Genomic DNA, 57,203 nt, shown 5'->3' with positions numbered 1-57,203 from the left:
TGCATGGCAACGTCACCCATTTCGTGGCCCTGGCCTGAACCACGCCGTCTTTGCCGCGACCACGAAGGCGGGCGCTTTGGCTTCGTGAATCCATTTAGTAGGTATAATTACTTGCTTTTCAAAAGGATCTGGGATTACCTGCCCCGATACCGATGCCACGGGGAGGGCGCAGTGCCATGACCAAGATGACCTACCGCGTTTATGTGAAGACGTCCGATGATTCCAAGGCCGGAACCAACGAGGACGTCTGGTGCCAGCTGATCGGCACCCAGGGTGAAACCGCCGTCTGCCACTTCGACATCGGGGGTTACAACGATTTCGAAAAGGGCGACTCGCAGGGCTATGTCATCATGGACGATGACATTGGTGAACTGACCCATATCCAGTTCGCGCTGACCGCAGAGGGCAGCTATGCCGGAGAAGTCTCGCTGACCGTGGCCGGTGATTTCAAGGGCGCTTCGGCCGGGGTCGAATTTGGCAATGTCGAACGCTGGAAATCACAGCACCACAGCCCGATGTGGAAATTGGATCACGCCCGGGTCCACGCCTACCTGCTGGCCGACCTTGTCGAAGTACAGCGCGCAGTCTTTACCGCAGACCGATGGGTCGCCCCCGGCAACGTGATCAGAATCAGCAAGGACTGATACCGGCGGCTAGCCGCGGGCAAGCCGCGCCAAGGCCTCGTCCAGCGCCTGAAGAAAGCGCGATCGGTCAGTCTTGGCGAAAGGGGCCGGACCGCCGATCGCCTCTCCCCCGGCGCGCAGGTCGGCCATGATGGCCCGCGTCGCGATGGCGCTGCCGATTGAGGCGTGGGTAAAGGGCTTGCCCGTGCCGGAAATCACCGTGGCACCCGCCTTCAGGCAGCGATCGGCCAGCAGGATATCGCCGGTGATCACCACGGCGCGGGAATCGGCAGCTTCGGCGATCCAGTCATCCGCCGCATCGAAGGCGTCCGATACGGTGACGCGGGCGATCAGCGGGTGTTCGGGCACCCGCAGCCGCATGTTGCTGACCACATGGACCGGCACCTGGCGGCGGAAGGCGACCTTGTAGATCTCTTCCTTTACCGGGCAGGCATCGGCATCAACCAGGATGCGGATCGGCTGGGTCGTCATCGGCGGGCGGCGTTCAACGTTTCATGTGCTCCAACCCGGCGAGTACGCCCGGCTTGAGGCTGGGTTTGGAAGCGTTCGGCTTGGGCGGCTTTTCCGCCTTGGGCTTGCGCACTTCGCGGTTCGATTTTTTCTGGCCCTTGGCCATGGCAGGTTCCTTTGCGAGGCAGATTGCCCCGGCAGCGATCCTAGGCCTGTTCTGCCGGAACCCGGCATCAAATCGGACTAGCGCTTGCGAACGAATTCCGCGCGCAGGACCAGGCCCTTGATCCCGGGATACTTGCAGTCAATTTCCTGCGCATCGCCGGTCAGCCGGATCGAGGGGATGACGGTGCCCTGCTTGAGCGTCTGACCCGCGCCCTTGACCGTCAGATCCTTGATCAGCGTGACCGAGTCCCCGTCGGCCAGCAGGTTGCCAACCGCATCGCGCACTTCAACCGCGGATTCGGCCGCACGCTTGGCCGCAAGCTCCGAAGCGGGCAGCCATTCGCCGCTCTCCTCGTCATAGACATAGTCTTCGTCTTCACCGGCCATCTGTATGTTCCCCTTCGCCTGCCGCCCATGACAGGCTGCAGCCCGCAGCGCAACGGGCGTTGACAGCGGGCCGATCTGACCCGCAGTTTGCGCGAAACCGGGGAGACGCGACGATGGACGCAAAACTGCCAAGCGGCTGGAGCTGGATGCTGTGGGCCGCCGCTGCGTACAACTGGCTGGTCAGCCTGCCGGTGCTACTCAACACCAACCTTGGCACGAACGACAAGATCAGCGCCGTGCTGGTTGCTGCCTTCGGGGTGCTTTACGGCCTTGTCGCCAGCAACCCGGCCCGCCTTGCCCCGGCGTTATGGGCCGGGGTCGTCGGCAAGCTTGGGCTGGTCGTCCTGCTCGCCCCGTCCCTTGCCGCGGGCACTGCAGCACCGGGCACAGCCCCGGTGCTGGCGGGTGACCTGCTATTCACCCTGGGCTTCCTGGCCCTGCTGCTGGGCCCGGCGCGGGATGCAAAATGATGGATCGCACAGTCATCCGCCTTGGGCCGCAACACCGCTCCGCGGCCGTGGCGACACTCGCTGCGGCGTTCCAGGATGATCCGGCGGTCAGCTGGATCATTCCGGATGCGGCTGAGCGCACTCGCCGCCTGCCACGGATGTTCAGCTGGCTGTGGGATGATCACCAGCGCCACGGCATCGCGCTGGGCACACCGGGCTGCGAGGCAGTCACGCTGTGGCGCCTTCCCGGCAAGGTTCATCACCACGATCCGCTCTGGCCGCCCGAATTGCTGCGATTGCTGGGCATATTCGGCAGGCGAATCCTGCGGGCCAGCACGGTTGGCGGTGCAATCGGGGTACACCTGCCACCGGGCGAAGATTGGTACTACTTGCGTTATGCCGGAGTGCGGCCTGATTGTCAGGGCCAGGGGTTGGGCGGCCTGACCATCCGCGCCGGGATCGCCGAAGCGGCAACGGCCGGCAAGCCAGCCCTGCTGGAAACCGCGACCAGGACCAATGTCGGCATCTACCTGCGGCTAGGCTTTGCCGTGCATGAGGAGTGGGACGTACCGGCTCGGGGCGGCCCGCACTTCTGGTCGATGTCACGGGTTCTCTAGAAGCCGGTCGCCAGGAACCCTTCGGCCAATCCTGCCAGCAAAGCCGTGCCACGCGGCAGGACCGCTTCGTCCACCATCATCCGGGTGGAATGGATGCCGCAGCACGCGCTCCAGTCCGCGCCGTCCTCAGCCACACCAAGGAAGAACATCGCGCCAGGGACCTTCTCCAGCACATAGGAGAAATCCTCTGCCCCCATTATGGGCGCGTCTAGCGTCTGCCAGGCCCCTTCGCCAAACAGGCTGCCGGTCACCCGTTCACCAAAGGCGACAGCGCTGGCATCGCAAATCGTAACCGGGAAGCCCTCGGTAATGGTAACGTCTGCCACGAGCCCATGGGCAGCGGCAATGCCGCTGGAAAGCTGGCGCAGCGCTGCATGGAGTTGGGTGCGATGCCGGCGCGAAAGAGTTCGCATCGTGCCCCTGAGGCTGGCAAAGTCAGCGATCACGTTGTGCGCGGTCCCGCCCTCGATCCGCGCGACCGTGACCACGACCGGATCATGGGCATTGAACTGACGCGTAACCAGAGTCTGGATCGCTAGCACGATCTGACAGGCAACCGGGACCGGGTCCTGCGTCTGGTGTGGCATCGAGGCATGCCCTCCGGCACCTTTGACCACGATCTCAAACTGATCAGCCGCCGCCATCAACGGGCCGGCCCGGCCAGCAACCAGGCCGTGCTTGGCATTGGGCATGACGTGCAGCGCGAACGCGGCATCGGGCAAGGGATCGATCAGTCCGTCTTCCAGCATGAAGCGGGCACCATGATGCCCCTCTTCCCCCGGCTGGAACATGAAGGAGACCGTGCCCTTCAGTTCAGCCTGCCGCGCCGCCAGCACCCGCGCCGCGCCGGCCAGCATCGCCGTATGGGCATCGTGGCCGCAGGCATGCATCGCCCCCTCGACCTGCGATGCGAATGGCAGGCCGGTCTCTTCCGGCATCGGCAGGGCATCCATATCGCCGCGCAGCAAGACATGGCGCCCCGGCCCCGCCCCCCCAGCAAGTGTGGCGACAAGGCCGGTGGTTGACGGCCCCTCGCGCCAGGTCAGTGGTAGGTCGGCCAGCGCAGCGCGCACCTTGTCTCGGGTACGCGGGGTGTGGAGGCCAAGCTCGGGCTCGGCATGGATCGCGCGGCGCAGCGCGACAACCTCATCCGAGATCGCGCGGGCGGCTTCGAGCAGGTTAGTGTGCAGCATGACCCGATGATAGCCGCCCGGTGGTGCGCGTCTAGGCCCCGATCTTCGCGGCGATGCGCCGAGCTGCGGCATTGTGCATCAGCACCGAAACCACCAGCAGCACATTCAGCACCACGGCCTGGTAGAGCAGGTAATAGAGCGGCGAACCTGCGAACATCGACAGGCCCAGCACAATCGCGCGCGGATTGGGGCCAAGCACCTTGCACACGAACAGCAACGGCGGTGCCTCCGCGCGGACAGCGGCGGCGATCTCTGCAAGGCGGACGGGGTCACCCTTGGCTTTGTCGACCGCGGCATCGATCCCCAGCGCATGCGGGGTCATCCCGCTGGCAGCGTTAAGGTAGGCCGATACCAGCACGCCGAACAGGCTCTTGCTGGTGGCTGAATCCGACTTTCCGTGGCTGTGGCGCAGCCAAGGCGTGCCATAGACCCACCACTGGTACTGGCGGCGCTGGACTTCCACGTGGTTGGACTGAATCGCATGGCTGATTCCGGCGACCAGCATCAAGGCCCAGCCCGCACCGCCAGCGAAGGATCCGGCCTGGTGAGACAGCAGCCAGCCGAGGATCAGATAGAGCACGATGTGGCTGAGATAATCGCACAGGCCGTCAACCATCTCGCCAATCGGGCTGGAACGCCCGGTCATTCGGGCAAGGTCACCATCGGCACCATCGACCACGTGCCAGCCCATGTGCAGCGCCATGCCCAGGGCTGCGCCGACGGGCCAGGCAAGGTTTGCATAGACGATGCCTGCGGCGACGACCATCAAGCCACCAAAGACCGAAACCATGTTGGGGGTCAGCGGGGTAAGCGCCAGTCCGCGTGCCAGCTGCCAGGCCAACGGGTGGTAAAGGTAATGGTTGAGCGGATCCTGCAGCTCCCGCGGGCGTTGCGGCCTGGCCGGCTTGCCCTGCTTTACGACCGCCACGGCTTGTTCCACTGCCAACCTCGCCTTGTTTTGCATATCTTTGACCCAGCCCCCCTTAGCGGTGGAGGCACCTTTCTAACAAGGGCCCGACAGCGGATTTGCCACGCGCAGGAATGGTGCTATGCTAGTAAGCCTGCATTGCGCAGGTGCACATTTCGAATTTGGCGAATTTCCAAGCGGAAGTCGCCGAATTCGGGCCGGAAAACGGATCATCACGCCAGCCACAGCAGGGTGTTTGATCCAGCTATTCGGCTTGACCTGCGCCAAACTTCTTGCTTTTGGCGCGCGATTTCACAATGGCGCGGCCTTGTTTGAGGCCGCGCTGCGCCGTTCGAGAAGGATTAAAACCTAATGAAGCCGATCAAGGTCGCCATTATCGGTGTTGGCAACTGCGCCAGCTCGCTGGTCCAGGGGGTTACCTACTATCGCCAGAACAACTCCTCGCAGGGCCTGATCCACGACAAGATTGGTGGTTATGGCGCGGGTGATGTTGATTTCGTGCTGGGTGTCGACGTCGACGCCCGCAAGGTTGGCAAGGACATCGCCGAAGCGATCTTCGCCAAGCCGAACAACACCGCCGTGTTCCAGGCTGAAGTGCCGGCAACCGGCGCAAAGGTCATCATGGGCAAGGTCTCGGATGGCGTTGCACCACACATGACCACTGTCGGTGAAAAGGGCTTCATCGTCGCCAACGAAGCAGAAGCCGATCAGGCCCGCATCGTTCAGGCGATCAAGGATTCGGGCGCCGAAGTCCTGATCAACTTCCTCCCCGTGGGTTCGCAGGCTGCTACCGAGTTCTACATGAACTGCGCGCTGGAAGCCGGCGTGGCCGTCGTGAACTGCATGCCGGTGTTCATCGCCAGCAACCCGGAATGGGAAGCCAAGTTCCGCGCCAAGAACATCCCGATCGTGGGTGACGACATCAAGGCCCAGGTTGGCGCCACCATCGTCCACCGCGTGCTGTCGAGCCTGTTCGCCGCCCGCGGCGTAACGGTTGAGCGCACCTATCAGCTCAACACCGGCGGCAACACCGACTTCATGAACATGCTGGACCGTCAGCGCCTGGGTTCGAAGAAGGAATCGAAGACCGAAGCCGTCCAGGCCATGCTGGCTCAGCGCCTGGAAGACGAGAACATCCACGTCGGCCCGTCGGACTATGTTCCGTGGCAGAAGGACAACAAGCTGTGCTTCCTGCGCCTGGAAGGCCTGCAGTGGGGCAACGTGCCGATGGAACTGGAACTCCGCCTTTCGGTGGAAGACAGCCCGAACTCGGCCGCTTGCGTCATGGACGCGATCCGCTGCGCCAAGCTGGCGCTGGACCGCGGCGAAGGCGGTGCCGTGCTTGGCGCCTCGGCCTACTTCTGCAAGCACCCGCCGCAGCAGTTCAACGATGACCTCGCCGCCCAGATGGTTGAGGAATACATCGCTGACGCGGCTATCGCGGCAGAATAAGTCGAACCAACTGGTTCAAGGAGCGGCGCCGGTTAACCCCGGCGCCGTTTCTGTTTGAGGATACCACAATGGATGCCCTGATCATTGCCGCCGGCTTCGGCAGCCGACTGCGCGACGTTTCCGATTCCAAGCCGCTGACCCCGATCGCCGGCATTCCGCTGCTTGAGTTGGGCGCACGCCAGGCGAAGGCGGCCGGCGTCAAGCGCGTTGTCGTGGTCACCGGGCATGAAGCAGACCGGATCGAAAGCGCCTTGCCGGCCCTGGCCGACCGGGTGGGCATTCCGGTCGTGGCACAGCGCGTAGATGATTGGTCGAAGCCCAATGGCTGGTCCGTAATGGCCGGGTCAGACGTAATTGACGGCAATTACCTGCTGATGATGTCTGACCACATCTTCTCCGCCCCGATCCTGACCGAGCTGGCCAAGCAGCACGCGGCAGACCGCGGCGTGACCCTTGCTGTGGACTATGCTTGCGACAATCCGCTGGTCGATCCTGACGATGCCACTTGGGTCAAACTAGACGAACGCGGCTTCATACGTGCGATCGGCAAGACCATCCTGGACTATGACGCGGTCGATTGCGGGGCCTTTCTTGCCACGCCCGAATTGGCTGCCGCAATCCGGGCGGCGATTGCCGAAGGGAAGGCTGGCAGCCTGTCCGAAGGGATGCAGCGACTTGCCGATGCCGGTCGCGCCGCGACCATGGATATCGGCGCCGCCTGGTGGCTCGATGTCGACGATCCGCGCGCCTACGCCCTCGCAGAGGCTCAGGCCCCGCGAGAGCTTAGCGAAATCTACGGCCTGGCTTAGGGATACTTCATCTGGATCCGGCTGGTCAGGCCGGACTTCGGCACACTCAGGCGAACCGAGCGGAACTGCGGCAGGCCCGCCAGCGTCGCCGGGTTATTTGAGAAGCCAAAGCCTTCCGCCGGCAAGCCGAGGCCCGTACGGCCAAACCGGCCGTCGCCATTCTCGTCATGATAGAGTGCAACGGCATAAACGCCCGGCTTGGGCACAAAGATGCACCCGCGGGTCGTGCCGGCATTTGCATCGACCCGACCAACATAAAGCGAGCCGTGCTTGACCAGAAATTTTGACGGATTGTCAGCATAGAGCGTGATAGCCACAACGCCGTTGCCGCTTTTTACGCCGTCGGCAACGATATTGAGCCATGTTCCGCTGGCCGGACCAGTGCAACCTGCGGGTGGCGCACCCGGGGCGCTTGCCGCAATCGGTGCAGAACCAGTGGCTGTCGCGGCCAGAGCAGCAATTGCAAGGGCCGCGGCGCGGATACGTCGAGGCTGGATCATTGCTTCGTCATCCTGTCTGTAGGAGTATCGGCACGACCAAACGTCACCAGCAATGGTGCATTGTCAGCCATGTGATTGCCCCCAATTATGATTCGTCCGCTGAATAGCCGGTGAATTGGGCAATAATTGGGTCAGCACCTCGCGTTCGTCAACTACGTGCCCGGCATCAAGGTGGGTGATCGGATCCGCCCCGCCCAGTATCGCACCGTGCTGTGCCGCAGTTACACAGACAAAATGCGAACCAACTGCGCTGCCATCCCCGTCTCTGCATCCGCTTCCGGTCAATCACCGTAACCATTGCACGCTACGCCAGATACCGTGTGGAAAACGGCATCGGTCCGGTTGTCGCTACCAGATGTGGTGGGTAAGCGCCGGGAAAGGGAGGCCCCCGCCATCGCCATGCCCCAACCACTGATTTCACCGTCGATCCTCTCAGCCGATTTCGCCAGATTGGGTGAGGAAGTGCGCGCTGTCGATGCGGCAGGTGCGGACTGGATTCACGTCGACGTGATGGACGGCCATTTCGTCCCCAACATCACCATCGGGCCAATGGTGGTGAAGGCGTTGCGCCCACACACCGCCAAGCCGCTCGATGTGCACCTGATGATCAGTCCGGTGGACAGCTACCTTGCCGCCTTTGCCGAGGCCGGGGCCGATATCATCACCGTCCACCCCGAGGCAGGCCCACACATCCACCGCACGGTCCAGGCGATCAAGGGCCTGGGCAAGCTGGCCGGCGTCTCGCTTAATCCCGGCACCCCGGCCAAGATGCTCGATTACCTGATCGACGATATCGATCTGGTCCTGGTGATGAGCGTCAACCCCGGCTTTGGCGGGCAGAGCTTCATCACCAGCCAGCTTCGCAAGATCGAAGCGGTGCGCAAGGCAATCGACAAGAGCGGGCGCGATATCCGTTTGGAGGTTGATGGCGGGGTTGATGTGGAAACGGCCAGGCTCTGCATAAACGCCGGAGCGGATGTGCTGGTGGCCGGAACGGCAACCTTCCGGGGCGGACCCGAGCGCTATGCCGCCAATATCGCCGCACTCAAGGGTGCGGGCGGAGCATGAACGAAGCAATGGGTCAAAGCCGAGATCATGCTACGCTAGACGGCGCGACCATGCCGACCGAGACGGCCTTGGATTCAAGCTATGAGGGCCAACTCGGCGATTACAGCGCGGAATCGAAATCAGACGAGGTGGTGGAGCCGAGCCGTGCCCTGGCGCTGACCAATTTCACACCGCCCAGCCTGGGGGCGGGAGAGCGGTTCCTGCGGCTCGCTTATCGCCTGGGCGTCCCGGCGTCGACCCTAGCCGCGCCATTCCGCAAGCCCGCCAAGACCAGGCTGCTTGCCACCGTACTCAACCCGCTTCCTGGCCAGAAGATGGCAGGTACTGCGATCCGTGCAGGCCACTTCCTCGTCCATGGCGTCAAGGCCCCAATCGCGCAGATCGACTTTGCCGGCGCTGCGCGGATGGCCCCTCCGCTGGAGCGAGTGGTCCACTCTTTCTCTTGGCTTGCCGATCTTGAAGCCTCTGCCCCGCGCGAGCAGGTCGCGCCAGTGGCTGACCGCGTCTTGGCATCGTGGCTGTCTGCCAACCCCTCGCCTCCGTCGCGCGCCGGTAAGGGTCCCGCCTGGACTGTTGGCAATGCTGGAACGCGCGAACTCAATTGGCTGGTTCATGCTCCGCTGATCCTTTCAGGCAACGACAAGGCGCAGCGCGCGCGCGTTTTGGCGGCAATGAATGACACGGCCCGGTGGCTGGACAAGAATGTAGGCCGCGCTGAAGACCTGCTGGCCGAAGTTGCCGGGTGGTGTGGGATCGTAGCTGCCGGGCTGCTGCTGCCCGATGGCAAGCCCCGGCGGCTGTTTGGCGAGGCGGGGCTAATCAAGGCGCTTGGCGAACTGGTTGGCGATGATGGCGGGATCCTCTCGCGTTCACCGCTTGGCCAGGTTGAGGCCATCACCCTGCTGGTGCGATTACGCGCCTGTTATAATGCAGTCCGCCGCGATCCGCCCGCTGCAGTTGAGGCGATCCTTGCCCTGCTTGTTCCGCCTTTGCTGGCATTGACCCATGGCGATGGTTCGCTGGGGTCCTGGCAAGGCGGCTGGGCGATCGATGCCGCGGATATTTCGACATTGGTTGCGGCTTCAGGCGTGCGGACCCGCCCACTTCGCGATGTACGCCAATGGGGCTACCAACGGGTCGTCGCGCAAAAGTCGATCCTGCAATTTGATGCCGCACCGCCGCCACTAGCCAAGCACGCGCGGTCGGGTTGCGCCTCCACCCTAGCTTTTGAGTTATCGCATCAGGGTCAGCGCATCGTCGTCAATTGCGGCGGTGCAGCCTGTGCTGGAGGGATCATCCCCGTGCGGCTGGAACAGGGTCTGCGCGCCACCGCGGCTCATTCCACACTCGCCCTGGATGATGCCAATTCAACCGCCGTGCTGATCAATGGCAAAATCGGCAATGGCGTTTCCGAGGTTGAGGTTGATCGCAGGACCATTGCTGGCGAGAAACTCTCGGGCGCGACACGGTTGGAGGCCAGCCATAACGGCTATGTTGCCCGTTATGGCCTGACCCATCGCCGTATCCTGATCATGCGCGATGATGGAACCGAACTGCGCGGTGAGGACCTGCTGGTCCCAGCTGGCAGCAAGGCCAAAAGCGGCAAGGTAGCCTTTGCAATCCGCTTCCACCTCGGCCCAGGGGTTGAGGTGCGGTCCAGCGAAGACGGTCAAGGGGCTGGATTGGCCCTGCCCGACGGGTCTTACTGGCAGTTTCGTGCCGGTAGCCAAGTGACCGTCGAGGAAAGCATCTGGGCTGACGGCCAAGGTCGGCCGCAGCTGATCCAGCAACTGGTCCTGCAGGGCCTGGTTTCACGCGGCGGCGGCAACTTTGCCTGGCTGCTGAAAAAGATGGGATAGTATTGGAAATGAATGAGGTGACGATCCGCCGGGCGCTGCTTTCGGTGTCGGACAAGACCGGGCTGGTCGAACTGGGCCATGTGCTTTCACGCCGCGGGGTCGAACTTGTCTCGACTGGCGGTACCGCCAAGGCGCTGCGCGATGCAGGCCTGAATGTGAAGGACATCTCCGAACTGACCGGCTTTCCCGAGATGATGGATGGCCGGGTCAAGACCCTGCACCCCAAGGTCCACGGCGGGCTGCTGGCCGTGCGCGACAACCCCGAACACGCCAAGGCCATGGCCGATCATGCAATCGGCGCGATCGACCTGGTCGTGGTCAACCTCTATCCATTCGAGGCAACCGTCGCAAAGGGAGCGGAGCGCGACGAGATCATTGAGAACATCGACATCGGCGGCCCCAGCATGGTCCGTTCGGCAGCCAAGAACCACGCCTTTGTGACAATTGTTACCGACCCGGCCGACTATGCCGGCCTGTTGACTGAGCTGGAAGAAAACAACGGCGCAACCTCCTATGATTTCCGTCGTCTGATGGCCGCGCGCGCTTATGCCGCAACGGCCGCCTATGACAGCATGATCAGCCAATGGTTCGCCTTTGCCGATCAGCAGCAGCTGTTCCCCGAAACGCTGGCCGTGATCGGAAGCCGCGCCGAGGAACTGCGCTATGGTGAGAATCCGCATCAGCGCGCCGCGCTCTATGTGCCGCGTGGCCCGCATGGCCATGGCATTGCTCAGGCTCGACAGGTTCAGGGCAAGGAACTGTCCTACAACAATTACAACGATGCGGACGCCGCGCTCGAATTGGCCGCAGAGTTCCGCGGGCAGGACCCGGCCGTAGTCATAGTCAAGCATGCCAACCCCTGCGGCGTTGCCCAGGGTTCGAGCCTGCTCGAAGCCTGGACCGGCGCGCTGCAGTGCGATGACGTATCGGCGTTTGGCGGGATCGTTGCCGTCAACGCCCCGCTCGATGGGCCAACTGCCGAGGCGATCTGCCAGATCTTCACCGAAGTCGTGGTTGCCCCCGATGCGGACGAGGCGGCGATCGCGGCATTTGCGAAAAAGAAGAACCTGCGCCTGCTGCTGACGGGTGACCTTCCTGATCCGCGTCGCGGCGGACTGATGGTCAAGCCGATCACCGGCGGGCTCCTGGTCCAGACCCGCGACAACGGCGCCATCGGGCGCAGCGATCTGCAGGTCGTGACCAAGCGCGCACCGACCGAACAGGAACTGAAGGACTGCCTCTTCGCCTGGACCGTGGCCCGCCACGTCAAGTCGAACGCCATCGTCTATGCCAAGGATGGCATCACCGCCGGGATCGGCGCGGGCCAGATGAACCGGCGCGATTCCTCGCGCATTGCCGCGATGAAGGCGGCCGAAGCGGCAGAGAAGTTCGGCTGGGGGCATAGCCGCGCGGTTGGCAGTGCGGTTGCTTCTGACGCCTTCTTCCCCTTTGCTGACGGCCTTCTGGCTGCGGCCGAGGCTGGCGCAACGGCCGTGATCCAGCCGGGCGGCTCGATTCGCGACGAGGAAGTCATCGCCGCCGCCGACGCAGCCGGTCTGGCGATGGTTTTCACCGGGATGCGCCACTTCCGCCACTGAGCCAAACGGCTCACCGCAAGTCATTTTCGCTTCACCGCGCAGCTACGCGGTGAAGCGCAGTGTTCACTTGGAAAAAAGGGAAAACTCGGCAGGGAAGCTGTCGTTGACCGCTTTCGCATCCGGATAAAACCCAATGGGCCTTTTCAAGTCCGACATCTTCCGCTCTTTCGGCCTTGGCTTTGCGCTGGGTGCCGTTCTGCTGGTTGGCACGGTCTGGGCTCAGAGCGAAGACGGCATCAGTGGCAAGGTCATCCCCAAGGCAGAAGCCGCTGCGCCCATGCCAGACCGCACGCGTTGAGGCACAGGCCCCTCTTCCTATCGATCCTGCTGCTGTCCGTGGCATGTCTGCAGGTCCCTGCCTTTGCAGGCGAGGTCAACGTCCTCGCCCCAGCCGCCACCCATCAGGCAAAAGAAGCGCCGGGACTTAAGACTGCAGTCTTTGCTGGTGGCTGCTTCTGGGGGGTCGAGGCCGTATTCAGCCACGTGCTTGGCGTCAAAAGCGTGCTCACCGGGTATCATGGCGGCGCTGCCGCCACCGCAACCTACGAACGGGTCGGCGAAGGCGACACTGGTCATGCCGAGGCCGTTCAGGTCACCTATGACCCCGCCGTGGTTCGCTATGACCAACTGGTGCGAATCTTTTTTTCGGTAGTCGCCGATCCGACCCTGAAGAACCGCCAGGGACCAGATGAAGGGCCGCAGTATCGTGCTGCCCTGATACCAACCAATGACGAGCAGCGCCGCGTTGCAGGTGCCTATCTCGCCCAGATGAAAGTCTCTGGCGTCTGGCGCCGCCCAATCATCACCGGCATTGAGGGCTATCGCAAGTTCTATCCCGCGGAGGCCTATCACCAGGACTTCATGGCCAGGAATCCGCGCCACCCCTATATCCTGGCCTGGGACGTGGCCAAGGTCGAGGCGCTCAAGAAGCGCTTTCCGGGCTTTTACAAGCCGGACTTCACCCGGGGCTGAACCGCGCCTATATTGGCGCCATGGCAGGACATCACCACCACGACGAACATTCGGGCCCGGGCCTGGTCGAAGCTGCGCGGCTGGCGCTGGTCGACGCCGGCGAGCAGTGGACCGATATGCGGGCCGAGGTGTTTCACGCCCTTGCCGCCCAGGATCGCCCGGCCTCGGCTTATGACATTGCCGAAAATGTCTCGAAGGAACGCGGCAAGCGGGTGGCGGCGAATTCGGTCTATCGGATCCTAGACCTGTTCGTGAAAACCAATCTCGCCCGCCGGGTCGAAAGCGCCAATGCCTATATCGCCAACAGCCACCCCGGTTGCCGGCACGATTGCATCTTCCTGATCTGCGACGTTTGCGGTCGGGCCGTGCATATTGATGATGACAAACTGACTGGGTCGCTGGTCGAGGCCGCGCGCAACGCCGGCTTTGCCGATATTCGTCCGGTCGTGGAGCTGCGCGGCGTTTGTGAGCGTTGCAACTGAGCGGTCTGCACCGGTACTGCACCGATCCTGTCCGATAGTCTCAATCGACACCAACAATTCATGCGTGTAAGGCCCGATAAATGAGTCAGCCCCCCGCCACGCCCTTGCTGGATACCGTTGATGTCCCGGCAGATCTGCGCAAGCTTGCGCCCGAGCAACTGCGCCAGCTGGCCGATGAACTGCGGACCGAGATGATCAGCGCAGTAGGATCGACGGGTGGTCATCTGGGTTCGGGTCTTGGCGTGGTCGAGCTGACCGTGGCGATCCACTATGTCTTCAACACGCCCGACGACAAACTGATCTGGGACGTGGGCCACCAGGCCTACCCGCACAAGATCCTGACCGGACGCCGGGACCGCATCCGCACCCTGCGCCAGGGCGGCGGCCTGTCCGGCTTCACCAAGCGCAGCGAGAGCGAATACGATCCGTTCGGGGCGGCGCACAGCTCCACCTCGATCTCCGCCGCCCTGGGCTTTGCCATTGCCAACAAGCTGCAGGGGCAGCCCGGTAAAGGCATCGCTGTGATTGGTGACGGCGCGATGAGCGCCGGCATGGCCTATGAGGCAATGAACAACGCTACCGATGCCGGCAACCGGCTGGTGGTGATCCTCAACGATAACGACATGTCGATCGCACCGCCGGTTGGCGGGCTTTCGGCCTATCTTGCCAAGATTGTTTCCTCGCGCCCGTTCCTCGAGCTGCGCGAGGTAGCCCGCAAACTGTCACGCAAGCTGCCCGAACCGCTCCACCGCGCCGCGAAGAAGACCGACGAGTTTGCCCGCGGCATGGCCATGGGCGGCACCCTGTTCGAGGAACTGGGCTTCTACTATGTGGGCCCGGTTGACGGGCACAATCTTGATCACCTGATTCCGGTGCTCGAGAATGTCCGCGATGCCGCCGAAGGGCCGTGCCTGATCCATGTCGTGACGCAAAAGGGCAAGGGTTATGCCCCCGCCGAGGCCAGCGCCGACAAATATCACGGCGTCCAGAAGTTCGACGTGATCACCGGCGAGCAGGTGAAGGCAGTGGCCAAGGCCCCGGCCTACCAGAACGTGTTCGGTGAAACCCTGGCCAAGCTGGCGGAGAGCGATCCAAAGATCTGCGCAATCACCGCCGCCATGCCGAGCGGTACCGGCGTCGACAAATTCGCCAAGGCTCACCCGGAGCGCAGCTTCGATGTTGGCATTGCCGAACAGCACGCGGTAACCTTTGCCGCAGGGCTTGCCGCGCAAGGAATGCGACCCTTCGCCGCAATTTATTCCACCTTCTTGCAGCGCGCCTTTGACCAGGTGGTCCATGACGTCGCAATCCAGAACCTGCCGGTCCGCTTCGCGATCGACCGCGCCGGGTTGGTCGGCGCAGACGGCGCAACCCATGCCGGCAGCTTCGACATCACCTATCTTGCCACCCTGCCCAACGTGGTAGTGATGGCCGCGGCGGATGAGGCCGAGCTGGTCCACATGACCTATACCGCCGCCCTCCACGACAGCGGTCCGATCGCCTTCCGCTATCCGCGCGGCAACGGCGTTGGGGTCCCCCTGCCGGAGGTTCCGCAGCAGCTGGAAATCGGCAAGGGCCGGGTGGTGCGCGAAGGCACCAAGGTTGCCCTGCTTTCATTGGGCACGCGCCTTGCCGAAGCACTCAAGGCGGCCGATGCGCTGGAGGCCAAAGGCCTGTCGACCACGGTCGCAGACTTGCGTTTTGCCAAGCCGCTCGACGAAGAGTTGATCCGCCGCCTGATGGCCAGCCACGAAGTGATCGTGACGGTTGAAGAAGGCGCGATCGGTGGGCTCGGTGCCCATGTCCTGACCATGGCAAGCGACGAGGGCCTGACCGACGCAGGCCTCAAGATCCGCACCCTGCGCTTGCCGGACCTGTTCCAGGACCATGACAGCCCTGACAAGCAATACGACGATGCCGGACTCAATGCGCCGCACATCGTGGAAACGGTACTGAAGGCACTGCGCCATAACAGCGCCGGCGTGGAGGAAGCGCGAGCCTAGATAGCCCTGTGCAGGTCTAGATAAGCCAGCGCCAGATCCCGGCGACCATCCCGTTGCCAGGAATGTGCGCCCAAGTCGCCGCCAGCCACAGCACCAGCCCGCCAAACCACGGCACCAGTCCCGCTTTCGCCAGTCCGCCCAGCTTGGGCCAATAGCTCGTCTTCGCTTCCCACCCGGACCAGGCCTTGCCCATCAGCGTCTGCTTCTTGCGATCCTGCAGGTGTGAACCAACCAGAGCGAGGAAGCCTACGGCGGCGGTGACGACAAAACTGCGCGGGGTCGGGCTGACCATGGCATGGCTAACCGCCCACAGCGCGAAGCCCCACATCATCGGGTGACGGGTGACATGGAACACGCCGTGGACCGGCTTGTCCGCCAGCGCTGCCGCGCGCGGATCGGGCAAGGCCGGATTGCCGAGCAAGCTGCCTGTAAACAACACCGCCGCGATCAAGGTCAACAGGCTGGCAAGCGCCCAGGGCAAGCCTTGCGAACCATCCCATAGCCCTGCGCCGGGGCCAACGGCGCGGAAGGCCATGACCATCCAGCCCAGCGTTGCAAAGGCAACCAGCGAATAGACAATCTGGAAGCCGATCGGCCCGATCGCTTTGACCACCGGCGCCCGCAACGGGTGGGAGAGTGCGAAGTGCGTTCCGACAAAGGCCACTGCCGCGGCGACCAGATTGGCAAATCCTTGCTCCATCACTCTCCCCCTCGTTTAGTCAGTGTGGCAGATGCTCCCTACCACTCATAGGCCTTGGGCAGCGCGCCTTCGGTTGGCACCTTGTAGCGATCACGCAGCTTGGTCAGGTGATTGACCAGCGACTGCTCAACCCCGTCGATCATGACCCGGACCACGCCCGAGGTGTTTTCCAGCGGATCGCCGTCCCAGATCACCACGTCACCGGCGAGGCCGGGCCTCAGGCTGCCGAACTTATCGCCCATGCCGAGGATCGAGGCAGGTACCGAGCTGATGGCCGCGAAAGCGCGGCCCCAGGCCAACCCGCTGGCACCGGGCACCTTGGTCAACGAAACAAGATTACCGGCATATTGCGGGGCATAGCGCGGCTGATCGCCGAAGGCGCCCAGGCCAACCTTGACGCCCGCGGCAGCCATGCGACCCACGTTCGACTGGGTTGCCCCGAGCTGCTCAAAGTTTGCCGGCAGGTCGTTGAGCGGGGTCGCCAGCACCGGCACACCCGATGCGGCCAACTCCTTGGCCACCATCCAGCCTTCGGTCGCACCAACGATCACCAGCTTGAGCGCCGGGAAATCACTTTTCAGCGCCAGCGCCATGCGGATGTCGGCTGCGCGCTCGGCACGGACGTAGAGCGGCTGGCGGCCCATGACTACGGGCACCAGCGCCGCAGCATCAAACCGGGTCAGCAGCGCATCGCCCGGCCGTTCGGGCGCAGCGTCCTGCAGGCGCGGATCGGAACCCTGCCCGCCGCCGCGACGCGCCAGTTCGCGCGCTTCGGTGAAGGCATTGCGCAACACCGCATGGACTGCGGCGCGGCTCCCACCGGCTGCACGGGCTCCGTCTTCGCCCAGCTGGACGATCTGGAACGCGCGCGCCTGGGTGATCGGCTGGCCATCGCTGGCCAGGTCAATGATCGCGCCCTGACCGCCAAAGATCGAACCGGTGCGCAGCGGAGCCACCGCGGCGCGGGTCACCCCGCCGGCACGGCTGACAGCAATATGCTGGGCCAGCGGATTGATTGCGGGCGACAGGTCAAGTGCCGCGCTGAACGGCCCCTTGTCGGCGCGTTCATCGTTCGACTCTTCGACGCCTTCGACATCAAACAGGCCAATATCGGTGACTGCGACGACCAGTCCCGGCGTGACCCATTTGCCCGAAGCATCAATGGTGCGCGCGCCAGCGGGGACGGCAACGCCGGCTCCGGCGGCAAACACCTTGCCCGCGCGCAGCACGACCGTGCCGTTCGGGATCGGGGCAGAGCCATCGCCGATCACAACCGTGGCATTGGTGATTGCCACGTCCTCAGCCACCGCCGGGGCGGAGAGGGGGAGCAGCGCGACGGCGCTCAGCAGCAGCTTGCGCAGGCTCATTTCACGTCTCCTTCACCGACCTGGCCCAGTTCGAAATCACTAACCGGGCGGCGCTTGGGGTCGGCCGCATCAAACAGCAGCGCGCCATCGATCCAGACCTTGTCGGGGCGCGAATAGACCGAGAGCGGATTGCCGTTCCACAGCACCACGTCCGCCATCTTGCCCGGCTCAAGGCTCCCGGTCTGCTGACCGATGCCCATCGCCGTCGCGGGGTTAAGCGTAAGCCAGCGGATCACTTCGGCATCGGAGATGTCGATCCCGGCGCGGCGGGCATCGCCCTGCGCCTTGGCGGCTTCCTGGTTGAGGCGCTGGATGCCATTCTCGTCATCCGAGTGGATCACCACGCAGGCCCCGGCCTTTTGCAGGATCCCGGCGTTTTCCGGGATCGCATCGTAGCTTTCCATCTTGAAGCCCCACCAATCGGCCCAGATCGCCGAACAGGTGCCGGCGGCCTTGAGCAGATCGCCGATCTTGTAAGCCTCGGTCGCGTGGTGGAAGGCGCTGACCTTGTAGCCAAATTCCTTCGCCATATCGAGCACGAGCGCCATTTCATCAGCGCGGTAGCAGTGGTTCTGGATCAGGATCTCACCATCCAGCACGCCGGCGAGCGTTTCCATCGCCAGGTCGCGGGTTTCCAGCTTTCCGGCAGCGCGCTTTGCCCGGTACTCGGTAGCCTTCATCCAGGTCATGCGGTTGACCGCGATGTTGCCCATCCGGGTTGAGGGCATCCGGCCCTTAGAGCCATAGACCCGCTTCGGATTCTCGCCGCAGGCCATCTTCAAGCCATAGGGTGCGCCGGGAAACTTCATGCCCTGGATCGTGCGCGAATAGACGTTCTTGAGCACGACCGAGCGGCCGCCCATCAGGTTGGCCGAACCGGGCAGGATCTGCAGGCTGGTGATCCCGCCATTGGCCAGCGCGCGGCTGAAACCCGGATCCTGCGGCCAGACCGAGTGCTCGGCCCAGACCTCGGGTGTGGTCGGCGCGGTCGCCTCGTTGCCATCGGAATGGGCCTGGACACCCGGGCTGGGGTAGTCACCCAGGTGCGAGTGTATATCGATTATCCCCGGCGTCACGAACTTGCCCGCGGCATCAACCCTGCGGAAGTTCGCCGGGATCGCCAGATCGGCGCCGCCCACGGCGACGACCTTGCCGCCAGCCAGCAACACGGTACCGTTTTCGATCCGCCCACCAGCACCATCGAACACCGTCGCGCCGATCAGCGCGGTCGGTTCACCAGGGTAGGCGCGATAGGTCGAAGGGAAGGGGTTCTTGTTGAACTCTCGCGCGGCCTTGGCCGCGGGCGAGAGGCTGTCTTCCTTCTTCTTCTTTTCGGCCAGACCCGGGCTGGCCACCAGGGCCAGCGCGGCCATCCCCGCCAGCAGCTTGTGTACGCGCATCACTTGCGGTCCTCCAGGGTATCAAGGTGCATCCAGCCCTTCACGATCCGTGCCAGCAGCAGGACGACAACCGCCGCGCCGATCGAGATCCAGCCGAACATCTGGTAGATTTCGAGCAGCTTTTCCTTGCTCATTTCGCCGCCATGGCCGCCGGTGGCTTCACCGATCTTGCCGGCAACGAAGTTGCCGACCGCGGTCATGTAGAACCATGCGCCCATGATCAGTGAGGCGAGGTAGCTGGGCGCCAGGCGGTTCATCGCCGAAAGCCCGACCGGCGAGAGGCAAAGCTCACCCGTGGTGGCCAGCAGGTAATAGAGGAAGACGAACAGCACCGGGGTCATCGCCGCGATCCCATAGGCCTCCGCACCCCAGACCAGCACCAGGTTGGCCAGGCCCATCTGTGCCAGCGCCAGGCCAAACTTGGCCGGCGCCGAGGGCTCTTTGCCGCGCTTGCCCAGCCATTGCCAAAGCCCCGCGAACAGCGGTGCCAAGATAATAATGTAGATCGGGTTGATCGACTGGAACAGCGAAGCCGGGGTGGCGCCGCGATCGACATAGCGGTCGGTGAACAGGCTCATCGAGCCGCCGGCCTGTTCGAACAGACCCCAGAACAGCGGGTTGAGGCTGATCAGGAACAGGATCGCGAACATGCGCTCGCGCGGTTCCTTGTCGAGCTTGAAAGTCTGAAACAGCACATAGGCAAGCAACGCAACGCCCGAGATAACCAGCAATGTCTGGATCACCGACTGATACTGGACCAGCGCCCAGCACACTGCGACTGCACCGAGGCCGATGCCATAGAGCGTCCATTCCCGCGACTTAGCAAGCGGGGCAGGAGCTTCGCCAGCCCCGTTGAGCACGCCCTTGCCCAGGACGAAGACGACCAGGCCCAGCAGCATGCCGATGCCCGCCAGGCCAAAGCCATAGCCCCAACCAATCGTCTCACCGAGATAGCCGACCAGGATCGTGCCGAGCGCAGCGCCGACGTTGATGCCCATGTAGAATACGGTGTAGGCGCCGTCGCGGCGCACGTCAGTCAACTTGTAAAGCTGGCCGACCATCACAGAGATATTGGCCTTGAGAAAGCCCGAGCCGACAATGATGAAGGCCAGCGCCGCCCAGAACACATTGATCGCCGGATCGGTCTGCCCGCCATTGCCTTCGACCGCCATCAGACTGTGGCCAATCGCCAGCAGCAGCCCGCCAAACAGCACGGCCTTGCGCTGACCCAGATACCGGTCAGCCAGGTAGCCGCCCAGCACCGGGGTGATGTAGACCAGGCTGGTATAGGCACCATAGATCAGGTTGGCATTGCCATCGCTGAACAGCCAGTGCTTGGTCAGATAGAAGATCAGCAGTGCGCGCATGCCGTAGTAGGAGAAACGCTCCCACATTTCGGCGAAGAACAACATGTAAAGGCCCTTGGGGTGCCCCGCGAATTCAGGCTCTTTCTGGACCGCGATCTTGCCGCCGATCGCCAGGAAAATGCCGAGGACGACGACCGCGATCATCGCGATCCAGTCACCCTCGTTCCACAAGGACATGTCTTTCATCAATTGCTCCCCAATATCAGGCAGGCCCACGCCGAAGCGAGGCTGTTATGGCGGCGGAGACTAGCCACCTTTGCGCGCCTGTGAAGCAAAATTCGTCTCGCCTTTCGGTTTATTGCAAGCAAGAGCCATGCTCCAATTCCCCTTGCCCGCCGCGCTGTATTATGGCACTGAGACAGCATGGCTGGGCACACGCAACCCGTATACCTCAAGCTGCGCGACCTTATTGCGGCAGCGATCATCGATGGGACCTATCCGGAGGGCGCCATGCTTCCATCGGTTCGCGCCCTGGCGGCAGAGCAAGGCGCCAATCCGCTGACTGTGGCGAAGGCCTATCAGCAGTTCCAGCTAGATGGTCTGGTCGAGGTCCAGCGCGGGGTCGGCATGTTTGTCGCCCGCGGCGCGGCCGAGCGGCTGCGCCGCGCTGAGCGCAACCTTTTTCTGTCCCGTGATTGGCCGGAAATCCGCGCCAGGATGGATCGATTGGGAATTGCAGCGGCGGATTTGCTCGCAATTTGAATCATATCGGCTCGAATCCACGATTGCGTGCAGAGCCCTACTCTGCCATTTAGTCATGCAGCAGCGAGATCCGCTTCGGGTCGAGGGTCGCGCCGCGCCAAAAAGATTGAACAAATCAAAAAATCACGGGGTTATGCCAAACCCCTAGGAAGGCGTGAAATGATCAGATCCGAACTGCTGCAGGCCCTCGCTCGCGACAATCCCGGCCTCCGCGCCGACGAGGTCGAGAAGGTCGTCGACACCTTCTTCGATGAAATCGAACAACGCCTGGCCCAAGGTGGCAGGGTCGAGCTTCGCGGTTTTGGCGCCTTTTCGACCCGTCAGCGGGACCCGCGCCAGGGCCGCAACCCCCGCACCGGTGCCAGCGTTGCCGTGCCGGGCAAGAAGGTTCCTTATTTCAAGCCCGGCAAGGAAATGCGCGCTCGGCTTAACGCTGACTGACGCCAGACCAGTCCGGCAAGCCTGAACTGACCTGCATGCGGCCCGTCGCTCGAATGAGCGGGGGGCCGCATGGCGTTACAGGGATGGATATCCCTGCAATATCTCCGTAAAGGCCATACCGACGCGGACGTGGCGGAATGGTAGACGCCGGGGACTTAAAATCCCCTGAGCCTTGCTCGTGTGGGTTCGAGTCCCACCGTCCGCACCAGATGGCAACCGACAACGCCCAAACCTGCAGCACCTTCCGCCTTTGATATAGGTATTAACTACTGGTTAGGCATTTTCCTTCATCGCTGGGTCACACCAGAATGAAGGGGTCATAGATGCCGGTCCAAAATATCCCGGGCAGCCATCATCTGCGCCAAACAACTGTGGATGTTGCCATTATTGGTGCCGGGCCAGCCGGCCTGACCGCCGGCTACCTGCTGACAAAGCAAGGCCTTAGCGTGGCGATTATCGAAAGGGACCGGACCAATGTCGGCGGCATCAGCCGCACCGTTGAACACGAAGGCTACCGCTTCGACATTGGTGGGCATCGCTTCTTCTCGAAGAGCCAGCAGGTGGTCGATCTGTGGAACGAGATCCTGCCCAACGATTTCATCCAACGCCCCCGGATGAGCCGCATCTATTACGAGGGTAAGTTCTATTCATACCCGCTACGCGCCTTTGAGGCGCTTTGGAATCTGGGCCTGATCCGCTCGACCCTGTGCATGATCAGCTTCGCCAAGGCCAAGGCCTTCCCGAACAAGCAGGTGAAGTCGTTCGAGGACTGGACGGTCAACCAGTTCGGCCACAAGCTCTATTCGATCTTCTTCAAGACTTACACCGAGAAGGTCTGGGGCATGCCCTGCGGCGAAATGAGCGCCGACTGGGCCGCCCAGCGGATCAAGGGTCTTTCGCTCTGGGGGGCGGTGGTCGATGGACTGAAGCGAAGCCTTGGCCTCAACAAGGCGCCCAATGACGGGATGCAGACCAAGACCCTGCTCGAAACCTTCCGCTATCCACGCCTTGGACCGGGCATGATGTGGGATGCCGCACGCGACAAGATCCTTGCCACCGGCAAGGGAGAGATCCTGATGGGCCACAGCCTGAAACAGCTTGCCAGCGACAACGCAGGCGGCTGGCGGATGACTGCTACCGGCGCAGCCGGCGATCTCGTAATCCGCGCCCGTCATGCGATCAGTTCCGCGCCAATGCGGGAACTGGCCGCCCGCCTGCATCCGCTGCCGGCCTCCAGCTTCAACGGCAAGCAGCTCAAATACCGTGACTTCCTGACCGTCGCGCTCAAGATCCGCGCTGACGAGGACATGTTCCCCGACAACTGGATCTACATCCATGACAGCAAGGTGAAGGTTGGCCGCATCCAGAACTTTCGTTCTTGGTCGCCTGAAATGGTGCCCGAGGCCGGCGTTGCCTGCGTTGGCCTGGAATACTTCTGTTTCGAAGGCGATGGTCTGTGGTCAATGGCTGACAACGAGCTGGTGTCTCTTGCCACCCGCGAGATGGCGCAGCTTGGCCTGGTTTCGGCCGAGCAGGTGATCGGCGGGGTCGTGGTGCGCCAGGAAAAGGCTTATCCGGTCTATGACGAAGATTACGCCGCCCATGTCGACACCATCCGCCGCGAGCTTGAGGCAGCCTGGCCGACGCTCCACCTGGTCGGTCGCAATGGCATGCACCGCTATAACAACCAGGACCACGCGATGATGACCGCGATGCTGACGGTTGAGAACATCGTAGCTGGTGAACGGATCTACGACACCTGGTGCGTCAATGAAGATGCCGAATACCATGAGGCCGGTGACGAGGGCGCCGAAAAGGCCATTGCTTCGGCCCGGACCAAACTGTCCGAAGACCAGGCTGCGGCACTGGATTCGGTACGCGAAGCCCCGCGCAAGGTTGCCTAACCGATGAATACCTTGATCGCTGCTGTGCAATCCAGACTGGGAACCATCAAGGTGGCGCCTGCCCGGGCGACCGCCCCAAGCGCCAAGTTTCCTAGTCCGCCGATCCCACGTCACGAATGGCGAAATCTTGCCAACTGGCTGTTGGCATGGGTGATGCTGGCCAACCTTGGCTACATGCTGATGTGGATCATCGGCGCGCCGCCGCGCCACAGCGAGATTTTGGCGATCGGGGTCGTCGGTCTGATTGTTCGCACCCAGGTGCCGTGGGTTCAGTACCTCGCCTTCATCGGCGTTTCGCTTTACGGTTTGCTGAGCTTTGTCGCCGCGCTGTTCAACCTGGCGATCGGATCGTTGCTGTCTGGCTTCAGCTTCTTCCTGGAGCTCGATCCCAGCCAATCGATCGAATATGTCGTCGCCGGTTCGGCAGTGCTCCTGCTGTGCGGGACCGCGTGGAAAGCGCTCCACCGCCCAACTTGCTTTACCGACATTCGCCTCGTGATGATTGCAGGGTCGATCATCATTTCGCTTTCGCTGTTCGATAAGTGGATGAGCTTTGGCATGCGCGGCCATTACAAACGGATCGCGGCGGCAAATGCTCCATTTGAATCTGCCCGCAGCAAGTCAGGTCTGCTTGGCGCGGCCCATGTTAATGGCCGCAACGTAATGGTGATCGTGGTGGAATCGCTGGGCTTGCCCAACGGCAACCCCGAACTGGACCGGCTGCTGTTTGCCCGCTTCAAGAGCCCTGAGGTCAAGGCCAAGTTTGACCTGAGCTTTGGCAGCACGACCTATTACACCTCGACAACCGCAGCAGAAATCCGCGAACTGTGTGGCCGCTGGGGCGACTACCAAGACTTGGTCGAGACCAAGGACAGCACCTGCCTACCCGCAGAAATGGTGCGCAGGGGCTATGAGACCCGCGCCTATCACAGCTTCACAGGCGATTTCTTCGACCGCCAGTACTGGTATCCCAACATCGGCTTCCAGTACCGCACCTTCGGCCCCGAGCTCATAGCTAAAGGCGCTGACGAATGCGGCGGCGTGTTCCCCGGCGCCTGCGACCGCGACGTACCGCGCCAGCTGGCGGCCCAGCTGAAGGCCGCCACTAAACCGCAGTTCGTCTACTGGCTGACGGTCAACTCGCACCTGCCGGTGCCAACCGGCAGCAATCTCAATGTCGATCGCTGCGGCCAGACCTCACCCGCACTGTCGGAAAAGTTCCCGATGGTCTGCCGCCAGGTCGGCCTTTGGTCGCAACTAGACGCAGCGATCGTCAAGGAGATCGCCGCACCCGATTTCCCGGCAACCGACATCCTGATCGTGGGCGATCACATGCCACCCTACTTCGATCGCAACACCCGTTCGCAGTTTGCGCCGGACCGGGTGCCTTTTATCATGCTGCGCTGGAAGGGCGATACCAAGCCGGTCAGGGCTGCCGCGCCGCAGCTGGCCGTCGCCACCAAGCCAAGGTAATCGTATGGTTTACCGCACCATACGACCACTCTTGAGAGCCCAGTGGCTCGCTTATCTGCTGGTCAGCACAGTGGCACTGGCCAGCGACACAGCCGCCTTCCTCGCGCTGCTGAGTGCAGGGTTAGCCCCGGCCCAGGCCGGGGCAGCGGGTTACAGCTTTGGCATCGTGGCGCACTGGATCCTGTCCAGCCGTTTGGTTTTTGCCCCGCGCGCGGCGCCTGGCGGCACGGCGCGAATGCGGCAGAAAACTGAATTCATCGGTTCCGCGTTGATCGGTCTGGTACTGACCACCCTCATCGTCGGATTGGGCGATCAAGCTTCGACCGACCCGCGCCTAGCCAAAAGCGCAGCAATAGCAGTGAGCTTTACCGCGACCTGGCTGCTGCGCAGCCGGGTCGTTTTTCGGTAGCCTGAAGGTCATGCTGCGCGCGTTGCCTTTTAAAGAGTGCCCACCCACCCTGGTCCTGCTGATCTGGGCGCTGTGGGCTGTGTTCCAGCTTGCACTGCTGCCACTGATCGGCACAAAGCTGGCTGATCCTGACGATTACATGCGGCTGTTGCAGGTCCGCGACCTATTGGCTGGTCAGAGCTGGTTTGACGTGACCCAGCATCGCATGGGCCTGCCCGATGGCGCCAGCATGCATTGGTCGCGCCTGGTCGACCTGCCGCTGGCCGGGCTGATCCTGCTGTTCGATACGGTGCTGCCAGGTAACCTCGCCGAGCTGTGGGCCATGGCGCTGATCCCGTTGCTGTGGCTGCTGCTGGCACTGCTGGCGCTGCGCGACATAGCAAAAAGTCTTGAGCTCCCCCCGCTTGCAACACTGCTTATGCTCCTGCTCTTCCCGATGTTCCCACTTTTGCCGGGCAACTTCGCGCCATTGCGGATCGATCATCACACGGCTCAGTCCGTTGCGGCGGTGGTGTGCGGCGCACTGTTGTTGCACACCGGATCGCGACGGGCTGCTATCGCTTGTGGTCTCGCCGGAGCCCTTTGGACTGTAGTTTCGATCGAAGCGCTGCCCATGCTGGTGACCTTGACCGGGCTTTATGGTCTGGGTTGGGCGCTCAATGGCGATCGCTCGCTAAGCCGCTACCTTGTATCGCTGACCGGCGGATCGGCAATGCTGTCGCTCGCAACGCGCCCGCTGTCAGATCTCACCGGACCCCATTGCGATGTGTTACGCCCAGGCCATATCGCCGCCTTTGCCGTGGCCACGCTTGTTGCCCTGTGGTTGCAATTCATCCCTGAGCGGACGAGCAAGAGCGGACGGTTGACGGCACTTGGTCTCTTGCCGGTGGCGGTCATACCGGTGGCCTTTGCGTCACTTGGATCTTGCGCGACCAATCCACTTGGCCAGCTTGACCCTCTTCTCCAAACCTGGTGGCATGCTGGTGTTCTCGAAGGCTTACCCGTCTGGCACCAGCCGCCATCCATGGCGTTGGTCCTGGCCTGGACCATCGCAATCATTGCTGCAGGCTGGCGATTGGGTCACCAACAGCAAAGGCAGTCAGAGCGCTGGAACCTGCTTGCGGGCTTGGCACTGGTTTGCGGAATCTATTCGCTGCTCATCGCGCGCGAAGGGCTGGCAGCACAACTGCTCGCCATTCCCTTTGCTGCCTTGCTGCTGGCGCACTGGTTGCCACTTGCCCGCGCCATTCCGAGAGCCGCGCCCAGAATTGTCGCGACCGCGGCGGTGATCGTGCTTTGCACGCCAACGTTTGGCAGCGCCTTGGTCAAGCCATTCGACCAGGCGATCAGCGGCTCTGCGACCATCGCCTCTGACAGTATTCCCTTTTCTTGCGACTATTCGGCACTTAATCGCCTGCCCCCCAGCCACATCTTCACACCGTTGGATCGAGGGCCAGAAATCCTTGCACTCACTGATCATACGGTCGTCGCCGGGCCCTATCATCGCAATCAGGCCCGGATGGTCGATGTGATTACCGCCTTCACTGGCAGGCCTGCCGAAGCAGAGTCGATCGTTCGCCGCAATGGTGCCAGCTTTGTAGTGGCATGCCTTGGCTCTACTGAGATTTTGGCTTATCGCGAGGCTCGCGCCGACAATCTGGCGAATTTGCTGAGCACCAATCATCCCCCAGACTGGTTACTACCGGTGCCCGAATTCAATGCTGGGCCGCTTCGCGCATACCGCGTTCGCTAGGTCGGGCGGAACAGCAGCGCGTCACCGTTCATGCAATAACGTTTGCCAGTGGGCTTGGGGCCATCATTGAATACATGGCCGAGGTGTCCTCCGCACTTGGCGCAGTGCACTTCAGTGCGGGGATAGCCGGTTTCGAAATCGATCGAGGTGCCGATTGCACCGGGCAGTACATCCCAGAAGCTGGGCCAGCCGGTCTTGCTGTCGTACTTGGTCGTGCTGGAATAGAGCACATTGCCATCGGCCGCACAGACGAACACGCCTTTGCGCTTTTCATGCAGCAGCGGCGAAGTACCGGGATATTCGGTGCCCTTCTGGCGCAAGATATAATACTGCTTGGCTGAAAGGCGCTTTTTCCATTCTGCATCGCTGAACCGGACCGGATAGGTTTTGGCTTCAGCGTTAGAGCAAGCGACAATTGTGCTGGCTGCGGCACCTGCCGCCAGCCAGCCAAGGAACTGTCGCCGCGGCTGCATCATCAGAACTTGCTCAGCGTGACGCCAAGCTTACGGAAACCGTGGACGAAGTTGGCGCGAACGCGCTCAACCTTGCCGGTAACATTCACGCGCATGCGCCGCTCGTGCATTTCTTCCAGCAGGATCTTGAGCTGCAGCTCCGCCAGTCGCGCACCAACGCAGCGGTGGATGCCATAGCCGAACGACAGGTGGCGGCGGGCATTTTCGCGCGTAATATTCAGCTTGTCCGGATCCTCGAACACCGTCTCGTCACGGTTGGCCGAGATGTACCAGAGGATCAGCTTATCACCCTTCTTGATCTGGTGGCCGAACAGGTCGGCATCGTCAGTTGCGGTGCGGCGCATATGTGCCAGCGGCGTGACATAGCGGATGCATTCCTGCACGGCGTTCGGGATCACCGATGGATCGCTTTCAAAAATCGCGCGCTGATCCGGGAACTGATCCAGTCCATGAACGATGCCCGACATGGTGTTGCGAGTGGTATCATTGCCGCCAACAATCAGCAGAACCAGATTGCCCATGAACTCTTGCGGGCTCATATGGTTCATCGCGTCCGAATTGATCATCATCGAGATCAGGTCGCGGCTCGGCGGGGCGCCGGTCCGCTCCATCCACAGACGGCCGAAGTACTGGGCCATTTCCTGAAGGATTGCGAAGCGGGTGTCGTTCAACTCGCGCGCCAGACCCAATTCGACGTCACCAGCCCAATCCGACCAGAAGGTCAGCAGGCGGCGGTCTTCCCACGGGAAACCGAACAGGATCGCCAGCATCCCGGTGGTAAGCTCGATCGAGACCTTGTCGACCCAATCAAACTCCTCACCCCACGGCAGGCTGTCGAGCACTGCGGCGGTACGCATCCGCACTTCGGCTGCCATTTTATCGATCTCGCCTGGCGTAAAAGCCGGCGCAACCGTGCGGCGCTGACCGGTATGCTCCGGCCGGTCCATGGCGATGAACATCGGCAGGCGACGTTCTTCAAGCTGGGCCGGATCGGCATCTTCTGGCGGGTCGCCAATCGTGATCCCGCCGTATTCCCACGATGAGGAGAAAAGTTCAGGCAGCGATTCGACGTGCTGGATCGTCTTGACCGTGGTGACGTTCCAGTAATCGCCGTAAGGCGTGCCTTCGACCTTGTTGATCGGCGCCTTGCTGCGCATTTCTGCAAAGATCGGCTGCCAGCGATCCTCGACATAAATGTCGGAACGCGAGACATCCCACGGATGAGAGTGCTTGGGTAGTTCCTGGCCATGCTCTTTCAACCAGGCCTCGAAAGCCTCGGTCGCGGTGGGCGCGGTGCGGTACTTGAACGGGGCATCGGCGAACTGGGTAGCCATGGCGAATCCTCTCTGCTGCGTGGGCCGCAATCAGTTTTCCATTGAGACTTATCTGGTCCAACTTACCAGAGAGTCAATAGTGGGTCAGTGTCGGGCCTTAATCATCGCACGGCCTGCCGCTTAAACAGGCCAGTCCAGGGGCGCCTTCCGCCGCTTTGCGCGGGTCCGCTCTTCATCACCCAACGGCGGAAGAGTGCCGCGCCGATCCGGACGAAAACGGCAACGCACAGCCCCTGCCAGGCCAGGGCCAGCGCGTGCGGCAAGAGCGCCGCGTCCCGCGCAGCGCGGGCCAGCATGGTGAAGGGCGAACTGAACGGAACGATCATCGCTGCCATTTCCACCACCGACCCCGGCTTGGCGACAGCCCAGGAGGCGAAGAAGAAATTCAGCAACTGCAGCATGGTCACCGGCATCGACAGCGCCTGCACCTCGCGCACCGTTGCGGCCATCGAGCCGATCGCTAGGAACAGCGAACCCAGCAGCAGATAGCCCATCGCGAAATAGGCCGTGCCCAACAGGAAAAACAGCGGCCATCCAACCGCCGGCGCCGGGAAATTGCCCCAGCCGTTGCCCGATGCAAACCAGATTGCGCTGCCCGCCATGGCCCAGACCGAAATCCCCACCAGCGATACGGCCAGCATGGCAAAAAGCTTGCCCAGGAACACCGCATCCATCGGGATGGCTGCCGCCAGCACCTCAATGATCTTGTTGCCCTTCTCCTCAACCAGGTTGGACAGGACCATGCCAGCCAGCAGCATGGTCAGCATGAACAGCACAGTTTGGCCCAATTGGGCCGTAACCATCCGGCCGCGCACCTGGTCGGCGGTGGTGGAAAGCTTGAGCGGGGTGAGCTCGACGTTCGGATAGACGGCGCTGGCACCGCGCTGCGCTTCTGCCGCCAGGACCGCGAGCGGGCCGCGCCAGTCGGCGATGCGTTCGTCCGGGCCGGACAGCACGGGCCTTTGCAAGGTTCCCGTCACTACGGCGGCAAGGTTTCGCCGCCGATCCTGCATCGCGTCGGCGGCATCAAAAGTTTCCCCGGCGCGCACCTCCTGGAGCATGACCAGTTCTGGCACTGCATGACCCAGTTGTGGCTCCAGACGCTTATGGGCGGCGATCAGCGCCTTGGCATCGGCAGCCGCCATCGCCACACCGAGCTCGGGACGCGCGACATTGCTCTGAAGTTCTTTGCCGACCCCCCCAGCGAGCCCGCCGACCAGCAACGGAAACAGCGGTCCGAGCAGGAAGAAGAAGAACGAGCGCGAGAACAGGATCGCGGTAAAATCGCGTCGGGCCATAACCAGCGCAGCGGCGAAGGTGGACAGGCGCCCGGTAGCGGCAACATTCATCTCAACGGCCCTCCTCTGCCTTGTCCTCACCCAATGCGCGGGCAGCGGCCTCACCGGCGATCGCCACGAAAGCATCGTGCAGGCCGGCGCGTTCGATGGAAAGCGAAAGGATCCCCGCCTCGCCCTCGATCAAGGCACGAAGCAGAGGTTCGATCCCGCTCTCCGGAAGCGTGAAGAGCCAGTAGGCACCCTCGTGCCGCGCATCGGCCGGCAATGCGGCCCGCCAAGCGCCGTCGTCGGCCCGCGTCTCCAGTCGCACCTGCGGCCGGATCCGGTCACGGGCCACGTCAACCGGGCCGGCAAATGGCACCTTGCCCCCGGCAATGATCGCCACTTCATCGCACAGCCGCTCGGCATGGGCGATCACGTGGGTCGAGAAGATCACCGTAGTGCCCTTGGCCGCCAACGCGCGGATCATCCGTTCCAGTTTGCCCTGATTGAGCGCGTCGAGGCCCGAGAACGGCTCGTCAAACACCACCAGTTTCGGGTTATGGACCAGCGTGCCAAGCAGTTGCACCTGCTGGGCCATGCCCTTGGATAGCTGGCGGATCTGGCGGTCAGCTGCATATCCAAGGCCATGTTCTTCCAACAGCGCCTTGCCCCGCTTGCGCCCCTCGCTCAGCGGCAGGCCGCGCAGCGCGCCAAGAAATGCGATCGCCTCAAAGGCCTTCATTGCGGGATAGAGCCCGCGCTCTTCCGGCAAATAACCGATCCAGTGGCTGATCTCATGCGGGCGGTCATGGCCAAGGACCCGGCGGGTGCCCACGTCGGGATCGATGATCCCCAGCAGCATCCGCAGCGTCGTGGTCTTACCTGCGCCGTTCGGGCCAAGGATGCCATAGATCGCCCCTTCGGGCACCGACAGGTCCACTCCGTCAACCGCAGTGAAGCCATCGAAATGTTTGACCAGGCCTCTGGCTTCGATTGCGAGTGGACGCTCAATGCCTTTGACCGATCCGGCCCCCGGATTGCCCGCCATCTGCCATTCCCCTAGCTTCATTGCTTAACCGCACTATGGAGGCGGCGTGAACAGGAGCAACCGAAAGTTTGGTTAACACCGCCGAAATTGATGAATTTAAAGCCGATCTCGCGCAGGAAGCGCGGCGCCTGGGCTTTGCCACCTGCGGGGTAACCGCATCGGGAGAAGATCCCGTAAGGGCTAAGCGGCTGCATGAATGGCTGGACGAAGGCCGTCACGGCGAGATGGACTGGATGGAGGCCCGCGCCCACCATCGCCGCAGCCCGCAAGGCCTGTGGCCCGAGGCACAGCGGGTGATTGCCCTTGGCATGAGTTATGCCCCCGCCACAGACCCCCTGGCCGAACGCGATGGCCGGGGACGAATTTCAGTCTATGCGCAAGGTTCGGACTATCACGACACGGTCAAGAAAGCACTCAAGGCCCTGGCCCGGTGGCTAGTGGCTGAAGCCGCAAGGCGCGGGCTGGGCGACGTTGGCGTGAAGGTTTTCGTCGATACCGCCCCGGTGATGGAAAAGCCGCTGGGGCAGGCCGCCGGCCTGGGCTGGCAGGGCAAGCACACCAATCTGGTCAGCCGCGATCATGGCTCATGGCTATTCCTGGGGGCGATCTACACCACCCTGGAGCTACCACTGGATGAGCCGGGCCACGACCGCTGCGGCTCATGCTCGGCCTGCCAGTTGGCCTGCCCCACCGCCGCCTTCCCGGCGCCTTACCAGCTCGATGCGCGGCGCTGCATTTCCTACCTGACGATCGAGCACAAGGGGCCGGTGCCAAAGGAATTTCGCAAAGCCTTGGGCAACCGCATTTACGGCTGTGACGATTGCCTGGCGGTCTGCCCGTGGAACAAATTTGCGAGTACGGCCCACACCATGCGCGCCTTCCTGCCCCGCGCTGAGCTGGCCGCGCCCCGCCTGGCTGACTTGCTGGCGCTTAACGATGCCGGGTTCCGCAGACTGTTCAGCGGTTCGCCGATCAAGCGGATCGGGCGCGATCGCTTCGTGCGCAATTGCCTTTACGCGGCCGGCAACAGCGGCGATGCCGCGCTGCTGCCGCAGGTCCGGGACCTGATGGCCGATCCCGATCCGGTCGTGGCCGAGGCAGCCCGTTGGGCGCTGGACGCACTATCCGCCTAACGCGCCAACAGGTTGCGCGCCTGGTTTCCGATCTGCGCCAGCATTGTTGGCGACAGCGAGGGAGCGGCCTGGGCGCGGGCAACCACGTCCTGGAACTGCCGGATCGCCGCGGCTTGACCGTCGATCCAGCGTTCCACGACGGCCAGCGGTTCCCCATTATCGGCTGCGTGGCGACGCAGAAATTCAAGCCGCATGTGCTGGATGTCGCGGGCCAGGCTGTTGACCAGCAGCCGCTCCCACGGGTCGGTCGGAGAAAGCCGTTCAGCTGCCTGCTGCGCCCAATCGAGCCCAAGTTCGTGGCCTAGCGCGACGAAGGCACGGGTCAATGCCTCGGGCTTGGTGCCGGTCTGGCGCGCCAGCATGGCGAGGCCAACCGAGCCATCAAGGTCAAACAGGTGGGCAACCGCTGCCGCCAGATCGGCCGGCGCCCCGGCGGCAACAAAGCGCTCCCGGAGCGTGGTCGAAAGCGCCTGGCCCTCGTGCGAAAGCAGCCGGCCGGTGGCGGCCGAAAGCAAGGCAACGCCGCCTTCAAGCTGACCGACCAGCTCACCCGCTGCCAGCGCCCCGCCCGAAATGCGCAGCAGGTCAGCCATGTGATTGACCATGGCCGCTGCGGCCCGATCGAACAGCAGGATGCGGGCCACTTCGGGCATCGGTCGACTCTCGATCCCCTGCCAGATCGCCCCCATACCAAGCAGTTGCTCGGCCGCGACAAAGGCCGTGGTGACCTGGGCCAGCGTCGCGCCTTCTTCTTCGACCAGTTCAAAGGGATGGATCAGGCCAAGCCGGTTGACCATGCGGTTGGCCAGCTTGGTCGCAATGATCTCGCGCCGCAGGCGGTGCTCCAGAATGTCGGCCTTGAACTCAATCCGCATCGGCGCGGGGAAAGCAGCCAGCAATTCGCCCTCCAGCAGCGGATCGTCGGGGACCGAAGAATGTTCCAACGCATCTTGCAGGACCAGCTTGGCGCTCGATAGCACGACCGCCAGTTCGGGACGGGTCAGCCCCTGCCCTTCAGCCGCGCGGCGGGCCAGGACATCGCTTTCGGCGAGGCCTTCGGTCTTGCGATCAAGCTGGCCGCTGGCTTCCAGCGTCTCGATCAGCCGCAAATGCGACGCCGTAGTCGCCGCCCCGCCCGCGGTGGCTATCGACAGGGCAAGTGCCTGCAGCCGATTGTCCTCCAGCACAATGGCGCCGACCTCGTCGGTCATCGCGGAGAGCAGCTTGACCCGATCGTCCTCTGTCAGCCGATCGCCGCGCTTGGCCCCGGCAAGGGCGATCTTGATGTTAACCTCATTGTCCGAGCAATCGACCCCGGCCGAATTGTCGATGAAATCGGTGTTGATGCGGCCGCCCTTGAGCGCAAACTCGATCCGCCCCGCCTGGGTGCAGCCAAGGTTCGCACCTTCACCGATAGCCCGGGCGCGAACCTGCGAACCATCAACCCGCAGCGCATCGTTGGCCGGATCGCCAACCTGAACGTTGTTCTCGGCGCTGGATTTCACATAGGTGCCGATCCCGCCGAACCACAGCAGGTCGATCTCTGCCTTGAGGATCGCGGTGATCAAGCCATCGGGATCGATGGTGGGCTGGTCGAGTCCGAGCATGGCCTGGACTTCCTTCGACAGTGGCACTTCCTTGAGGCTGCGGGCAAAGACCCCGCCACCCTTGGAAATCAGCTTGGCGTTGTAGTCTTCCCAGCTCGAGCGCGGCAGGGCGAACAGTCGTGCCCGTTCGGCCCAGCTCTTGGCCGGATCGGGATCGGGATCGAGGAAGATGTGGCGGTGATCAAACGCGGCGACGACCTTGAGCGCCTTGGACAGCAGCATGCCGTTGCCGAACACGTCGCCCGACATGTCACCGCAGCCGGCCACGCGGATCGGCTGGGTCTGTACATCGACGCCCATTTCCAGGAAGTGCCGCTGAACCGAGAGCCAGGCCCCCTTGGCAGTGATCCCCATCGCCTTGTGGTCATAACCCTTGGACCCGCCGCTGGCGAAGGCATCGTCCAGCCAGAAGTCATGCTCTTCGGCGATGGCATTGGCGGTGTCGGAATAGGTCGCGGTGCCCTTGTCGGCGGCGACCACGAAATAGGGATCTTCGCCATCGCGGATCACCACCTGCTTCGGGTGGACCACCTTGGTGCCAACGATATTGTCGGTGATCGACAGTAGCGTGCGGATGAACAGCTTGTAGCTTTCCTTGCCCTCGGCCAGCCAGCCATCGCGCCCACCCGTTTCGGCCCGCGCCGGATCGGGCAGCTGTTTCGGATAAAACCCGCCCTTGGCCCCGCTCGGCACAATCACCGCGTTCTTGACCCGCTGGGCCTTCATCAAGCCAAGGATTTCGGTCCGGAAGTCATCGCGCCGATCGGACCAGCGCAGCCCGCCGCGCGCTACCGGACCAGAGCGCAGGTGAATGCCTTCAACCCGGCGCGAATAGACGAAGATCTCGCGCCACGGCAGCGGCTTGGGCAAGCCCGGTACGAGCGACGAATCAAGCTTGAAGGCCAGCGCCTGCTGCCCGGCCGGGGCAAAGGCATTGGTCCGCAGCATGGCTTCAACCACCGCGCGATACTGACGCAGCAGGCGGTCATCGTTGATCGCCGAGACCAGTGCCAGGCCATCGCGGATCGCATCCTGGGCCTTGGTTTCAGCGACGAGCCGGTCACCCTTGAACGCAGGATCGTGGCGGGCGACGAACAGGTCAACCAGCCCACGCGTGACCTGCGGGGCATGGTGCAGCGCATCGACCGCAGTCGGCACGCCATAATTGAGCCCGGCCTGGCGGAGGTAACGATACCAGGCACGCAGCCAATTGGCTTCGGCCGCGGCCAGCCCAACCGTGGTGATCAGGCGGTTGAACGGATCGTCCTCGGCCCCACCGTTCAGCACATCAGCAAAGGCGGTTTCGATTGCCGCAGCACGGGCCAGCACCGCAGCAGCTTCCAATCCGGCCGGCAGGGCCAGCTGGAAATCGTGGATCGTGCCAAGACGTCCCTGATCAAGCTCGGTTGGCAGATCCTCAACCACACGGAACCCAAAATTCTCAAGCGCCGGGACTGCGTCCGACAAGGCAATTGCCCCGCCGCGCTGGTATAGCTTGAGCCGCAGCATGCTGGCGCCGTCCTCGGCCACCTGGTGCAGGCGGGCATCGCGGCGCGGGCCGGTCTCGCCCTCCCCGGCCAGCCGGCGCAGGCGCGCGATGTCCTGCGCGGCCTCGGCCGGCCCATAGGCGCTGCGGTAGGCCAGCGGGAAAGCCTCGGCATAACGGGCGGCGATCGCAGCCGCACGGCTCGGCTCTTCGCTGGCAGCAATTTCGCTTTCCACGGCCTCGCTCCAGCCGCGCAGCATGCCCTGCAAGCGCGCATCCAGCCCGGCCTCGTCTGGCAACCGGGCAACCTCGGGCAGGTCGAGGACGAAGCGCAACACGGCCAGGCTGCCATCAACCTCTAGGCTCCAGTCAAGGATTGGCGCGCCGCAAGCTTCGACCAGCATGGCCTCTATCTGCAAGCGTGTGCCGGTCGACATGATGTCACGCGGCAGCCAGACAAAGGCGAAAAGGTGGCGCATCAGCGCCGCAGGAACCAGCGCCAGCTTGGGACGGGGGCGATCGACCAGGCTCATCATCGCCGTGGCGATCCGTTCGAGGTCCTCGTCGGCGAAACCGATCAAGAGGTCGTGCGGCAGCGCAGTCAGCGCGTGGACCAGAGCCTTGCCGGCGTGGCCCTGGGGGGCGAAGCCGAAGCGGGTCATCAGTTCACCCAGCTGGGTCCGCATCCGCGGCACCTGGGTAGGCGCGGCAGCAAGGCCGGCACTGGTCCAAATACCAGCGTGAACCGAAAGGCTTTGCAGTTTGCCGCCTTCGACCACCGGCACGATGAACAGGTCGAGCGGCGTGCGGCGATGGACGTTGCTGACCAGGTTGGACTTGATCACTAGCGGCCCGCGGCCCGCCCGGCCTGTGCCCTCGAACCAGGCAAACGCCCGCTCATAGGAGATCGGACCTAGAAGGCTCTTGGCGCCGCGCCGGCAAATGCCCAGCGCATCAGACTGCGTGCCATCCCGGTGTCGCATCACATGGCCCAGCTGGGTCAGCATGCCGTCCTTGAACCAGCGCATCAGCGCCGCACCTTCGCCATCAGCCAGGCTATCGGCATCGGCGGCCATGGCCTGCTGCATCTTCGGCCAATCGGCCACGGCAGCGCGAACATCGCCAAGCGTGCTGCGCAACGCCGTTTCAAGTGCGCGGCGAATCTTCGCGTCTGCGCGCCGGGTCTCGATATAGACCATCGATTCACGCTTCTCGCCGGCGGCATCGCCATCAACAACGGCGGCCAGCATGCCATTTCCATCGCGGCGCACCGGCACGACCGGATGGACCAGCCGATCAATCGTCAGTCCTTGCGAAGCAACGGTCGTGGCAATCGAATCGACCAGGAAGGGCATGTCATCATTGATCACGCCGATCCGCATGAAGCGCTCCGCGGCGCTGCCCGAAACAGTCTCGATCGTGATTGCGGCTTCGCCTGCATCACGCTGGCTGGCTGCACTGCACAGGAAGGCAGCCGCGGCAGCCAGCCCCTCGGCCGAAAACGGCGCATCGCCGGGCAGCAACGCGGCCCTGAGCCGCTGGGCCAGCGCCTGTTCGAGGAGATTGGCAGAGCTGCTGGCGGACTTGGCACCCATCGATCACACTCCTGCGGGGCAGCGAAGAAGCGTTGCCCGGGCAAACAACATTATTGCTGTCTAACGCAGCATTCGTATGCATCCTAGGGGCAAGTGGTCACCACTGCAACCAGTTTGCCGGTAGGGAAACCTGCCTATTTGTTCGCAGGGCAATGCTTAGCCTGCAAGGGCTTCCATCGTCAGCGCCAACGAATGCTCGCGTGCCGCCGGATCGTAAGTTGCTCCGGCAACAATGATTTCATCCGCACCGGTCCGCTCGACAAAGCGGCCGATCGCCGCGCGCACAGTAGCTGGCGCGCCTACGGCGCTGGCCTGGCGGACGTGTTCAAGCATGGCCTGGGTGTGCGGCGGGAGGGTTTCGCGGTAACTCGGCACCGGCGGCTTGAGCCGACCGGGGTTGCCGGTGCGCAGGGCAACGAAGCTCTGGTCGAGCGAAGAGGCCAGAAGGGTGGCTTCGGCATCGGTTTCAGCAGCCAGCACGGTCATCGCCGCCATCACATGCGGACGCTCTAGCGCAGCCGAAGGGGTAAAGCGTTCGCGGTACAGTTTGATCGCCGCATCAAGATGATCGGGCGCGAAGTGCGAGGCAAAGGCATAGGGCATGCCCAGGGCTGCGGCGAGCGATGCCCCAAAGAGGCTGGAACCAAGGATCCAGAACTCGAGCGCCGCACCGAGGCCGGGCGTGGCGCGCAGGGCCATTTCCGGGTCACCGGTCACCAAGGCGCGCAATTCGACGACGTCCTGCGGGAAAAACTCTGAAGCACGCATCAGATCCTTGCGCAGGGCCTGGCCGATCCGGCTATCTGCCCCCGGTGCACGGCCGAGGCCAAGGTCGATCCGCCCCGGGAACAGTGCGTCAAGCGTGCCGAACTGTTCGGCAATCACGAAGGGGTTGTGGTTGGGCAGCATGATCCCGCCCGCACCGATCCGAATGGTCGAAGTGGCATGGCCGATGTGCGCCAGGGTAACCGCCGTTGCGCCACCAGCGATCCCGTCCATGCCGTGGTGCTCGGCGACCCAGAACCGCTGGTAGCCTGCCGCCTCGGCCGCGCGGGCCAGGCCAGCGGCACTGGCCAGGGCTTCGGAAACGGTCCCGCCTTCACGGACAGGTATCAGGTCAAGGACAGATAATGGGATCACCGGCCCGATGGTGCCGGGTCTGGACCCAGCTGGTCAAGATAGGATTGCGCAATCCGGGCTGTTTCGCCGCCCGGCGCGGCCTTGATCACTGACAGCCAAGATCGCCGTGCCGCAGCTTCATTGCCGGCCAGCACCGCGATAACCCCCGCCTCAAGCCCGACTTCGGGATCGAGCGGCATCAGCTGGGCCGCGACCAGGATCTGCTGCTGCGCCTCGCCCAGCTTGCCCTGTCGGCGCGAAAGCGTGGCCGAAAGCAGCCAGCCCTGGCCATTGTCGGCAGTCTTGGCGCGGGCTGTCGCCAAGGCGCTTGCAGCATCGCCATCGCGCTTCAAGGCGACCAGCGCGCGGGCCCGATCGATCGAAATTTCCCCAGCAAGGCGCGGATCGCCCGCGCCAAGCGCCTCGCCATGCGCCTGGTCGAGCAGGTCCAGCGCAGCCTCAATCTTGCCAGCGGCAAGCAAGGCATTACCCGCCATCCCGCCCAGTCGCGCGCGGTTGGCAGGCTCGCTTGCCGGGGTCACTTCGCGCGCGGCGGTGAAGGCTGCCTCGGCTTCGACCCACTGCCCTTGCGCGGCAAGCGCCATGCCCAGGCACTGTCCGGGCTCAGCCCGCGCCGAGCCTTTGAGGCCCTTCAGCCACTTCTCGGCATAAGCCTGGGCCTGCGCCGCGCTTCCGGCCAACAACTGCCGACACTGCACCGATGGAGTCAGCGCTGGGGGCGGCGCGGCGACCTCAGTCTTCTTGCGCGGGATCTCGAGCGGGGCCTGGGGCAGCGAGCCGCCTGCTCCCACTCCGACGCTGGGGCCGACTTGGACGATGAGCGGCAGCATTAGGAAAGGGATCATGGCAGCTCCGAAATCGTCCGCAGCAGCAGGGCGATATCGCCATCGCGGCTGAGGCGGTGATCGCCGTCCTTGATCAGGGTGACCTGAACGCAGTCCGAATGGAGCTGTTCGGCCAAGGTCAATGCCAGCTCCCACGGCACATCAGGATCACGCTGGCCGTGGAGCAAGCAGACCGGGCAATTGAGTGCGATCGGCCCGCCCAGCAGCCGCTGCGCCTGCCCATCGGCCCAGAACGCGGCATGGGTTGGGGTCGGTTCGGGGCCATAGGGATTGTCCTCCAGCACTGTCTCGCCCGCTGCCAACAACGCCTGCTGCTGCGCATCATAGCCCCAGTCGGTGAAGTCCGGCGCGGCGGCGATGCCAACGAGGCCAGCCAACTGATCGCCGAGCGCGAGGCCGACCAGCAGCATTAGCCACCCGCCCATCGATGAGCCGATCAATACGACCGGGCCGGCCACCTCAGCCGCGATCAGCGCCAGCACTTCGTCGCGCCACTTGGTCAGGGTGCCATCGGCAAAGGCCCCGTCGCTCTGCCCGCAGCCAGAGTAATCGAGCAGTAGGCAGGCACGCCCCTGCGCGGCGGCCCAATCAAATACGGCGGTGGCCTTGCCGCCCGCCATGTCGGACATATAGCCTGGCAGGAAGACCAATGTCGGGCCAGCCCCATCGGCGTGGCGGAAAGCTATGCGGGTGCCATCGGGCAGGGCATGAAAACGGGTCTCTGTCATCCCGGTACCTCTGCGCCATTGCCGCGTCACAATTCAAGGCTAGTGTGCCCTCAAAGAGAATGAGGGAGAGACCGATGCTGCCACAGCCGCCCGAGGCTCCGCTGCTTGCCACCAACCGCCGCAGTGCCCTGAAGCTGGGGCTACTTGGCTTTGCCGGGATCGGGGCCGGGATCGGTGCGCCAGTCCTGGCTCAGGGAAACAAGGGTTTCACCCACTGTGTCGCCAGCGGGGAACCGGGCCCGGACCAGGTTCTGCTCTGGACCCGCTATGCCAGCGCGGAGGAGGCGTCGCTCAAGTGGGAGCTGGCTGAGGATGCCGGGTTCTCCCGGATCGTTGTGCAGGGCGATGCGACCGCCTCCCCCGCGAACGATTGCTGTGCCCGCGCCTGGGCAAAGGGGCTGAGGCCGGGCCAGTGGTACTTCTATCGCTTCATTGCACCGGGGGGCGAGACATCTCCAATTGGCCGCACCAAGACCCTGCCGGTGGGCAAGGTCGACAAGTTCAGGATCGCGGTCTTCTCCTGCTCCAACTATGGCTTCGGCTGGTTCAACGCCTATGGCCATGCTGGGCAACAGGCAGGTGGGGCGGACGATTTCGACCTGGTCCTGCACCTGGGCGACTATTTCTATGAGTATGCCCGCGGAACCTATCCCGATGCCCAGGAGGGATTGGCCGAACGGCTGCCGCCAGTCGACGAGGCGGTAACCCTGGCTGGATACCGTGAGCGCTTCTCCACCTATCGCAATGACCCTGATCTCCAGCGCCTGCACCAGCTCTATCCGGTGATCACCATGTGGGACGATCACGAGGTGGCGAATGACGCCTGGAAGGATGGTGCCGAGAACCACCAGCCTGAAAGCGAAGGAACCTACGCTGGGCGCGAGACGGTGGCCGAAAAGGCCTATCGCGAATGGCTGCCCGTTTCGGAAGCCTATTGGGCGCAGTACGAGATCGGCAAGCTGGCCACGCTCTTCCGGCTCGAAACCCGCCACCTGGCGCGTGAGAAGCCGTTTGACCTTGGTGACATCATGAAGGGCAAGCGCGGGCCCGAACTGGAGGCCGCGCTGGTTGCGTTCCGCGACGGCGCCTGGCGCGATCCGGCGCGGACGCTGATGGGGGCAGAGCAGGAGGCCTGGCTTGCCAAAGCCCTCAAGGCTTCGACCAAGGCCGGCAAGCCCTGGCAGGTGCTGGCCCAGCAGATCATCATGGGTGAGTTCGGCTTCGGCAAGGATCTAGTTGCAGGGATGGCCAAGGACATTGATCCTGCCATGCGCGGACGCATCCTCGCGGCAGCCCGCATGCAACAAAGCGGCATTCCCTATGCGATGGACATGTGGTCCGGCTATCCGGCTGCGCGCGAGCGGCTGTATCAGTCAGCGCTTGATGCCAATGCCAACCTGCTGGTCCTGGCCGGCGACAGCCACAATGCCTGGGCCTTTGACCACAGTCACAAAGGCGAGCGGGTCGGGGTTGAAATGGCCGGGCAGAGCGTGACCTCGCCGGGATACGAGCATTACCTTGGCTGGATCAAGCCCGATGCCTTGGCCCAGGACGTGATGGCCGCCAGCCCCAGCCTTAAATGGTGTGACACCAGCCAGCGCGGCTATCTCGCGCTGGAACTGACCCCGAAATCAGCGACGGGCGAATACCGCTTCCTTGCGACCATCCGGCAAAAGGGCACGGCACTGGCAGGAACCAAGCGGATGACCGTTCTGGCAGGACAGCGCCAGTTCACCTGACCAGCTATTTGGGCCAGCCAAGCGACCACTCCCTGGCCTTTTTGTCCTTCTTGCAGGCAGCCTTGAGCGCGGCAAACTGGTGCAATGTCAACGCCGGACGATAGGCCTTGCCCGGCTGCACCGCTTTGGCAAAGGCCTGCTCGCGTTCGCCAGAATCCGGGTGACTGTTAATATAGGACAGCTGCTTGTTCCCGGCGGTCGGATCCAGCTTGCGCAACCGGCCAAAGAAGGCCGCCGTCGCCGCCGGGGAGATATCGGCCTTAGCCAGCCGCATCCGCGACCATTCATCAGCCTCGCGCTCGGCATCGCGCGAATAGCCCATCGCCGCCACGCCGCCGAGCGTGCCGCCGATATCGCTGTTCGCGCCGCTCAGCAGGATCGACAGGCCGAACTGGCGCAGCAAGGCCTGCATCACGTGGCGCTTGCGGACATGACCAGCCTCATGCGCGAGAACCCCGGCCAGCTCGTCTGGCGACTTGGCTTCCTGCACCAGCTTGTCGAACAGAAGCACCCGTCCGCCGGGCAAGGCCACGGCATTGACCATGTCGATCTTGGCAAGCTGGACCGTGATCGGGCTTTTCCCGTCATCGACATCACGGGTCAGCGCGGCAAGCGCGGCGTCACTTTCCGGGGTTGAACAGGTGAACTGCTGAAGATCGCCGACCAGCGCCGAACCGATCCGCTGCTCCCAGGCTTCGGGTACGCGCGGGCCGAGCCAGCTTGGCGCGGTCATCACCGCGGCGACTATGGCCGCGCTGATCCCGCCCAGAACCACGCTTGCACGGATCAGCCCAAGGCGATCAATCACGCCGCCGTACTTGAAGCCCTGCGGCATCCGCTCGAGCAGCTCGGGCGGCGCATCAACCGGGACCAGCAACCGCCAGCCATTGCGGTCGCGGTGGCCATAGACCAGCCGGTCTCCGCGATGCTCAACCAGGGTGAGATCGCTGTCTGGCACCAGTTCCGCCGCTCCGTCGGCCTGCGTCACTGCCAGTCCATCAGGTTGCCACAGCAGCGTCACCGGGTGGCGGACGGCGCTCTGCCCGTCGAACAGGTCGGCTGCGGCGGGTTCGAGCACGCTCAGATTGCCCCCATGTCGAACGCGTCAAGCAGGCCTTCACCCTCGCGCAGTTCGGGCGTGGTCGACTGGGTCAGGTGGTCAACCTCAACATAACCGAAAGCGTGCAGGTGCCGCACGCCGAATGCCCAGTGGCGATAGCTCAGGAAGATCGAGCCGATCCCCAGCGTCAGCACCACCAGTGCGACATCACCAAGGAAGAGCTTAAGCCAATCCCTGGTTGAAGCAGTGAAACCGAAGGTCAGGGTGTGCAGGGTTGTCGCCTCGACCATCTGGCGGAAGAATTTAGCGTAATAAGCAAGGACCACCAGACCAAATACGAAATAGAAACCGAACACCGCGCCGATCCCGGCCAGTGCTGCGCCGGCAGCGCCTGGACCATTTCCCGCACCGCTCGCCATGGCCAGCGGCACCACCGTTACGATCGCGGCAATCATGGAGAGAAACGGCGCGACATAGCACAGCAGGAATCGGCCCATCAGCCCTTCAACCCGCCCGTCGGCCGCAAACTTGTAGGGGCCAAAGCTCATTTCGCGCCAACGCTCGTTCCACAGCGCGACCATCGACCATGGGATCAGCAGGCCCAGCGCAATCGTGCCAACGAAGTTCTTCCACATATAGGACAGGCCATAGGCCATGCCGGGATTCTCGCTGCCACCGCGGATCCCGCGCCAATAGGTCCGCGCCAGGCGATAGCGCAGCGCACGAAATCGGGCGACGCCGACCAGCCAGTAGAGCAATACGAAGAAGCCTACGCCCAGCACTGCGGCGGTCAGAGCATCGCCGTTCAGCACCAGCCGCTGGATCAGGAAGTTGAACCCAATCACCGGCAAGCCGATCAGGAAGAATACCATCAGCGCGCCCTTGAACAGTTCCATGCCCGTCCCGGCCCATTCAAACCGGTCATCGATGAAACGGGTGCGCGACCACAAGTAGCGGCGAGTTCGCGCGGTAGCCCAGAAGCGATAAATGCCCAGCGTGACGATAGTCAGCAACAGGTTGGTGAAGGCAATTGGTGCATATTCCCGCCAGGTCCCATGGAATTCAAAAGCCTTTTCATCTTGCTCGTCAGTCATCTGTGCCCCCCGCTCAACGTTTCGCACCACAGGAACCTATTGTGTGGCAAAGGTAAAGCCTGAAAAATTTTGCAGCCTGTGCTGCCGCTGGACAGCTGTCGCAGGCCTGCTAAGAAGCCCGTGATGGCGCACAAAAGCACCCTGACGCTGACTACTACCACCCCGGCTTGCCGGGGGTGGTGCGCGTCGGCCTAAGCTGAACGCCGCGCCGCTGCCCGGTTTCGGGCGGATGGTGTCTCCACCCGAATTCGCCAAATCCGACACCGCCCCTTTGCGGAGCGCGCGGACCTGTGCCAAAGCGCCCTGAAATCAGACGAGAGCCTGCAATGTCCGAACTGCTCAAAATCAGCCTGCCAGACGGTTCCGTGCGCGAGATGCCGGTCGGATCAACCCCGGCCGACGTCGCCGCTGCGATCGGGCCCGGTCTGGCCAGGGCGGCCTTAGCCGCACGGGTCGATGGTGAACTGGTTGACCTGTCGCGTCCTTTCGTGGCGGATGCGCAGTTGTCGCTGGTCACTTCGCGGGACGAGGCCGAAGCGCTCGATCTGGCGCGGCATGACTTTGCCCATGTCCTGGCGGAGGCGGTTCAGGCGCTGTTCCCCGGCACACAGATCACCTTTGGCCCCAGCACCGACGATGGCTTCTATTACGATTTCGCGCCGAAGGACCGCCCCTTCACCGACGAGGACCTGCCGGCGATCGAAGCCGAAATGCGCAAGATTATCCAGGCCGACAAGCCGCTGCGCCGCGAAGTATGGAGCCGCGAACAGCTGATCAGCCGGTGGAAGCAGCAGGGTGAAAGCTTCAAGGCCGAATGGGCTGCCGAACTGCCGGGTGATGAACCGCTCACGGTCTACTGGTCGGGCGATGACTGGCTCGACATGTGCCGCGGCCCGCACCTCCCCTCCACCGGCAAGCTCGATGCCAAGGCTTTCAAGCTGACCCGCGTGTCGGGTGCCTATTGGCGCGGTGACCAGAACAACGCGATGCTGAGCCGCATCTACGGCACCGGCTGGCTCAACAAGAAGCAGCTCGATGCCCACCTGACCCGGCTGGAAGAAGCCGCCAAGCGCGACCACCGCAAGCTGGGGAACGAGATGGACCTGTTCCACCTCCAGCAGGAAGCACATGGTTCGGTCTTCTGGCACCCCAAGGGCTATCTAATCTGGCGCGAGCTGGAAGCCTATATGCGCCGCGCGATCGACGGCGCCGGCTATCGCGAGGTGAAGACCCCGCAAGTGATGGACGCGCGCCAGTGGGAGCAGTCCGGCCACTGGGGCAAGTACCGCGAAAACATGTTCGTGATCCCGGACGAGGTGCCGAACGTCGACGACGAAGGCCCGGTGATTTCGGGCGAGGCCGATTGGATGGCCCTGAAGCCGATGAACTGCCCGGCGCACGTCCTGATCTTCCGCCAGGGGATCAAATCTTACCGCGACCTGCCGCTGCGCATTTACGAAAATGGCTGCTGCCACCGCAACGAGCCGCACGGCGCGCTGCACGGGCTGATGCGGGTGCGCCAGTTCACCCAGGACGATGCCCACATCTTCTGCCGCGAGGACCAGATCGTGGCCGAAGTGCGCGCCTTCTGCGAGCTGGCTGACCGGGTCTACAAAGACTTCGGCTTCACCTATTCGATCAAGCTGGCGCTGCGCCCCGAAAAGCGGTTCGGCAGCGATGCCGATTGGGACAAGGCCGAGAACGAGCTGCGCAACGCCGTGATCGAGGCCGGCCTGGCGACCGAGGAGTACGGTTGGGAAGAATTGCCCGGCGAAGGTGCGTTCTACGCCCCCAAGCTCGAATGGCACCTGACCGATGCGATCGGCCGGACCTGGCAGGTCGGCACGATCCAGTCGGACCGTGTCCTGCCCGAACGCCTTGATGCCAGCTATGTTGGCGAGGATGGTGAAAAGCACCGCCCGGTCATGCTGCACCGCGCGATCTTCGGTTCTTATGAACGCTTCATCGGCATCCTGATCGAGCACTTTGCCGGCAAGTTGCCAGTCTGGCTCGCCCCGGTTCAGGCGGTGGTCGCGACGATCGTTTCGGACGCCGATGGCTATGCCGCTGAAGTGGCCGAGCAGCTCAAGGCCGCAGGGATCCGTGTCGAGACTGACTGCCGCAACGAGAAGATCAACTACAAGGTCCGCGAGCACTCGCTGCAGAAGGTTCCGCACCTGATGGTGGTCGGCAAGCGGGAGGCCGAGGAAGGCACCGTCGCGCTCCGCACCCTGGGTGCCGAGCATCAAAAGGTCATGCCGCTGAGCGAGGCGATTGCCTTGCTGCAAGCCGAAGCCACCGCTCCGGATCGGCGCTGATTTGCTCGGGCTTGGGGGGGACCAGATCGCGATCGCACTGGCCGCAGCGCTGGCGGCGGCCTTCGTGCGCGGCCTGGCCGGGTTCGGCATGGCGATCCTGCTGGTCCCGGTGCTCGGCCTGGCGATCACGCCTTCAGAGGCAGTCGTTACGTCGAACTGGCTGGGCATCTTCATCGGCCTGGTCGGGCTGAAGGCGCTGCTTGGCAACAGCGAGCGTTCGGCCTTTGTCATCGGCGGCCTGGCCATGCTGGCAACACCGCTCGGCGTTTGGCTTTTGTCGATCACCGATCCAGCGCTGGCCCGGCTGATCATTGCCGTCGTTGCGCTGGGCGCATTTGGCATGATCCTGTTGCCCAAGCGGCCTGACGGGCATCAGCCTTCCACTCTCGAGACTGGTGGCACAGGGATTGCCTGCGGTGTGCTGACCGGCTTTGCCGGGATGCCGGGCGTGCCCGTCGTGCCCTTCTACCTGCGCCGCCAGATCGCCCCGCAACTGGCGCGTGCCTCGATGATGACAATCTTTATCGCCACCTCGATCGCCGGGGTCGGCTCGGCCGTGGTGCTGCAGGTCGCAACCTGGCGCGAGCTCGGTCTGGCCGCGCTGCTGTTCCCGGCAGTGCTGCTGGGCAACACCCTGGGCAACAAGGCCTTCGGCAAGGTCAGCGATACGGCCTGGCGGCTCTTCGTGGGCTTCGTGCTGGGCGCAACCGCACTCGCCGCGCTATGGCGCCTGCTCCACGCCTAGCTGGCGAGGATTAAGGCCAGCGCGCAGCCGCAGACAACCGCACTGCGGAGGTGGACTGTCGCAACGGTTAGTGCCCTGACCATCGCGGCACTATCACGCCGGCCCGGTTACCAAGTGCTTAAGCGCTGGCGCTGGCCGACATAACCTGCCGCCCATCGGCAGCGAAGGCCCCCAACTCGATTGCTTCGCCTTGGCCGCGCATCACCAGGTGCAGCGGCTCATCCGCAACCGCGGGGCTCATGCCCCTGAAGGCAAAAGTCTTGAGCGCATTGTCGCCCAGCCTCCGCTGCGCCAGATCGAGCAGCAGTGTCGCCGTCAGCGGTCCATGCACCACCAGCCCGCGATAGCCCTCCTCGCCCATGGCATAGGGCGCATCGTAGTGAATACGGTGGCTGTTGAAGGTGAGCGCGGAGAAGCGGAACAGCAGCGGCGCGCCGGGCTGGATCATGCGGTGCTGGTTCCAGCCAGCAGGATCGAACCGCCCCTCGCCCAGCGGCGGCGGCGCGGGCGGGGTGCCGGGGGCAGCGGGTTCGCGGTAAACCAGCGATTGGACCTCGCGCACGGAGAGGCCGGCCAGGCCATGCGTTTCATGGGCTACGTCGACGAAAACCAGCTTGCCGCTCCCGCCCGATTTCTCGGTAACCGAAGCAACCTGCGAAGTCCGCGTCACCACCTCGCCAACCTTGAGCGGAGCAAGGAACTCTACCTTGCTCGAAGCCCACATCCGGCGCGGAAGCGGGACCGGCGGCAGGAAGCTGTCTGGACTTTCATCGCGGCGTGGGTGCCCATCCGGGCCAAGTTGCGCTGTCGCGGCATCCGGGGTGCAGAGGCACCAATGGAACCCTTGCGGAACAAACCCATCAGCCGGCGCTGCTCGGTCCAACGTGGCGCACCACCGGGTGAACAGGCCGGGGTCGGCAAGGTCGCGGCGCTGCTCTTCGCGGCCAATCCACGCATTCCACTCAGACATTGAGCCATTCGCTCATCAGTTGCGTCCTTCCAGCAGCCCGCGCGCGATGACCTGCGCCTGGATTTCAGCCGCGCCTTCGAAGATGTTAAGGATGCGGGCATCACACAGCACACGGCTGATCTCGAACTCAAGCGCATAGCCGTTGCCGCCATGGATCTGCAGGCTGGCATCGGCATTGGCCCAGGCCGCGCGCGCCGCGAGCAGCTTGGCCATGCCGGCCTCGATATCGCAGCGCTTGCCGGTGTCCTTGGCGCGCGCGGCGGCATAGGTCAGCTCACGCGAGAGCACGAAATCGACCAGGCCCATCGCCAGCTTGTCGGCCACCCGCGGGAAGTGGATCAGCGCCTTGCCGAACTGCTTGCGCTGCAAGGCATAGTCCAGCCCCAGCTCGAGCGAGCGCTTGGCGACACCCACAGCGCGCGCGGCGGTCTGAACCCGGGCAGCCTCGAAGGTGCGCATCAGCTGCTTGAAGCCTTGGCCCTCTTCCCCGCCCAGCAGGGCATCCCCCGGCGCGCGCAGGCCATCGAACTGGAGCGCATACTCGCGCATGCCGCGATAGCCCAGCACCTCGATCTCGCTGCCGCTCATGCCCTCCGCCGGGAACGGATCAGCGTCCGACCCGCGCGGCTTGGGGACAAGCAGCATCGACAGCCCGGCATAGCCCTGGGTGTCCGGTCGGGTCCGGCACAGCAGGGTCATCAGGTCCGACCGGCTGGCATGGGTGATCCAGGTCTTGCCCCCGTCAATCGCCCATTGGCCATCGACCAGCCGAGCGCGGGTCTGAAGCGAGCCAAGGTCGGAGCCGGTATCCGGCTCGGTAAAGACCGCTGTCGGCAGAATTTCGCCGCTGGCGATCTTCGGCAGCCAGTACTGCTGTTGCGCCGGCGTTCCGCCCATCGCGATCAGTTCGCCCGCAATCTCGCTGCGGGTACCAAGCGAACCCGCGCCAATCCATCCGCGCGACAGTTCCTCGGTGATCACGCACATGACCAGCTTGCTCAGGCCCAGTCCGCCGAACTCGACCGGGATCGTCGCGCCGAAAGTGCCAAGGTCAGCCATGGCTGCAACCGTGGCATCGGGAATCAGGTCATTCGCAAGGTGCCATTTGTGGGCATGCGGCAGGATTTCGGCCTCGGTAAAGCGGCGGAACTGATCGCGGATCGTATCGAGATCAGCTTCGGGCAAAGCCTCGCTTGGCCACTGGCCCGCAGCCAGCGCCGCGGCCACGGCAGCACGCGTTTCGGCATGGTCACCATCGATCAGGTCAGCGCAGGCCAGCGCCAGGTCACGCGCCTCGGCGGCCAACCCCAGGTCAGCAGGCCGGAGCAATTCGTTCTGCCCCATCGGCAAACCGCCGGTCAGCTGGGCAAGCGTTTCCGCGAAGCCGAGCAGGGCGACCTGCCGATCCAGCGCAGTCCCGCCGTCATTGCCAGCCAGCCAATCCGCGACCGCTTCCAGCGCGGCGATCGATGTCGCGATCCAGGCAAAGCCGTGATGGGCGCGCTGGCTCGTCGCCGGAATGTGGGCAAGTGTCGCCCGGGCAAGGTCGCGATAGCCGCGCGCTGCGCCCAGCACCTTGCCAAGGTCAACACTCATGCCTTTTCGAACACCGCTGCGATGCCCTGGCCGCCGCCAATGCACATCGTCTCCAGGCCATACTTCACGTCGCGGCGCTGCATCTCGCGGGTCAGGTTGGCAAGGATCCGGCCGCCGGTTGCACCGATCGGGTGGCCCAGCGAAATGCCCGAGCCGTTGACGTTGAGCATATCATGGCGGCCGTCATCATCCGACCAGCCCCAGCCCTTGAGGCAGGCCAGCACTTGCGGCGCGAAGGCTTCGTTGAGTTCGATCAGGCCGATGTCGCTCCACGACAGTCCGTTCTTGGCGAACAGCCGCTCGGTTGCCGGAACCGGGCCGAAGCCCATCCGCGCCGGATCGCAGCCGGCTGCCGCCCAGGAGTGGAAGTAGGCGATCGGTTCGAGGCCAAGCTCATCCAGCTTGTCCTCGGCGACAACCAGGCAGGCCGCCGCCGCATCATTCTGCTGGCTGGCGTTACCCGCCGTGACCACGCCACCTTCCAGCGCCCGCAGCTTGCCGAGCGACTCCATCGTCGCATCGGCGCGGTAGCCTTCGTCATGGGCGAACACGATCGGTTCGCCCTTCTTTTGCGGGATCTCTACCGGGACGAGTTCGTCGGCGAACAGGCCACCCGCCCAGGCTGCAGTAGCACGCTGATGGCTACGCACGGCATAGGCATCGCAGGCCTCGCGGCTGATGTTCCAGTCCTTGGCCAGGTTCTCGGCCGTTTCGATCATGCCGCTGATCACGCCGTAGCGTTCGATCGGCTGGCTCATCACCCGGCCGCGGGTCAGTCGGTCATGCAGCGTCAGGTTGCCGGCGCGCACGCCTTTGCGGATATCGGTGCTGTAATGCTCGACGTTCGACATGGATTCGCAGCCACCGGCGACGACCACGTCGGACACACCGGTCTGGACCATCATCGCCGCATTGACGATCGCCTGCAGGCCAGAGCCGCAGCGCCGGTCAAGCTGATAGCCGGGCACTTCCTCGGGCAGGCCGGCGAGCAGCCACGACCAGTGCGAGATGCAGGGCGCTTCGCCGTTGCCATAGCCTTGGGCGAAGATCACATCATCGACCCGCGTGGGATCAATCTTCGTACGCTCCATCAGCGCTTTCAGGATCGTGGCGCCCAGCTGGCCGGCGGTCAGGGCAGAGAGGCTGCCGCCGAACTTGCCCACCGCAGTGCGGATCGGGGCGACGATGGCGGCCCTCCTGAGTCCCTGCGCGCGAAGTTGAGTCATCGGTTATGGTCCTTGCACAAGTCCCGCTCGTGCTGAGCCTGTCGAAGCACGCTGGACCAGCGTTTACCCCGAGGGGCCTTCGACAAGCTCAGGCGGAGCGGGTTGGGGAATGTCATTTCGGGTACTTGTCTGAAGTGGCAACCACGCCGCGATCGATCAGCGTGGCAATCTGACCCGAGGAAAGCCCCAGCCGCTCGGCCAGCACTTCCTCGCTATGCTCGCCCAGATAGGGAGCGGCCTTGGGATCGCCGGCCTCGCGGTCGGGGATGTTGGCGAAACTGCGGGTGGCGGGATATTCGAAGCCGCTGGGGTTGGCGGGTGAAGGTCCAAACAGCGGGTTGTTGGTGACCAGTTCAGGATCGCGGGCCATCTCGTGCATCGTGCGATAGCGTTCAAAGGTTGCCCCGGCCTTGGTGAGCCGGGCCGCGAGGTCAACGTAGTCAAACTGTTGAGCGGCCTGCTGGAACAGGTCGAACAGGCGATGGCGGTGTACGAAGCGCCAGTGGTCGCTGGCCAAGAAGCTGACGCCCAGCCCTGCTTCAAGCGCGGCCACGGCGTCGGCCAGGCCAAACGCGTCAACCGTTGCCTGCCATTGCTTGGGGGTGAGCGCTGCAATCATGAAGCGGTGGCCATCGCGGCTGCGGAAGTCGCGACCGAAGGCACCCCAGATGGCATTGCCGATCCGTTCGCGGTCAGCACCGCGATACAGCATTTCGGGACCCGCGCCGGCATTGAAGGCCGTGCCGATCGCCACGTCGCCCAGCGGCACGCGCAGCTCGCTGCCCGCGCCGGTGGCATCACGGTGGCGCAGGCCGGCCATCAGTGCAAAGGCGCAATAGGCACCGGTGATAAAATCCCACGCGGGCAGGATCTGATTGACCGGCGGCGCGCTTTCAGCGTCCCATTCCTCCGGCCCGGTCATCAGCGGATAGCCCGAGGCTGCATTGACCGTGAAGTCCATCGCCTGGCGCCCGTCATGCCAGCCCATAATGCGCACCGAGACAAGGTCCGGCCGGCCGGCCGCGATCTTGTCATGGGCCATGAAGCTGTCGACCGGCAGGTTGGTGATCATCTGCCCGGTCGCTTGCGCCAGCTGTACCGCCAGTTCGCGTCCTTCGGGGGTCTGGAGATCGAGCGCGACGCTCTTCTTGGCGCGGTTGAGGTTCTCCCACGAAAGCGAGCGTCCCTCGGCCGTCATCATATACCGCCTGTAGTCCAACCCGCCGCGCCGGTCGTCGATGCGGATTACTTCCGCCCCCATCTGCGCGCAGTAAAGGCCCGCTGTGGGCGAAGCGACGAAGGAGGAAACCTCGACAATCGAAAGGCCGGTGAGCAGTTGGTACATGGCTTACCAGACCGATCCTTCGCTCGCGAATTCGCGCAGCAGGTGCTTGGCGATCTGCAACTGCATGATCTGGCTGGTGCCTTCATAGATCCGCAGGATGCGCGCATCGCGGAAGAATCGCTCGGCCGGGTATTCGGCAAGATAGCCCGCCCCGCCATAGACCTGGACACAGCGGTCAACCACGCGGCCGCAGGTTTCGGAGGCGAACAGCTTGGCCGCAGCGGCCTTGCGCTGGATATTCTCGCCCCGGTCGGCGCGGGCGCAGGCATCGGCAATCATGCATTCGGCAGCATAGAGTTCGGCTTCGCTATCCGCCAGCATGGCCTGGATCAGCTGGAAGTTGGCGATTGGCTCGCCAAAGGCCTTGCGCTCTGTGGCATAGCGGATCGCCGTATCCAGCGCGCGGCGGCCCATGCCGACACTCATCCCTGCGACTGACAGGCGGCCGTTGTCGAGGCTCTGCATCGCGATCTGGAAACCGCGGCCTTCTTCCCCGCCGACCAGCGCCGAGCCGGGGATGTGGACGTCTTCCATGATAACATCAGCGATATGCGCGCCGGACTGCCCCATCTTCTTGTCGGGCTTGCCGATGGTGATCCCCGGCGTGGTCATATCGACGATGAAGCACGAAACGTGCGCGTTCTTGGGCAGCGCCTCTTTCGAGGTGCGGGCCATGATCAGGCCGATCTTCGCGTGCGGGCTGTTGGTGATGTAGCGCTTGGTGCCGTTCAATTTGTAGCCGTTGCCATCGCGCACAGCGCTGGTCTGCATCGCCGCGCTGTCCGAACCCGAACCCGGCTCGGTCAGGCCGAAGCAGGCGATCTCACCACTGGCGATGCGCGGCAGCCACTCGGCCTTTTGTTCAGGCGTGCCGAAATTCTTGATCGCGCTGCCCGTCATCCCGATGTTGATCGAGATGGTCGAACGGTAGGCCGGCGAGGCATAGCTCAGCTGCTTCACCGTCTCGATATACTGGCTGATGTTCATGCCGGCGCCGCCAAACTCTTCGGGAATGGTGATCCCGAACAGGCCCATTTCGCGCATTTCGGCCAGGATATCATCCGGGATGCGATCCTGGGCGATCACATCCTCCTCGGCCGGGATCAGCCGTTCGCGGACATAGCGGCGCAGCTGTTCGATGAACTGTTCGAAGATTTCGGGATCCATGCCGGGGTTCATGGGGCAGTTCCTTAGATAGGGTCGTAAGGGAAGACGTGCGCCGAAACTTCATCGGCGCGCGCAAAGCTGGGCTTGAAGGCGGGGATCAGCTCATCAGCGATGGACTCTGGCGTCCAGCCTTCCAGCTTGGTCATCGAGCGGATCGGACGCGGCTTGTTGTAGAGCACGATCTCGTTCTTGCGGACCGAGAAGATCTGGTTGGTGACCTCTTGGCTGGCATCTGAGGCAAGGTAGACCACCAGCGGTGCGATCTTGTCCGCACTCATCGTCTTGAGGCGCTCAACCCGCTGCTTCTGCTCAGGCGTTTCGGCGGGGATCGAGGCGGTCATCCGGCTCCACGCAAAGGGGGCAATGCAATTCGAGCGCACACCGGCGCGGGCCATGTCGAGCGCGATCGACTGGGACAGGCCGACGATCCCCAGCTTGGCCGCCGAATAGTTGGCCTGGCCGATATTTCCGATCAGGCCCGAGGTGCTGGTGAAATGGATGAAGCTGCCCGATTGCTGCTCACGGAAATAGGGCGTTGCCGCCTTGGAAACGTTGAAGGTGCCGTTAAGGTGGACATCGATCACCGCGCGCCAGTCCTCGTGGCTCATCTTGTGCCAGATCGTGTCGCGCAGGATGCCGGCGTTGTTGACCACAGCATCAATCCGTCCGAACCGTTGGACCGCATCCTCGATGATCGAGGTTGCCCCGGCTGGATCATTCACGAAGGCGAGGTTGGCATAGGCCTTGCCGCCCGCAGCAATAATGTCGTTGACGGTTTCCTGCGCCGGGCCTTCATCGCCCCCTTCGCCGCCGCCGCCAACACCGGGATCGTTGACCACCACAGCCGCGCCATGCTTAGCGCAGAGCAGCGCAATCTCGCGCCCAACGCCGCGGCCCGCGCCGGTGACTGCGACAACCTTGCCCTCAAGCATTCCCATCAATCCGACTCCGCCTTAATCGTTCGATTAATCCCTAGGGGCCGGACCGGGAAAATCAACTGGCTGGAACGAGGTCCTTCAGCGGTATTGCCGGGTCGGCAAGCGCCGTCGGGTCCGCCGCGACCCGCTGTTCCACCAGCTTGCGGCCCTGCGCATAGTCCTTGGCGCAATTGACGCTGTCGAGCGCGATCACCTTGCCGCCCTTGAGGTATATGACACTGAAGCTGCGGTTGGCAGGGTCACCGCGCAGCACGGTGGTATCGTGGCCGGTGGAAAGGCCGACGGTCTGCAGCTTGAGATCATACTGGTTCGACCAGAACCATGGCGTCGCCCCATAGTTTGCCTCTTGCCCGGTGATGACCTTGGCCGCCACGGTCGCCATTTCATTCGCGTTCTGGACCGATTCAAGTCGGATCACTGCGCCATCGGCAAAGCCGTTGGAATGAGCGGCGCAGTCTCCAATCGCGAAGATATGCGGCACGCTAGTGCGGCATTGGCTATCAACATCAATCCCGTTGCCGCCCGCGGCACCTGCCGCGACCAGCACACCGATCGAAGGAATGATGCCGATACCAACGATCACCACGTCCGCCGGTATAACCGTGCCATCGGCCAGTTTTACACCCGTAACACGCCCATCGCCCTCAATCCCCTCAACCGCCATGCCGGTGCGCAGATCGACGCCGTGGGCCCGGTGTTCCGCCTCATAAAAGCATGACAGGTCTTCCCCCGCAACGCGCGCAAGGACGCGCGGCAAAGCTTCGAGCAGAGTGACCTGCTTGCCAAGCTTGGACAGGACTGCAGCCGCTTCAAGCCCAATATAGCCACCGCCGATTACCACCGCGGTCCGCACCTGCGGCAACTCGGCCATGAGCGCGTCCACATCGGCTCGGGTGCGGACATAGTGGATGCCCGCCAATTCTGCCCCGGAGCAGGCAAGTCGGCGCGGGTCGCCGCCAGTTGCCCAGATCAATTCACCATAGGTCAGGTTTAAGCCATCAGCGCAGGTCAACTGACGCGCTTCGGCATCGACTGCCTCCACTTCGTGCCCCAACAGCAACTCCACCTGCTTTTCAGCCCAGTATTCTCGCGGGCGCAGATAGAGCCGCTCGAACGGCTTTTCCTGGGCCAGGTACTCCTTGGACAATGGCGGCCGCTCATAAGGCGGCTCATTCTCGCGCCCAACAATCGCAATCGATCCTGCAAAACCTTGAGCCCGCAGTGCGATCGCGGCCTGGGCTCCGCCATGCCCGCCGCCGACAATCACGACATCAAAATGCTGCATCTGGTTTCTGCCCGGCTGTTGGTTGGTAGTCCTAAGTTTGTGCGCTAACAAGAAAGGGTACCCCCCACAAGCTGCGCAATTCGAACCGGGGACACTGGCCCTCAATGGCATTTGCACGGGGACTCAGCGCTGCTAGAAGGACCTTGCGGGTCTGTTCAGTTAGGTGCCTTTCGAGGTAAGGGAGAACAGAAATGCCGCGCATTCTGCGCCTGATGGCGATCGTTTCGCCAACCATTTTAATCAGTGCCTGTGGCGGTGGAGCCGCACTCCAGCCGGATCGTTCGATCTTTAGCCTCGACAACAATTATCAGCGTTTTGGCTATACCATGCCAATTGAAGAGACCTTCGATCGCACCGTCACCGTGTTCAAGGATGCCGGTTACAAGCTAGACGTGATCGACCGGGCCACCGGCCAGATCAGTGGCCGCCGCGGGACGACCGGCGACAAGGGTGCAAGCACCGACAAAGATCTTAAGTTCTATGCGCTGGTTCTGCCTCGCAACGGCGGAAGCGAGCTTGGCATCAAAATTGTTCAGGTCATCAAAAGCGGAACGCTTGGCACTTCGAAAGCCGAGCTGATCGTCAACGATCCCAGTATGTATCAATATGCATTCCGCCGTGTCGAAACCGCGAACCCGGCACCGATTGCGCCAGCACGCCCCGCGACAGCGGGCACGAACGGGGAACTGCCGGCATCCTAACTGGCGCCAGCCCACGACTGTTAACACGCCGTTCGAACTGCTTTGAGTAGTGGCGAGAGGGCGGACGGTGCCCCCCAGCCTCCGTCCGCCCCGGCGCTGCGAAAAGCGCGCCAAGTAGAGATCTAAATTGAATAGCTAGTTCAGGTGAAGCAACCCAAAATTTTATAACGCTTCGAATATTGCCAGATTAACAGGTATTTTTATATATTTTTGGTGCTATTTTTATACTCTGTGATCTTTCACAGACCCTCTGTCGGGAAGAACTTGATTATGCAGAGTGGCAAGCCGGATCAGGTCAATCCAGGTAAGCATCGCTGAAGCAAAAAAGTGAAATGGCGGGGGGCAGTCGACCGGCGTCGAACCTTCTTTTGTGGATGCCGCTCGGTTTGCAAGGATTTTCTGAACTTTTGAACGCGTGATCGAGTGCGGTCTTTTGTCCGGCCTTTCGTTGCGCACTTTTTGGATGTCGCTGGCCGTGATGGTGATGCGCGGATCAAGTCCCAATCTCTGGGGCGAGCTCGAAGCTCTGAGAAGGTTCCAGGTTTCTTGACCCCGATCAGATCGATCATTTGCCCATTCAGTTCATGCCTTCCTTACAACCCCAACTGTCCGATACCGATCAAAGCCGCTTAATGATCAGGCGACACCCACCAGTACCGGATTCCTGTAATCCTCTTGCCTCGTAAGCATGGCCCAAATCCCACGAGCCATTTTGCCAGCCAAAGCCATGGCAACAAGCATGCGCGGTTTCCGTGACAACATGCGCGCAAGCCATGTACCTTCCGCTGCGCCCTTTCGCGAAGCCCAGTTCACGACAGCCATTGCACCTGTCACCAGGAGACGGCGTATATCGCGCTGTCCCATTTTCGATGTTTTGCCGAGACGCTGTTTGCCACCGCTGGAGTTTTGCCTCGGCACCAGGCCAAGCCATGCCGCAAAATCGCGACCTCGTTTGAACTGGTTCATTGGCGGGGCGAAAGTCTCGATTGCCAATGCACCAACCGGACCAACGCCTGGCATGGTTTGCAGGCGCCGGGATGTTTCCTGCTCTTTCGAGATCGTACCGATCCGCTTTTTGAGATCGTTGATCGATATGGTGAGTTGCGCAATGTGGTTCAGCAGGGCGCGGCATAAGTCTCGCGCCAGTTCCGGCAGGTCTGTGTTCGGGTCATCGACCACTGCCTCGAGGCGTGACAAATAACCAATACCTTGGGGCGCAATGTACCCGAACTCATATAGGTGGGCACGTAAAGCGTTG

52 protein-coding genes and 1 tRNA gene (1 of these 53 running past the window's edge) are annotated in these 57,203 nt (G+C 63.2%); 25 read left to right on the top strand and 28 right to left on the bottom strand.

Going from position 1 to position 57,203, the window contains the following annotated elements; genetic code table 11:
* Together RQP55_RS02860 and RQP55_RS02855 are read left to right on the top strand one after the other, a co-directional pair.
* On the top strand, positions 1–38 hold the end of the coding sequence (locus tag RQP55_RS02860; RefSeq protein ID WP_315608678.1) for a hypothetical protein. Its footprint begins 436 nt before the window's first position; only the last 38 of its 474 coding nucleotides appear in the window; the start codon falls outside the window, past its left edge; it ends in the stop codon at positions 36–38.
* A 138-nt stretch (positions 39–176) separates the two neighbouring features.
* Positions 177–644 (top strand): PLAT/LH2 domain-containing protein, encoded by a 468-nt coding sequence (locus RQP55_RS02855; protein ID WP_315608677.1) that lies wholly within the window; start codon positions 177–179, stop codon positions 642–644.
* 9 nt (positions 645–653) lie between these two features.
* Here RQP55_RS02855 and RQP55_RS02850 read toward each other — a convergent pair whose 3' ends face one another.
* From RQP55_RS02850 to RQP55_RS02840, 3 genes are all read right to left on the bottom strand, one after another.
* Entirely contained in the window at positions 654–1,115 is a 462-nt protein-coding gene (locus tag RQP55_RS02850; RefSeq protein ID WP_315608676.1) for a YaiI/YqxD family protein, read from the bottom strand.
* A gap of 13 nt (positions 1,116–1,128) precedes the next feature.
* Positions 1,129–1,260 (bottom strand): hypothetical protein, encoded by a 132-nt coding sequence (locus tag RQP55_RS02845; protein WP_315608675.1) that lies wholly within the window; start codon positions 1,258–1,260, stop codon positions 1,129–1,131.
* A 77-nt stretch (positions 1,261–1,337) separates the two neighbouring features.
* Positions 1,338–1,646 (bottom strand): alkylphosphonate utilization protein, encoded by a 309-nt coding sequence (locus tag RQP55_RS02840; RefSeq protein WP_315608674.1) that lies wholly within the window; start codon positions 1,644–1,646, stop codon positions 1,338–1,340.
* A gap of 113 nt (positions 1,647–1,759) precedes the next feature.
* Between RQP55_RS02840 and RQP55_RS02835 the strand changes: the two genes are divergently transcribed.
* Positions 1,760–2,116, top strand: coding sequence for a hypothetical protein (locus RQP55_RS02835; RefSeq protein WP_315608673.1), 357 nt, complete (start codon positions 1,760–1,762; stop codon positions 2,114–2,116).
* Complete coding sequence (locus RQP55_RS02830; protein ID WP_315608672.1) at positions 2,116–2,712, top strand: GNAT family N-acetyltransferase; 597 nt, start codon at positions 2,116–2,118, stop codon at positions 2,710–2,712. The genes RQP55_RS02835 and RQP55_RS02830 overlap by 1 nt, the downstream gene beginning before the upstream one ends.
* Here the strand turns inward: RQP55_RS02830 and RQP55_RS02825 are convergent.
* Both RQP55_RS02825 and RQP55_RS02820 read right to left on the bottom strand, forming a co-directional pair.
* Positions 2,709–3,905: a M20 family metallopeptidase gene (locus RQP55_RS02825; RefSeq protein WP_315608671.1), complete on the bottom strand. Its 1,197-nt coding sequence runs from the start codon at positions 3,903–3,905 to the stop codon at positions 2,709–2,711. The two genes, RQP55_RS02830 and RQP55_RS02825, sit on opposite strands and share 4 nt — an antisense overlap.
* Positions 3,906–3,936: 31 nt before the next feature.
* A complete protein-coding gene (locus RQP55_RS02820) occupies positions 3,937–4,845 on the bottom strand; it encodes a CDP-alcohol phosphatidyltransferase family protein (protein ID WP_315608670.1) in 909 nt (302 codons plus the stop codon).
* A 339-nt stretch (positions 4,846–5,184) separates the two neighbouring features.
* On the opposite strand from RQP55_RS02820, the gene RQP55_RS02815 reads away from it, so the two are divergent.
* Together RQP55_RS02815 and RQP55_RS02810 are read left to right on the top strand one after the other, a co-directional pair.
* Complete coding sequence (locus RQP55_RS02815) at positions 5,185–6,285, top strand: inositol-3-phosphate synthase (protein ID WP_315608669.1); 1,101 nt, start codon at positions 5,185–5,187, stop codon at positions 6,283–6,285.
* Positions 6,286–6,353: 68 nt separating this feature from the next.
* Complete coding sequence (locus RQP55_RS02810) at positions 6,354–7,094, top strand: NTP transferase domain-containing protein (protein ID WP_315608668.1); 741 nt, start codon at positions 6,354–6,356, stop codon at positions 7,092–7,094.
* Here RQP55_RS02810 and RQP55_RS02805 read toward each other — a convergent pair.
* Positions 7,091–7,594: a DUF2141 domain-containing protein gene (locus tag RQP55_RS02805; protein WP_315608667.1), complete on the bottom strand. Its 504-nt coding sequence runs from the start codon at positions 7,592–7,594 to the stop codon at positions 7,091–7,093. The genes RQP55_RS02810 and RQP55_RS02805 overlap by 4 nt on opposite strands.
* A gap of 399 nt (positions 7,595–7,993) precedes the next feature.
* Here RQP55_RS02805 and rpe point away from each other — a divergent pair, with 399 nt between their 5' ends.
* From rpe to dxs, 7 genes are all read left to right on the top strand, one after another.
* Positions 7,994–8,662 carry a ribulose-phosphate 3-epimerase gene (rpe, locus tag RQP55_RS02800; protein ID WP_315608666.1) on the top strand — a complete coding sequence of 223 codons (669 nt, stop codon included), beginning with the start codon at positions 7,994–7,996 and terminating at the stop codon, positions 8,660–8,662.
* Positions 8,659–10,521: a heparinase II/III-family protein gene (locus tag RQP55_RS02795; protein ID WP_315608665.1), complete on the top strand. Its 1,863-nt coding sequence runs from the start codon at positions 8,659–8,661 to the stop codon at positions 10,519–10,521. The genes rpe and RQP55_RS02795 overlap by 4 nt, the downstream gene beginning before the upstream one ends.
* Before the next feature lie 8 nt (positions 10,522–10,529).
* Complete coding sequence (purH, locus tag RQP55_RS02790; RefSeq protein ID WP_315608664.1) at positions 10,530–12,119, top strand: bifunctional phosphoribosylaminoimidazolecarboxamide formyltransferase/IMP cyclohydrolase; 1,590 nt, start codon at positions 10,530–10,532, stop codon at positions 12,117–12,119.
* 133 nt (positions 12,120–12,252) lie between these two features.
* Positions 12,253–12,417 (top strand): hypothetical protein, encoded by a 165-nt coding sequence (locus tag RQP55_RS02785; protein ID WP_315608663.1) that lies wholly within the window; start codon positions 12,253–12,255, stop codon positions 12,415–12,417.
* 38 nt (positions 12,418–12,455) lie between these two features.
* Entirely contained in the window at positions 12,456–13,091 is a 636-nt protein-coding gene (gene msrA, locus RQP55_RS02780) for a peptide-methionine (S)-S-oxide reductase MsrA (protein ID WP_410000256.1), read from the top strand.
* A 20-nt stretch (positions 13,092–13,111) separates the two neighbouring features.
* Positions 13,112–13,573, top strand: coding sequence for a Fur family transcriptional regulator (locus RQP55_RS02775; RefSeq protein ID WP_315608662.1), 462 nt, complete (start codon positions 13,112–13,114; stop codon positions 13,571–13,573).
* Between the two features lie 80 nt (positions 13,574–13,653).
* Positions 13,654–15,576, top strand: coding sequence for a 1-deoxy-D-xylulose-5-phosphate synthase (gene dxs / locus RQP55_RS02770; protein WP_315608661.1), 1,923 nt, complete (start codon positions 13,654–13,656; stop codon positions 15,574–15,576).
* A 16-nt stretch (positions 15,577–15,592) separates the two neighbouring features.
* Here the strand turns inward: dxs and RQP55_RS02765 are convergent, their stop codons facing one another.
* From RQP55_RS02765 to RQP55_RS02750, 4 genes are read right to left on the bottom strand one after another with little or no spacing between them, the layout of a single operon-like run.
* The gene (locus tag RQP55_RS02765; protein ID WP_315608660.1) at positions 15,593–16,276 is read right to left on the bottom strand and encodes an NnrU family protein; all 684 of its coding nucleotides are present in this window, start codon (positions 16,274–16,276) and stop codon (positions 15,593–15,595) included.
* A 38-nt stretch (positions 16,277–16,314) separates the two neighbouring features.
* Positions 16,315–17,643: an amidohydrolase family protein gene (locus tag RQP55_RS02760; protein WP_315608659.1), complete on the bottom strand. Its 1,329-nt coding sequence runs from the start codon at positions 17,641–17,643 to the stop codon at positions 16,315–16,317.
* Complete coding sequence (locus tag RQP55_RS02755; RefSeq protein ID WP_315608658.1) at positions 17,640–19,043, bottom strand: amidohydrolase; 1,404 nt, start codon at positions 19,041–19,043, stop codon at positions 17,640–17,642. Before RQP55_RS02755 ends, RQP55_RS02760 begins: the two co-directional genes overlap by 4 nt.
* The gene (locus tag RQP55_RS02750; protein WP_315608657.1) at positions 19,043–20,596 is read right to left on the bottom strand and encodes a peptide MFS transporter; all 1,554 of its coding nucleotides are present in this window, start codon (positions 20,594–20,596) and stop codon (positions 19,043–19,045) included. Before RQP55_RS02750 ends, RQP55_RS02755 begins: the two co-directional genes overlap by 1 nt.
* A 177-nt stretch (positions 20,597–20,773) precedes the next feature.
* On the opposite strand from RQP55_RS02750, the gene RQP55_RS02745 reads away from it, so the two are divergent.
* From RQP55_RS02745 to RQP55_RS02715, 7 genes are all read left to right on the top strand, one after another.
* Positions 20,774–21,112, top strand: coding sequence for a GntR family transcriptional regulator (locus RQP55_RS02745; RefSeq protein ID WP_315608656.1), 339 nt, complete (start codon positions 20,774–20,776; stop codon positions 21,110–21,112).
* 114 nt (positions 21,113–21,226) lie between these two features.
* A complete protein-coding gene (locus RQP55_RS02740; RefSeq protein ID WP_315608996.1) occupies positions 21,227–21,553 on the top strand; it encodes an integration host factor subunit beta in 327 nt (108 codons plus the stop codon).
* A 123-nt stretch (positions 21,554–21,676) separates the two neighbouring features.
* A tRNA-Leu gene (locus RQP55_RS02735) sits at positions 21,677–21,761 on the top strand.
* Positions 21,762–21,876: 115 nt separating this feature from the next.
* Complete coding sequence (locus RQP55_RS02730) at positions 21,877–23,457, top strand: NAD(P)/FAD-dependent oxidoreductase (RefSeq protein WP_315608655.1); 1,581 nt, start codon at positions 21,877–21,879, stop codon at positions 23,455–23,457.
* Between the two features lie 3 nt (positions 23,458–23,460).
* Positions 23,461–24,930 carry a sulfatase-like hydrolase/transferase gene (locus tag RQP55_RS02725; RefSeq protein WP_315608654.1) on the top strand — a complete coding sequence of 490 codons (1,470 nt, stop codon included), beginning with the start codon at positions 23,461–23,463 and terminating at the stop codon, positions 24,928–24,930.
* A 4-nt stretch (positions 24,931–24,934) separates the two neighbouring features.
* The gene (locus RQP55_RS02720; protein WP_315608653.1) at positions 24,935–25,339 is read left to right on the top strand and encodes a GtrA family protein; all 405 of its coding nucleotides are present in this window, start codon (positions 24,935–24,937) and stop codon (positions 25,337–25,339) included.
* Positions 25,340–25,418: 79 nt separating this feature from the next.
* On the top strand, positions 25,419–27,092 hold the full coding sequence (locus RQP55_RS02715) for a hypothetical protein (protein ID WP_315608652.1): 1,674 nt from the start codon (positions 25,419–25,421) through the stop codon (positions 27,090–27,092).
* Here the strand turns inward: RQP55_RS02715 and msrB are convergent.
* The 4 genes from msrB to RQP55_RS02695 form a co-directional block, all read right to left on the bottom strand.
* Complete coding sequence (msrB, locus tag RQP55_RS02710; RefSeq protein ID WP_315608995.1) at positions 27,089–27,565, bottom strand: peptide-methionine (R)-S-oxide reductase MsrB; 477 nt, start codon at positions 27,563–27,565, stop codon at positions 27,089–27,091. The two genes, RQP55_RS02715 and msrB, sit on opposite strands and share 4 nt — an antisense overlap.
* Before the next feature lie 2 nt (positions 27,566–27,567).
* Complete coding sequence (locus RQP55_RS02705) at positions 27,568–28,899, bottom strand: cytochrome P450 (RefSeq protein WP_315608651.1); 1,332 nt, start codon at positions 28,897–28,899, stop codon at positions 27,568–27,570.
* Positions 28,900–29,000: 101 nt separating this feature from the next.
* Positions 29,001–30,248, bottom strand: coding sequence for an ABC transporter permease (locus tag RQP55_RS02700; RefSeq protein WP_315608650.1), 1,248 nt, complete (start codon positions 30,246–30,248; stop codon positions 29,001–29,003).
* 1 nt (position 30,249) lies between these two features.
* Complete coding sequence (locus RQP55_RS02695; RefSeq protein ID WP_315608649.1) at positions 30,250–31,227, bottom strand: ABC transporter ATP-binding protein; 978 nt, start codon at positions 31,225–31,227, stop codon at positions 30,250–30,252.
* A gap of 68 nt (positions 31,228–31,295) precedes the next feature.
* Here RQP55_RS02695 and queG point away from each other — a divergent pair, with 68 nt between their 5' ends.
* Positions 31,296–32,360 carry a tRNA epoxyqueuosine(34) reductase QueG gene (gene queG / locus RQP55_RS02690; protein WP_315608648.1) on the top strand — a complete coding sequence of 355 codons (1,065 nt, stop codon included), beginning with the start codon at positions 31,296–31,298 and terminating at the stop codon, positions 32,358–32,360.
* Here the strand turns inward: queG and RQP55_RS02685 are convergent.
* The 4 genes from RQP55_RS02685 to RQP55_RS02670 form a co-directional block, all read right to left on the bottom strand.
* Positions 32,357–37,048 (bottom strand): NAD-glutamate dehydrogenase domain-containing protein, encoded by a 4,692-nt coding sequence (locus RQP55_RS02685; RefSeq protein ID WP_315608647.1) that lies wholly within the window; start codon positions 37,046–37,048, stop codon positions 32,357–32,359. The two genes, queG and RQP55_RS02685, sit on opposite strands and share 4 nt — an antisense overlap.
* Positions 37,049–37,204: 156 nt before the next feature.
* Entirely contained in the window at positions 37,205–38,188 is a 984-nt protein-coding gene (locus RQP55_RS02680) for an LLM class flavin-dependent oxidoreductase (RefSeq protein ID WP_315608646.1), read from the bottom strand.
* Entirely contained in the window at positions 38,185–39,033 is an 849-nt protein-coding gene (locus tag RQP55_RS02675; RefSeq protein WP_315608645.1) for a hypothetical protein, read from the bottom strand. The genes RQP55_RS02680 and RQP55_RS02675 overlap by 4 nt, the downstream gene beginning before the upstream one ends.
* Positions 39,030–39,761, bottom strand: a complete 732-nt coding sequence (locus RQP55_RS02670) for an alpha/beta hydrolase (RefSeq protein ID WP_315608644.1) — start codon at positions 39,759–39,761, stop codon at positions 39,030–39,032. Before RQP55_RS02670 ends, RQP55_RS02675 begins: the two co-directional genes overlap by 4 nt.
* Before the next feature lie 74 nt (positions 39,762–39,835).
* On the opposite strand from RQP55_RS02670, the gene RQP55_RS02665 reads away from it, so the two are divergent.
* Positions 39,836–41,500: an alkaline phosphatase D family protein gene (locus RQP55_RS02665; RefSeq protein WP_315608643.1), complete on the top strand. Its 1,665-nt coding sequence runs from the start codon at positions 39,836–39,838 to the stop codon at positions 41,498–41,500.
* 4 nt (positions 41,501–41,504) lie between these two features.
* On the opposite strand, the gene RQP55_RS02660 is transcribed toward RQP55_RS02665, so the two are convergent.
* On the bottom strand, positions 41,505–42,578 hold the full coding sequence (locus RQP55_RS02660) for a M48 family metallopeptidase (RefSeq protein WP_315608642.1): 1,074 nt from the start codon (positions 42,576–42,578) through the stop codon (positions 41,505–41,507).
* A 2-nt stretch (positions 42,579–42,580) separates the two neighbouring features.
* Positions 42,581–43,654 carry a YjgN family protein gene (locus tag RQP55_RS02655; protein ID WP_315608641.1) on the bottom strand — a complete coding sequence of 358 codons (1,074 nt, stop codon included), beginning with the start codon at positions 43,652–43,654 and terminating at the stop codon, positions 42,581–42,583.
* Positions 43,655–43,980: 326 nt separating this feature from the next.
* On the opposite strand from RQP55_RS02655, the gene thrS reads away from it, so the two are divergent.
* Positions 43,981–45,972, top strand: a complete 1,992-nt coding sequence (gene thrS, locus RQP55_RS02650) for a threonine--tRNA ligase (RefSeq protein WP_315608640.1) — start codon at positions 43,981–43,983, stop codon at positions 45,970–45,972.
* A 1-nt stretch (position 45,973) separates the two neighbouring features.
* Entirely contained in the window at positions 45,974–46,717 is a 744-nt protein-coding gene (locus RQP55_RS02645) for a sulfite exporter TauE/SafE family protein (RefSeq protein ID WP_315608639.1), read from the top strand.
* Positions 46,718–46,835: 118 nt separating this feature from the next.
* On the opposite strand, the gene RQP55_RS02640 is transcribed toward RQP55_RS02645, so the two are convergent.
* The 7 genes from RQP55_RS02640 to RQP55_RS02610 form a co-directional block, all read right to left on the bottom strand.
* Entirely contained in the window at positions 46,836–47,687 is an 852-nt protein-coding gene (locus tag RQP55_RS02640) for a MaoC family dehydratase N-terminal domain-containing protein (protein ID WP_315608638.1), read from the bottom strand.
* A gap of 15 nt (positions 47,688–47,702) precedes the next feature.
* Complete coding sequence (locus RQP55_RS02635) at positions 47,703–49,283, bottom strand: acyl-CoA dehydrogenase family protein (RefSeq protein ID WP_315608637.1); 1,581 nt, start codon at positions 49,281–49,283, stop codon at positions 47,703–47,705.
* A complete protein-coding gene (locus RQP55_RS02630) occupies positions 49,280–50,509 on the bottom strand; it encodes an acetyl-CoA C-acetyltransferase (RefSeq protein ID WP_315608636.1) in 1,230 nt (409 codons plus the stop codon). The genes RQP55_RS02635 and RQP55_RS02630 overlap by 4 nt, the downstream gene beginning before the upstream one ends.
* A 112-nt stretch (positions 50,510–50,621) precedes the next feature.
* A complete protein-coding gene (locus RQP55_RS02625) occupies positions 50,622–51,854 on the bottom strand; it encodes a CoA transferase (RefSeq protein ID WP_315608635.1) in 1,233 nt (410 codons plus the stop codon).
* A gap of 3 nt (positions 51,855–51,857) precedes the next feature.
* A complete protein-coding gene (locus tag RQP55_RS02620) occupies positions 51,858–53,033 on the bottom strand; it encodes an acyl-CoA dehydrogenase family protein (protein WP_315608634.1) in 1,176 nt (391 codons plus the stop codon).
* A gap of 11 nt (positions 53,034–53,044) precedes the next feature.
* The gene (locus tag RQP55_RS02615; RefSeq protein ID WP_315608994.1) at positions 53,045–53,953 is read right to left on the bottom strand and encodes an SDR family NAD(P)-dependent oxidoreductase; all 909 of its coding nucleotides are present in this window, start codon (positions 53,951–53,953) and stop codon (positions 53,045–53,047) included.
* A gap of 61 nt (positions 53,954–54,014) precedes the next feature.
* Complete coding sequence (locus RQP55_RS02610) at positions 54,015–55,244, bottom strand: FAD-dependent oxidoreductase (RefSeq protein ID WP_315608633.1); 1,230 nt, start codon at positions 55,242–55,244, stop codon at positions 54,015–54,017.
* Positions 55,245–55,435: 191 nt separating this feature from the next.
* Here RQP55_RS02610 and RQP55_RS02605 point away from each other — a divergent pair, with 191 nt between their 5' ends.
* A complete protein-coding gene (locus RQP55_RS02605; RefSeq protein ID WP_315608632.1) occupies positions 55,436–55,945 on the top strand; it encodes a hypothetical protein in 510 nt (169 codons plus the stop codon).
* Positions 55,946–56,581: 636 nt separating this feature from the next.
* Here RQP55_RS02605 and RQP55_RS02600 read toward each other — a convergent pair.
* Positions 56,582–57,203, bottom strand: a 622-nt coding sequence (locus tag RQP55_RS02600; RefSeq protein WP_315608631.1) for an IS110 family transposase, incomplete at its 5' end; no start/stop codon positions are given.

It is taken from the genome of Novosphingobium sp. APW14 (genome assembly GCF_032337075.1).
Taxonomy (GTDB): Bacteria; Pseudomonadota; Alphaproteobacteria; order Sphingomonadales; family Sphingomonadaceae; genus Novosphingobium.
The sequence above is the reverse complement of the archived record's forward strand: the minus strand, read 5'-3'. Positions and strand labels throughout refer to the sequence as shown.

Bases quoted from the DNA above. Each gene is read 5' to 3' on its own strand.
- RQP55_RS02855 (WP_315608677.1), top strand. From the start codon at position 177: ATGACCAAGATGACCTACCGCGTTTATGTGAAGACGTCCGATGATTCC.
- RQP55_RS02850 (WP_315608676.1), bottom strand. From the start codon at position 1,115: ATGACGACCCAGCCGATCCGCATCCTGGTTGATGCCGATGCCTGCCCG.
- RQP55_RS02845 (WP_315608675.1), bottom strand. From the start codon at position 1,260: ATGGCCAAGGGCCAGAAAAAATCGAACCGCGAAGTGCGCAAGCCCAAG.
- RQP55_RS02840 (WP_315608674.1), bottom strand. From the start codon at position 1,646: ATGGCCGGTGAAGACGAAGACTATGTCTATGACGAGGAGAGCGGCGAA.
- RQP55_RS02835 (WP_315608673.1), top strand. From the start codon at position 1,760: ATGGACGCAAAACTGCCAAGCGGCTGGAGCTGGATGCTGTGGGCCGCC.
- RQP55_RS02830 (WP_315608672.1), top strand. From the start codon at position 2,116: ATGGATCGCACAGTCATCCGCCTTGGGCCGCAACACCGCTCCGCGGCC.
- RQP55_RS02825 (WP_315608671.1), bottom strand. From the start codon at position 3,905: ATGCTGCACACTAACCTGCTCGAAGCCGCCCGCGCGATCTCGGATGAG.
- RQP55_RS02815 (WP_315608669.1), top strand. From the start codon at position 5,185: ATGAAGCCGATCAAGGTCGCCATTATCGGTGTTGGCAACTGCGCCAGC.
- RQP55_RS02810 (WP_315608668.1), top strand. From the start codon at position 6,354: ATGGATGCCCTGATCATTGCCGCCGGCTTCGGCAGCCGACTGCGCGAC.
- RQP55_RS02805 (WP_315608667.1), bottom strand. From the start codon at position 7,594: ATGATCCAGCCTCGACGTATCCGCGCCGCGGCCCTTGCAATTGCTGCT.
- rpe (WP_315608666.1), top strand. From the start codon at position 7,994: ATGCCCCAACCACTGATTTCACCGTCGATCCTCTCAGCCGATTTCGCC.
- RQP55_RS02795 (WP_315608665.1), top strand. From the start codon at position 8,659: ATGAACGAAGCAATGGGTCAAAGCCGAGATCATGCTACGCTAGACGGC.
- purH (WP_315608664.1), top strand. From the start codon at position 10,530: ATGAATGAGGTGACGATCCGCCGGGCGCTGCTTTCGGTGTCGGACAAG.
- RQP55_RS02785 (WP_315608663.1), top strand. From the start codon at position 12,253: ATGGGCCTTTTCAAGTCCGACATCTTCCGCTCTTTCGGCCTTGGCTTT.
- RQP55_RS02775 (WP_315608662.1), top strand. From the start codon at position 13,112: ATGGCAGGACATCACCACCACGACGAACATTCGGGCCCGGGCCTGGTC.
- dxs (WP_315608661.1), top strand. From the start codon at position 13,654: ATGAGTCAGCCCCCCGCCACGCCCTTGCTGGATACCGTTGATGTCCCG.
- RQP55_RS02765 (WP_315608660.1), bottom strand. From the start codon at position 16,276: ATGGAGCAAGGATTTGCCAATCTGGTCGCCGCGGCAGTGGCCTTTGTC.
- RQP55_RS02760 (WP_315608659.1), bottom strand. From the start codon at position 17,643: ATGAGCCTGCGCAAGCTGCTGCTGAGCGCCGTCGCGCTGCTCCCCCTC.
- RQP55_RS02755 (WP_315608658.1), bottom strand. From the start codon at position 19,043: ATGCGCGTACACAAGCTGCTGGCGGGGATGGCCGCGCTGGCCCTGGTG.
- RQP55_RS02750 (WP_315608657.1), bottom strand. From the start codon at position 20,596: ATGAAAGACATGTCCTTGTGGAACGAGGGTGACTGGATCGCGATGATC.
- RQP55_RS02745 (WP_315608656.1), top strand. From the start codon at position 20,774: ATGGCTGGGCACACGCAACCCGTATACCTCAAGCTGCGCGACCTTATT.
- RQP55_RS02730 (WP_315608655.1), top strand. From the start codon at position 21,877: ATGCCGGTCCAAAATATCCCGGGCAGCCATCATCTGCGCCAAACAACT.
- RQP55_RS02725 (WP_315608654.1), top strand. From the start codon at position 23,461: ATGAATACCTTGATCGCTGCTGTGCAATCCAGACTGGGAACCATCAAG.
- RQP55_RS02720 (WP_315608653.1), top strand. From the start codon at position 24,935: ATGGTTTACCGCACCATACGACCACTCTTGAGAGCCCAGTGGCTCGCT.
- msrB (WP_315608995.1), bottom strand. From the start codon at position 27,565: ATGCAGCCGCGGCGACAGTTCCTTGGCTGGCTGGCGGCAGGTGCCGCA.
- RQP55_RS02705 (WP_315608651.1), bottom strand. From the start codon at position 28,899: ATGGCTACCCAGTTCGCCGATGCCCCGTTCAAGTACCGCACCGCGCCC.
- RQP55_RS02700 (WP_315608650.1), bottom strand. From the start codon at position 30,248: ATGAATGTTGCCGCTACCGGGCGCCTGTCCACCTTCGCCGCTGCGCTG.
- RQP55_RS02695 (WP_315608649.1), bottom strand. From the start codon at position 31,227: ATGGCGGGCAATCCGGGGGCCGGATCGGTCAAAGGCATTGAGCGTCCA.
- RQP55_RS02685 (WP_315608647.1), bottom strand. From the start codon at position 37,048: ATGGGTGCCAAGTCCGCCAGCAGCTCTGCCAATCTCCTCGAACAGGCG.
- RQP55_RS02675 (WP_315608645.1), bottom strand. From the start codon at position 39,033: ATGATCCCTTTCCTAATGCTGCCGCTCATCGTCCAAGTCGGCCCCAGC.
- RQP55_RS02670 (WP_315608644.1), bottom strand. From the start codon at position 39,761: ATGACAGAGACCCGTTTTCATGCCCTGCCCGATGGCACCCGCATAGCT.
- RQP55_RS02665 (WP_315608643.1), top strand. From the start codon at position 39,836: ATGCTGCCACAGCCGCCCGAGGCTCCGCTGCTTGCCACCAACCGCCGC.
- RQP55_RS02655 (WP_315608641.1), bottom strand. From the start codon at position 43,654: ATGACTGACGAGCAAGATGAAAAGGCTTTTGAATTCCATGGGACCTGG.
- thrS (WP_315608640.1), top strand. From the start codon at position 43,981: ATGTCCGAACTGCTCAAAATCAGCCTGCCAGACGGTTCCGTGCGCGAG.
- RQP55_RS02640 (WP_315608638.1), bottom strand. From the start codon at position 47,687: ATGTCTGAGTGGAATGCGTGGATTGGCCGCGAAGAGCAGCGCCGCGAC.
- RQP55_RS02635 (WP_315608637.1), bottom strand. From the start codon at position 49,283: ATGAGTGTTGACCTTGGCAAGGTGCTGGGCGCAGCGCGCGGCTATCGC.
- RQP55_RS02630 (WP_315608636.1), bottom strand. From the start codon at position 50,509: ATGACTCAACTTCGCGCGCAGGGACTCAGGAGGGCCGCCATCGTCGCC.
- RQP55_RS02625 (WP_315608635.1), bottom strand. From the start codon at position 51,854: ATGTACCAACTGCTCACCGGCCTTTCGATTGTCGAGGTTTCCTCCTTC.
- RQP55_RS02620 (WP_315608634.1), bottom strand. From the start codon at position 53,033: ATGAACCCCGGCATGGATCCCGAAATCTTCGAACAGTTCATCGAACAG.
- RQP55_RS02615 (WP_315608994.1), bottom strand. From the start codon at position 53,953: ATGCTTGAGGGCAAGGTTGTCGCAGTCACCGGCGCGGGCCGCGGCGTT.
- RQP55_RS02610 (WP_315608633.1), bottom strand. From the start codon at position 55,244: ATGCAGCATTTTGATGTCGTGATTGTCGGCGGCGGGCATGGCGGAGCC.
- RQP55_RS02605 (WP_315608632.1), top strand. From the start codon at position 55,436: ATGCCGCGCATTCTGCGCCTGATGGCGATCGTTTCGCCAACCATTTTA.